Raw genomic sequence first — 57,671 nt, forward strand, 5'->3', positions numbered from 1 at the left:
AGAAAAAGAACAATTCTGCCTCTAGCAGTTTTAAGAGTGTTGAACCACTTCCAGAATCCTCACGTCCAAGACGCGATGGCCCTGGAGGAGAGGACGGACAATAATTTGCGTTAAACCAAATAAACAAGTGGTGATATTTATTAATATCGTCACTTGTTTTTTTTATCCTCTTATCGTAAGACAAGTTTATTTAATTAATGCTTGAGTTTAAAACAAATACTTTACTTTTGGTTTATTAAATCAATTGCAAACTTTAAAACGCTTGGACCATTGCACATACCATAATCCATAGAAGGAATAGCTTCTACTTGAATATTATATTTCTCTCCCTTTTTCTTCATTTCCTTAAGTTGAAAACGAATTTGTGGTCCTATTAATACCACATCTGCCTTTGCCATATTTGAATCTGCTGCATCAGTTGATACTGCCCAAATAGTTGCTTCTATACCTTGTTCTTTAGCTGCTTTCTCCATCTTTGTAACTAGTAAACTTGTTGACATTCCTGCTGAACAAACTAATAATATTTTCATTAAAATCACCTCATAATAGATTTCTTTCATATTTTGCTATAACTATTTACATGTTTCTTTGTGGCTATGTTTAATGTTACTGTTGAAATTGAGGTGGCACTATGGAGATACATATGAGCAAGCAATTAGAATTAAATGATTTTCGGAGATGAAATAGCGTTAAAAAACTGTATGTGTTCGAACGCAGTGAGTTTATACAGTTTTAGGTATTTCATTGTAGAAAATCATATCAATTCTCTGCGTAGCTCATCTAAGTATCGGAAAAGTGACGCCTAATAGTCATGAAGTTGAAATAAAAAATTTATTAATTAAATATGATTATAAAAACCTCTATGATATGGATTTAATGCTTTCAGAAATTCACGTAATTGATATTATTGTAAAGAATCAATTGCCTAACGCAACCTTTATAGCAAATAATTTAAACATGACGAAAGGTGCTATATCCAAAATCACCAATAAGCTGTTAAAAAAAGATTTGATAAAAGGAAACCGCCTAGAGAATAATAAAAAAGATATTTATTATTCTCTAACAACACTAGGAAAAGAAGTTTTTAAAATCCATGAAATACTTCATGAAAATGAGCATGATAAATTTGTAAAAATATTAAATCAGTACGATAAAGACGGTCTAGCCATTATTAACAATTTTTTAGATGATTTAATAAACAAACTTTAAGGAGGAGAATAACACTATGGCTGATAATAGTAATGTAAAGGCGAAAGAATATATTCATGATCTATCTGATTTACTAAAATCAATGAAGGAAAATATAGATTATTCAGAAGGAGTAGCTAATAGAGGAGATGAAGTAAATAGTTTCGTTTCATCTTTTGAAGAGCTTTTAACCCATACAAAATTTATACAAAATATCTCATCTCAAATAAACGATGTGGCATCTAGAACTAATTTACTAGCGCTTAATGCATCTATAGAGGCAGCAAGAGCTGGTGAAGCTGGTAAAGGCTTTTCAATAGTTGCAGATGAAGTAAAAAAACTTTCCGTAAGTACAAAAGACTTGGTTTTAAGCATGAACGATACATTAAATAAGATATATTCTTTGACCGCAGAAGCAAATAATGAACTAGAAAAATTGAAGAATAGGTCAAATAATATACATCAAGCTAGAAGCAACTTTTCTAAGGTAAGTAGTGACTTGGATAATGTACTCACTAAATTTCAGGAGTTTAAGCAATTATTTTAATTAATAAAGATTCACTGAAGTAATTTTCTTCAGCAAGCTTTTTAATGCATCTGTCTTGGATAATGTATATGGATGAACTTAGAGATGAATAGGTTTTATTTTTACTTTATAGCCATAAGAGGCCTCTAAAAGCTTTAAACTGTTTATATTTGGATAATTTAAAAATTTTACACTTTAACAAATTACACTAAAAAAGCCCTAGACAGTGATATGTCTAGGGCTTTATATGGTGAAGTCTAAGTGTATCCTTTGAAAAACATCAATAAATTTAAAAATTATTTAAGGTTACTATTATGACACTACGTTTTCATGTCTTAACTTGCTTGTTCACTTGTAGACATTTCTGTTAATCCCTTCTGTCTAACCCCTAGCCATAGAGCAATTCCTATCAAACATGAGATTCCTTCTGTAGCTGTCATAGTCCAAATAACACCATTAACAGCAAATAGCATGTTTCCTACAATTAAAATAGGGACAAATAAAACACCTCTCACAGCAGCCATAACATTTGATTGAACACCAGCTCCTTGTGCTTGGAAGATTCCAGTGAAAAACTCACATAGGGCAGCAAAGACAGTTGAGGATAGTTGAGCTATTAGAGTTATTTGACCAATGGCGATAACCTTAGGATCAACACTGAAGAAGCCAATGATCTGTAACCTGAGTGCAAATAGGACTGCTCCTAAAGTTAATGTTAAAACCAGCATATACAATATGGTTTTTTTAATAATTTCCATGAGACGGTTTTGATTATTTGCTGAGTAAGCAAAGGCAATTAGTGGTACAACTCCCATTGCGAAGCCCATACCAATACAATCAACAATTTGAACAACTCTTTGTGCAATTCCAAATCCAGCCACAACAGTATCTCCATAAATCATGGAGTAATTATTGAAAAGCAGACTTATAATGACGAAAAATCCACTAAGTAATAAAGCTGAAACTCCAACCTTAAAGATATTACTATAAATCTCTTTACTTGGCTTAAAATACTTAAGCGATAAATTCTGAACAGTACTCTTCTTTTGCAGATAATATATAAAATATAAAGCTGAAACTATATTACCGCAAAGTGAGGCTAGTGCTGATCCCATAACATTCATATTAAGAACAAAAATGAAAAATGGGTTAAGTATTATATTAACTACAATACCTGCTATAGTACCCGTCATAGAGACAGTTGATGCTCCCTCCGCACGTACAGATGATTCAAGTGCCATATTAGTAATACTGATTGGAGCTCCAATAACAAGTATCATTACAAAATTTCTTGTATATTGTAGTGTTTCACCACTAGCTCCTAAGAACGGCAAAATATATGATAATAAAGGCAGACATATGAGCATAAAAATCATACCCATAAACATTGATGACCAAAAGTTAATAGAACTAACTTTTTTGCTACTCTCTATGTTGCCCTCACCTAAAAGTCTTGATATATATGTTCCCGAACCTACTCCAAACATTTGTCCAAGTGCCATTAATACTAATGTAAACGGCAATGCCAGCATTACAGACGCCATCATCGCAGTATTATTAAGCTTACCTACAAAAAAAGCATCGATGATATTATAGACAACTGACGCTATACTACTTAGCATCATAGGAATAACCATGTGTATTATTGCTTTTGTAACAGGTGCCTTTTCCAGATAGTACAGTGATTTTTGATCCATATTTTCTATGTTTTCCATATAAAAAACTCCTTTCATTTTGCGAGTAAAAAAATCCGCCCTTACTAAGTAATATTGTTTTTAAACCCTGTGTGACTTCTACAAACATAGTATATGGCCTCAATTTAAACTGAACTTAAATAGAATTTAAACGGAATGTAAATAAAAAACTCACTGAAGCGACCTTCTTCAGTGAGTTTTTTTGCGCATCTGCCTTTCCGAATGTATATGAGGAAACTTACAGGCGACATAAATTTTATTTTTTACTGTTTACCCTAAATAGCTGTTTTAAGCTCTTGAAATTACTAGGTTTAGCTAGCAAAAAATTTTATACTTCTCTTAACAGTAAAAAGTAAAACCACCTTCTGCTAATTCAGAATGTGGTTTTAAACATGTTATAAGGTTCAAACTTCAATTATTAATTTATACATACTAGAATTAATAGTTATACGATTCAAGTACAAATTATATTTTATAGAAGAAACCTATAGCTTCTATTTAGGTAACAAAATAGTGAATTCTGTGCCTTTTCCAATTTCACTTACAAGAGATATCTTTCCCTCATGCAAATCAATAATTTTCTTTACTATTGAAAGTCCAAGTCCGTTGCCACCTAAAGAACGGTCACGTGATTTATCTACTTTATAAAACCGTTCAAAAACTCGCAGCTGGTCTTGTGGTGAAATACCTATACCTGTATCAGAAATCCTACATTCAATTCCGTTTTCATCACTTGATAATTTAACACCTATATTTCCGTTCTCTGGTGTGAATTTAATAGCATTATTAAGCAAGTTTATAAATACCTGACTTAATAAATCCTCATCTCCCCATATTGTGATTTCCTCAAGAGAAACATCAAGTGTTATATTTTTCGCCGACCACTGTGGTTCTAGCATGAGTAGGATACTTTCAATTTGCTTGTTAATTTGATACTTTTTTAAGTTTAAATTATTATCATCTGATTCCAATCTAGATAATCTTAATAGATTTTCGCTTAGTTTTGATAATCGTTTGCTTTCGGTTTCTATTATATTGGCATAGTGTGCTACCTTTTCTTCACTTAAGTTTCCCTTTTTTAAAAGAGAAGCAAACCCTGAGATAGAGGTTAATGGTGACTGTATTTCATGGGATACGTCTGATATAAAATCCTGACGCAGTTTTTCCAAAGATCCAAGCTCCTTTGCCATTCTGTTCACCTTATCTGCTACCTCATTAAAAGGGTCTAATTCATTTGTTTTCACAAGCACATTGAAATCACCAGAAGACATCTTGTTCATGGCTTCAATAGCTCCACTTAATATAGGAAAATGTGAAAGATCAAATCTTTTATGTTTATTAGCGAAATGTTTGTGCAAATAGTACCATACTCTCCAGATCAGAAAATATATCAAAGCAGAAGTTAAACTTTGAACAATAAGCATTATATATGAAGGAATATTTTGTGATTGACCGAAAATAACTATGTAAATATAATGACCACTAATAAGACCGAATAATGTTGTAAGAAAGATCAGTATTAACGAAATAAAAGACCAGTTTCCTCTCACTTCTCTTCCTCCAATCTGTACCCAAGTCCCCTAATAGTAGTAATCTTAAACTTATAAAGCTCACAAGGAAATCTCTCTCTAAGTCGATTTATATGAACGTCAAGGGTTCTCTCGTTTCCATCAAAATCAAGACCCCAAATCTCTTCTATGAGCCTATCACGAGAAAGCGTTTTGCCAAGATAACTTCCAAGCATAAACAAAAGTTCAAATTCTTTCATTGGTATATCACACTTTTCATCGTTGTTAATCACAGTATAACTACTTTTATCCATAACTAAACTTCCAATACTAATGGTCTGTGAGGTAGCTACTTTATACCGTCTCAGAAGTGCTTTTATTCTAACAAGTAACTCATCAATCTCGAAGGGTTTTGTTAAATAATCATCTGCACCAAGTTCAAACCCTTTTACCTTTTGGGAAAGTTCGCTTTTTGCAGTAAGCATTAAAATTGGCATATCTTCATAATATCTACGTACTTGTTTACAAAATTCATAGCCATCCATTTGTGGCATCATAATATCAAGTACACAAAGATCTACCTTGTCTTCGCCAAGTTTTTGTAATGCATCTCTTCCGTTTACTGCCTCAGATACAGAAAATCCTTCATTTTTCAATACTGTGCATATAAGCTCTCTGATATAACCATCATCATCTATAACTAAAATTTTATTCAAATCTATCACCGTCCTACTGTAAGTATACCTCATGAATTTAAATACAATATAAACTTAATTTAGTTTTTCATCTTTTTGTTTATAATAAAATAAAATGCCCGCGAAAATCTGGCTTTTTAGGTTACAGCTATAACCTAATTCACATTGACGAGGCAGAATAATATTAGGAAACCTATTGCTATTTTCTACAACTTTATTTCTCTGTATTCCCAAATATTGTCCTAAAAGAGGCGAAGTTATTTCCACTACAATTAAGCCAAAGATAATTGCAACAGAATTAGGTATCAAAAGAATTGCTAAACCAACTGCAAAACTCAAAGAAGAAATTTTAAGAATAAATTTAATACCAAATTTTTCAATTATAAAGTATAATATAATTACTTAATCATTGCGCAATCGTTTGCCTTGATTGTAAAAAAGTTTAAATCTTTACTTTATTTAAAGTAGAGATTACTTATAGTAACATTTTTTTAAATTTTTATGTTTTAAAGGGGATTATAATATGAACAAGCATGCAGTATACCACAGAGCAAAAAGCAATTATGCCTTTGCAATTAATGAAAATACTTTAGCCATTAGACTTAGAACAGCCAGTAAAGATATTGATGAAGTTAAGCTTCACTATGGAGATTACTGGGAAGAAGTTGACGGCAGATGGGTTTGGAGAAAAGAAAAAGTAAATTTAAAAATTGAATTCGAAACAGATTTATTTACTTATTGGAGAGTAGATATTAATCCAAAAGACTATACCCTAAAGTATGGCTTTGAACTAATAAAAGGACAAGATCGACTAATGTATATAGAGAGAGGATTTTTTGATGTTGATGATAAATCCATTGAAAACGATATAAATAGTTATTTTAGTTTTGCATATATTAACAGCATAGATATCTTCAAATCGCCTTCCTGGGCAGAAGATACTATTTGGTATCAGATTTTTCCAGATAGATTTTGTAATGGAGATAAGAGTAATGATCCGGAAAATGTGCATCATTGGGAAGAAAAGATATTAGGAACTCATGAATTCTATGGTGGAGATTTAAGAGGTATAATCGAAAAATTGGATTATCTAAAGGATTTAGGGATTACAGGATTATATTTAACACCTATATTTAAATCCCCTTCAAGCCATAAATATGATACTACAGATTATTTTGAAATTGATCCTCACTTTGGAACTAAAGAAGAACTTAGGGCTTTAGTTAAAGAAGCTCACTCAAGAAATATAAGAATTATGTTAGATGCTGTTTTCAATCATATTGGAGTTACTTCTAAACAATTTAAGGATGTTATTGAAAAGGGAGAAAAATCAATATACTATAATTGGTTTTATATTCAAAAATGGCCTGTAACTGATAATGAAGGTAAATTAATAGGTGAAAATTATAGGAACTTCAGTACAGATATGCCTAAGTTAAATACCGAAAATGAAGAAGTAATTCAGTACTTACTTAAGATATCTAAGTATTGGATTGAAGAATTTGATATTGATGCATGGAGATTAGACGCTGCTAATGAAGTTGACCATGAGTTTTGGAGGAAATTTAGACATGCTGTAAAAGCTTGTGGAAAAGATATTTATATATTAGGAGAAACCTGGTTTGACTCTCATATTTGGTTACAGGGAGATCAATTTGATGCAACTACGAATTATCCACAAACAAAGCCAATTTTAGAATGGGCAGCCTGCAGAAGCATTAATGCTATTGATTTTCAAAGAATGTATGTGGAGGCGATGCTAAGATACAGTGATAATGTAAACAAGACTATGTTTAACTTATTAGATAGCCATGATACACCAAGAATATTTACTTTGGCAAAGGAAAATAAAAATTTATTAGAAATTTGTTATGTACTTTTATATACACTACCAGGATCACCTTGTATTTTCTATGGCTCCGAATACGCAATTGCAGGAGAAAATGACCCATATTGCAGATTACCAATGCCATGGGAAAAAGAAAAACCAGAGATTTTTGAAAAACTAAAACATATCATAAAATTAAGAAAACAATATAAAGCTTTAAGTGGAACTACTGAATTTATAATGGTAGAAGAAGAAGAAGTTATAATAAAAAAAGTAAGAGATGAAGAAGAGTTATATTTAATAATCAATCTATCTAATTCAGAGAAAAACTATGACCTATCTTCTAATTTAATAAAAACTGCAGCTGTAAACTTAATGGATGGGAAAGATATTAATGTAGCTAATATCACTGTAAATTCAGAAGGTTTTGTGCTTATCAAATAATAAAATACTAAACCCTAGACAGAAATGTCTAGGGTTCTATATAGTTAAAGGTATACTCAAATCCAACCTTTTATAATTTCATATTTAAACTATCATAATTACTAAAGAAAAAGTTAAGAGCTTTTAAAATCTCCTCTACTCCGCCCTCAATATCACTTTCAATATTTAATGCAAGAAGAGGTTCATGCAAGGATAATCTTAATAAAAACCAACCTTCCTCTTTAGTACAATTTATTTTTATTCCTTCATAATTTTGAGGTTCAATATTCCAGCCTTCAAACTTATGCGACAATTCTTTTAAATTATCAATCACTGATTGACCATAAACCTTAAAGTCATCATCATCTATTTTTATTCTAATTTCCTTACTTTCTTTAGGATGCTTTAAATTCTTTATTAAATAATCAATGTCTTTTCCTTCTTTTTTTAGTTTAGACATTTCTATAAGGATTTTTACTATAAGGTAAGCACCATCATCTAAAAAGTAATTTTCTTTTAAGGCTGCATGACCTGATGTTTCTATTGCTAAAGGGCATTCAATGCCTTCATCATTTAACCTTTTAGCTTCATTTATAACGTTTTTATATCCTCGTTTAAATCTATGATGAATTCCACCTAAATTAGTTATGAAATCAGTTAGACCTGTTGAAGTTATGGAATCAGTAACTATAGTTACCCCATTTTCTTCATTAATTATTATTGAAGATATTAAAGCTATTAGAGCATTTTTATTTATTTCTTCCCCAGATTTTGATACTATAGCAGCTCTATCCACATCTGTGTCAAAAATTATCCCAAGATCTGCTTTACACTTTAAAACTGCATTCCTTATAGACTCCATGGCTTCTTTATTTTCTGGATTAGGGATATGATTTGGAAAATTGCCATCAGGATTTAAAAACTGACTTCCTTCTATATCAGCTCCAAGATTCTTTAATACCTTGGTTGCAAAAAAACCTCCTGCTCCATTTCCTGCATCAACTATAATTTTAGCTCCTGTTAATGGTTTTTCTGATCCTACAGCTTCTCTCACTTTATCAACAAGTACTTTTGAGTAGTCATCAACTAAACTAAACTTTTTCACCTGACCACTTAAATTTTTTGATGAGCTTTCATTATTTATAGAAAAATCTATTATTTTCTCAATATCTTCTTTCTCACATCCACCGGCTGAAGTAAAAAACTTAAGACCATTATAGTAATAAGGAAGGTGACTTGCTGTGATCATAATTGCTCCATCACATTTGTAATCTTCTAATCTAGTTGTCATAAACATTGATGGTGTTGTGGTCATCCCGCAATCAAATACTATTACTCCTTCTTTAATTAAAGCGTCAGTTAGAGCATCTTTTAAAATAGTGCCAGATAATCTTGAGTCCATTCCTAGAGCTATTTTTAAGTTACTTTTGTTATCACCAATACTTTTTAGCCACTTAAAGAAGCCGCTACCTATTAAAGCTACAATCTCAGGAGTTAAGTTTGCTTTATGCTCTTTAGTTTCTATAGCTATTCCTCTAATATCAGTACCGTTTACTAACTTTTTTAATGATATACTCAAATCTTCCTTAATGCAGGAAAAACTTGTAGCCATTGATATGCCTCCTTTTTAAGATTATTTTAGTTCTTTAGCCGCTTTAACAATAGCTTCTGGTGTAAGTCCATAGTGTTCTAGTAGTAAATCTGGGGTTCCTGACTGTCCAAATACATCTTTAAGTCCTATTCTCTTAAGTTTAGCTGGATATTCTTCTGATAATACTTCTGCTACCGCTGAACCTAATCCTCCTATTATACTATGTTCTTCTGCTGTAATTACCTTACCTATGTTTTTAGCTAAACTTACTATAAGCTCTGTATCAAGCGGCTTTATGCTAGCTATATTTACAACTGTTGCTTCTATATTTTCCTTGCTTAAAGTCTCTGCTGCTTCTAATGCTTTTGCTACCATTATTCCTGTAGCTATTATTAGTATGTCATTTCCTTCTCTTAATACTTCACCTTTTCCTATTTTAAATTCATAGCTTTCATTATGAATTACTGGTGTTGCTGCTCTTCCAAATCTTATATATACAGGTCCTTGGTATTCAACTGCTGCATATACTGCTTTTTTTGCTTCTACTGCATCTGACGGATTTAATACCACCATATTTGGTATACTTCTCATTAAAGATATATCTTCTATAGCTTGATGGCTTCCTCCATCTTCCCCCACTGTTATACCTGCATGAGTTACAGCTATCTTCACATTTAATTTTGGATATGCCACTGAGTTTCTTATCTGCTCAAAGGCTCTTCCTGCTGCAAACATAGCAAAAGTTGTTGCAAATGGTATTTTTCCACAAGTAGCGAGTCCCGCTGCTGTTCCTATCATGTCAGCTTCAGCTATTCCCATATCTAAGAATCTTTCTGGTGCTACCTTCTTAAATTCTATACTTTTAGTTGCTTTTGCAAGGTCTGCATCCAATACTACTATTTTCTCGTTTGATTCTAATTCCTTTAATGCTTCTCCATAAGCTTCTCTTGTTGCTATATTCATTATTTTTCTCCTCCTTTTAACTCACTTAAAGCTTGCACCTTTTGCTCTTCATTTGGTGCTGTTCCATGCCAGGAGGCTTGATTTTCCATGAAGGAAACTCCTTTTCCCTTTACTGTCTTAGCTATTATTGCTGTTGGTTTTCCTTTAACTTCTTTAGCTTTAACTAGAGCTGTTTTTATTTCTTCTAAGTTGTGTCCATCTATAACTAGCACATTCCATCCAAAGGCTTCAAACTTCTTATCTACTGGACTTACATTCATAACTTCTTCATTTGATCCATCTATTTGTAGTCCATTAAAATCTACAAAGGCTACTAGATTATCTAAGTTGTAATGAGCTGTACTCATAGCAGCTTCCCATATTTGACCTTCTTGTAGTTCTCCATCACCTATTATTGTATATACTCTATAGTCTTTTTTATCTAGCTTTCCTGCGAGTGCCATTCCATTTGCTGCCGATAAACCTTGACCAAGAGACCCTGTAGACATATCTACTCCTGGAGTTTTCTTCATATCTGGATGACCCTGCAATATAGATCCAATTTTTCTAAGAGATTTAAGCTCTTCTTTTTTAAAGTATCCTCTTTCAGCTAAAGCTGCATAAAGTCCTGGTGCTGCATGTCCTTTTGATAATACAAATCTATCTCTATCTTCCCACTTAGGTTCTTCCACCTTTATGTTCATCTCTTCAAAATATAATACTGTTAGTATATCTGCTATTGACAGTGACCCACCTGGATGTCCTGATTTTGCTTCTGCTAGCATTTCAACTATATCTATTCTTATAGCTTTTGCTATATCTTTTAGTTTTTCTGTATTCAACTTCTATTCCTCCTATATTTTCAAGGAGCTGTAACTCAAAGAATAAAACCACAATATCTTGTATTAAAGATGTACCACTTCAATCCGAAATCTATTTTTTAAACTCTCACGGTTTTTGGTTAGAGAATTTAAAAATAATAAGTTTCAATATGAAGTGGTACATCCATATAGATTTCAAAATTCTAAAAAACATATTGTGATATAATTTCTTAATGTGACAACCCCTTAACTTTAATTATTTTTCAGTAGAATCTTTAAACTCATCTATGATTTCACGAATTTTTTTTGCGTTTTTCGCTATATCTTCTGAGCTTCCGTTGGTTAATAAACCTCCGAATCCACAAACATCTACTTTGTTTTCCAACCATACGTGCAAGTTATCAAGAGTAATTCCACCACTAGCTAGAATTGGCATATCAGGAATTGGTGTCTTGAATACCTTCACTAGCTTTGGCCCATAGAAATCTGAGATTGGGAAAGCCTTAATAAATGCAGCACCTAAACTTAATCCCTCTACAGCTTCAGTTAATGATGTACATCCTGGTGCATAAGGTATCTGATATCTATTACATACTTTTGCTACATCTTCATTATAAGTTGGTGCAATAATGAACTGTGCTCCATGTAAAATAGCATGACGAGCGGTTTCACTATCCAAAACTGTACCTGCTCCAACACAAAGTTCTTCTCCGTACTTTTCGCTAAGTCCCTCGATAATTCTTCCTGCATTATTTAAGGTGTAACTCATTTCCATAACCGGTATACCACCTTTAATACAGCCTTCAGCTATTTCGCATGCACGCTGAAGTGTTTTTACTCTTACTATTGCTAGAGCTCCAACATCTACCATTCTTTTTGTTATATTCATTTTTTTCATATCATTCACCTCAATATTCCTTATTACATTATTAGATTCTCATTAAAGTTTTTATATATAGATAAACCAGTTCCGAATAGAATCTTTATTTGGATAAATTCTAATTTGAAGTAGTTTATCTATAAATTTCTTAACTCAACTATTAATTTATGCATGTCCGAAAAGTCCCTTAAACAGCGATCTTCGAACAAGTACAAATTAAGTTTTCAAACAGGAAATCCTTAGTATAAACCACTATTAAATGTAGCTTTATAAGCTTCAACTACACGCTTGATTTCTTCAAGCTTTTCACCGGTAGGTTGTGTTGCTGGAAGACGTGCAGGTCCAACATTTATGCCATTTAACGTAACAGTCTGTTTGATAACAGATGGTATAGTTCCAAACTTAAGAATACGGCGAAGTTCTTCAATGCTATCTTGTGCTTTTTGAGCTGCTTCCAAATCACCCTTAATAAAATTGTTATATATAGCTACATCTATTTCTGCTAGAAAATTTGCTGTTGCTGCAACTGCACCTTGTCCACCAACCTTAAGAATATCAAGAATAAGTGAATCGGAACCTGAGAATACGCCGAAATCTTCTCCTTTAGTTACTTCAAGATAAGCTTTCATGTTTTCCAGCTTTCCACCACTGTCCTTAATACCAATAATGTTCTTAACTTTAGCTAATTCACGCACTGATTCCGGTTCAATATTTATACCAGTTTTCCCTGGCATGTTATACATCAGAATCGGTAGCTTAACTGATGATGCAACTGCTTTATAGTGTGCAACTAATTCCTGTTGTGTTGGAGCCACAAAATATGGTGTTATAACCGATAGCGCACTTGCACCAATCTCTTCCATTCTTTTTGATAAATTTATAACTTCACGAGTAGAATTACCACCTGTTCCTACAAAAACAGGCACTCTATTATTTGTATGTTCAATAACAATTTTTGCAAATTCTACTTTTTCATCATCTGTTAGAACATGACATTCGCCATTTGTTCCTAAAATAAATAATCCATAAACACCTTTGCCGATTAGGTAGTCAATCAATTCACGGGTTGCTTGAGGATTGATATCTTGATTTTCATCAAGAGGCGTGATCATCGCACATATAATACCTTTATATTCCATAAAATTATTTCCCTTCTCTAATAGATTTTCCTAGACTTCCACCTGGATGCCATTTTAGATATTGCTGTGCATCAAGCCCTTTAGCATGTTGTAATGCAATACTCAATGACTGTAAGGCTATTGTTTCTGCAATGATTGAAGCACGAGGTGCCTTATTAAGAGAATCCCCTTCTTCTCTAATTCCTGCGAAGATGAAGGTATCTGAAACATCTTTTAGCCATGAATTAGGATTGCCACTGACTCCAATAATTTTAGCTTTATTAGCTTTTAAGGTCTCAACAGTTGATTTTAGTTCTTGGGTTTCACCACTATTTGATATAGCTATGACCACATCGCCAGGGACCACTTGGCCACTTGATCCATGCACAGCTTCTGTTCCATGCAATATATATGCTGGTGTTCCAGTGGATGAAAGTAATGAAGAAATGTATCCTGATACATGACCTGGCTTACCGATACCAGTAACATGTACGCGTCCATAATTTTTTTCTGCTTCAAGAATAAGATCACGAGCCTTATTAATAGCAGCTTCATCAATTGAAGCTATAAATGTTGATATTTCATTAGCCAATATATCTAAAAATTCAGGTACTGTATTTCCAACCATGATTTGTCCTCCTTAAAATTATGGAGCTGTAACATAAAGAGTAAAAACTACAATGTTTTATATTAGATTTCTAAATTCTAAAAAAAACATATTGTGTTTAGATTTCTCAATGCGACAGCCCCGTATTAATTAACTTAGATAGGTTTTATTAATTGTAAAATTCTATGCAACACATTACCAACTACGTTATAATCTATGTTAGGGAATGTAGCACCTTGTATACCAAGTGTTCCATAAACCGGATATAGTAAGGTTGGAAGGAATGCAAGTAATAATCCTGCAATGAATGATCCAAGAACTGCTCCTCTCCATCCACCTGATGAATTACCAAATACTGCTGCTGTACCACCTGAGAAGAAACAGATATGAGCAGCTGGTATAATTACTACAGGGAACACACTAGGCAATGCTACCATAACCACAATTGCTAGTAGACCTGCAGTATATGAACAGATAAATCCTAAAATAACTGCATTTGGTGCATAAGGGAATACAGTTGGTACGTCTAACGCTGGACGTGATCCTGGAATATACTTTTCAGCTATAATAACGAACGCAGCTGTTATTTCAGCTAAGAACATACGAACACCTGTCATTAATACTGACATACCAGCAACAAATGTAAATGCTTGTACTATAGGGTAAACCAACCAGTGTTGTGTCCCAGAAAGTGTTTGAGTAAATGTTTGACCAGCTTTTAAAGTTGCAACATAGAATAAAATCAACATAATTATTGATAGACCCATTAAGAAGTCTTTAAAAACTGCTAACCATTTTGGAAATTCGATTGATTCTGTAGTTTCCTCTTTATATTTTGAGAATATACGACCAACATAACCAGATAAACCATAACCAATCATATTGAAGTGACCAATAGCCTGTTCATCTCCACCTGTCAACTGACGCATAAATGGTTGACAGAATTGAGGTAATGCTGCAGACATAAAGCCTAAAATTGTTCCAGCAGTAAGGATTGTGATCATGTCACTGAATCCGTGAGCCTTCATAATTAGTACTAATACACAAGAAAAGAATAAACTATGCCCTGTTGTAAAGAATATGTTCTTAAATCTAGTGATACGTGCAAAAACTAAGTTTAATATAAATCCTAAAATCAATGTACATGAAACCGCAAATCCAAATGTCTTTTGAGCAAGTGCTGTAGCAGCTTCAGGTGATGCTATAACTCCTGTGATACCAAAACCATATTGAAATAATTTATTAAAGTTTTGTAGTGATCCAGTCATAGCAGATGCACCGATACCAAATACTAAAAAGCCTATAAGGGTCTTTGAAGCACCAGTAAATACATCAGTAGCTGATTTTTTTTGCAGAATCAGCCCTATACATGCAACTACACCAAGTAAAACAGCCGGGGTACTTAATAAACTTATAATAAAATCCATCTATAATCTCTCCCTTATTTTATTAAATTTTATTTTTCTTTTGATGCAAGAAATTGTTCTAATGCTTTTTTAATCTCATTACGATCAATAATATTATGGATACCAATAACATCAAATTTTAAGTTTTTCTTTTTTAGTTCTTCAGCAACATCAACCAATGTTTCTACAGCATCTCCAGTAAATCCATTTAATGAATCTAATGAACCGTGCTCAACCTCTATTGGAAAATTATTTTCCTTTATTACTTGTTGGGTCTTTATCTTTAACATTAAACTTGAGCCAACCCCTGCTCTACATGCGATTAATAGTTTATACATAAATAACTCCTCCTTTTATGATTCATGTGATTTTATAAAATCTATAATTTCCTTAGGATCTTTAGCATTGTCTAAAGTCTTAAAAAACTCATCCATTTCAAATAATTCAACAAGCTCAGACATTGCACGCAAATGACTATTATTATCTATAGCACTTAAGCAAAATACATATTTTACAGGATCATTATCTTCATGTCCAAACTCAACAGGATTTTCTAAAGTAGCAATACCTATTGCGATTTCTTTTGTTCCTGCTTCTGGTCTTGCGTGTGGCAAGGCCACATGTTTTGTAATTACGATATAGGCTCCAGATTCTTTTGCAGTTTTAACCATAGCATCTACATATTCTTCTGTAGCTTTACCATTTTCAACTAGAACAGCTGCTGACTGTCTTATAGCCTCTTCATAATTTTTAGCTGAAACCTTTAGTTTTATTAGTGCTTCGTTAGTAATTTCACTTAACATAAGTCCTTCATCTCCCTTAGACGTAAAATTCTCTATTTGTGCAAAATAGGATAATAATTCATTTGAAAGTAAACTTTCTGAAGTTACTTTCGCATATTTTTTTACTATATCCATAACTTCATCTATTTTTGGTTGTCTTAAAAAAATATCACCCAACTGAATGTACACTTCACGTGTAAGCTTATATTTTTCCTTTTGGGTCATAACAGGACTAACTTTAATTACTGGTACATCTATTTCTAACCCCTCTGCCTTATAATTAGTAGTAAACACAATATCTACAGGTTCACCGAACTCTTTTAGCTTAGAGGATTCTAATGGTGGTAAAAAGTTTAGTTCTGGAAATAAATTTGTGAGCTCTGCATATAATATAGCTGAGCTACCGACCCCATTTGAACAAACTATTAATGCTGTTCTTTTTCTAAGAATATTAAATTTCTTTCTGCTAGAGAAAATAGCCGCAAAATGCATTGTTAGATACGCTAATTCCTCTTCCTGAATTTCTTCTCCAAATAGGCCGCAGAATTCTTTCATTGCATTGCTTACAATTCTATATAATAGTCCATATTCTTCTTTTACCCTTTTACAAAGTGGATTGTATATAGGTAGTTTAAATAAAAGTCTGTAATAAGCTGGTCTAAAATGAGAATATAGTTGCTTGAATATTTTTTCATGACTTATATAATTAACTCCACTTAAATACTCAAACTTTATCATCATTTTGTTCACAATTTCTGTGATTACTTCCCTGTCTCTTGTACCTTCTTCAAAGTTTCCTACGGATATACCTAAAATCCAAGCACTGATGTACATTATATCGTGAGGTTTTATCTTATCTTTGCTATCATATACTTCTAATAATTCTTCAGCAAATCCATATTCTTTCATAGATGTTAAAGCTGAAATATTAGGAATATCTATATTTTCTGAAGTAATGATTTTATTTGATAGCATTCTGGCTTTTAGAAAAATGAATATATAGATAAATTCAACCAATCTATTCTCAACAAAAGTAATTTTATGTTTTTTTACAAGCTTTGATATAATATCTTTAGCTTCTTCATAACTATCTAATTTGTACTCTTTAATAAAAATGTCAAATACTCTTGAACCGTCCTCATTAGATAGTGTCTCTATGATACTTTTAATAAGTATCCTTCTAATCTCCATCTCAGATCCGACTAAATAATAGCCGTTTGTACGATTATTTTTAACTTTTATCCCTTTTTTCTCCAGATCAGGTATAAAATCTTTAAAATCAAGAATTACAGTAGATCTACTTATCTTTAGGGAATCTATAAAATGATTAATCGATATATCTTCTAGGTTTATAAAAAGCATCAAATACATATATAAAAGTCGTTCTGTTTTACTAAAGTAGTAAGTATTTTTAGAATAGTTCTTTATTAGGATTTCTTTAATTGCATCCTTTGTTTCCTTTTGAACAATTATATCTTTATTGGCCATTAAAGTTATTAGTGGAACCTTTTTAACTTTAAACAGGTCATTAATTTTATTTAGTCTGTATGTAACTTGTCTTTTTGTAGAATTTGTTTCTTCTTGCAAAACTTTTGTAGTTATCAGTGTACTATTTAGTAAAATCTGAAGAATTGATACGATTTCTTTATCCATTTATATTAATCCTCGCTTTCTTATTAAGATTAATTATAATCTCGTCTTTGGATTGTTATTTTTCATCGCCTCCTCAACATCATTCTATTTTAATTGTATATCGTTTTCAATTCAATTTAGGTTCAACTTTTGTCCGCTAGTTAGACAAAAATTAAATAGAACTAGCAAAACTGTGTAAATTGCTAGGTTCTATGGCATCTATCCAATCGTTATCGAACAGTATAAGCTCCTTTTTTATATCTTTATTCATCTCTTTATTTATACCTAAGAGACAATACTTTGCCTGTTTGCCTCTGAATCATTTATAGATAAACCAGCTCCAAATAAAGATTTCGATAGTTCTACGAATCTTTATTTGGATAGATTTCAATATGAAGTAGTTTATCTATAAACTATCCCTTCAAGCTAATATCTCCAAAATTGTTTTGATTTATAATTTTATAGAATTTAAATTAAGAATGGGTATCCTCAAATGCTTATAGAAATGGGAAAAGCATATATACTAAATGATTAAAGATATATTACAACACAATTATATTTTGAACAAATTAAAACCCACGAAAATCCATTTTTAGATTTCCGTGGGTCTTCTAGTGAAAGTAAGTTGTAGCGCTACTACCATGCTTCTGATAATAACTATCTACATACACATCTCAAAGATTTAATAAAACTGTATATAAAAGTTTAACACAATAAAATAGGTATATTTAAAAGAATTCTTGGAGTAAATTTTCTAAATATCGCCATAACATCAAACAAAACCTCTACAAGTTTTATATTTTCCATTAATAGTTATTTCATTTCTTCAACTGCAGTATTACCAGCAATTCTTCCAAAGGTAAATATATCAGTTAATGCATTACCTCCTAGACGGTTACCTGCATGGATACCTCCAGCAACTTCTCCAGCAGCATAAAGATTTTTAATTGGTTTATCATTTTCGTCTAATACGTGGGCTTTAGTGTCTATCTTAAGTCCACCCATTGTATGATGAATTGCTGGCTTTCTAGGAGTAGCATAAAACGGTGCTTTCTCAACTTTTAAGCTAAATGTATCCTTATGGAATTCTGGATCAAAGCCTGCATCAACATATGAATTATATTTATTAATAGTGTCTATAAGAGTTGCAGGATCCATACCAACTTTTACTGCTAGCTCTTCTAGAGTATCTGCTCTAAATAGAGTGCCAGCTTCTACCTGACGATCTATCTTTTCTTGGCTTGTATTAGCTGCAGTTTTCTTTATTTCATCATCAGCTATAAGGTAGAATAACCCACCTTGTCCAATAGCAGCTTTTGTTAAAACATCTCTTCCAGAGAATTCATTAATAAATCTTTTTCCTTCTTTATTAACTATTACAAAGTTTTCAGGAGGCACTTGAAGTCCACTAAATAATTCACCAGTTTCAGGATCGGACACAGGCATCATTTGGGTAAAGCCCATTCCTGTAAGTGCTGCTCCAACTGATTTACCAAGTAATATTCCATCACCAGTCATAGCGTAGGAATTAGTAGTTTTTATATCATCAGCAATTTCACTCCAGTAAGTGTTATATTCTTTTAGCATCTTTGTGTTTGCACCAAAACCACCACTTGCAAGCACTACTGCTTTTGCATGAACAGTTATCTTTTGGCCATTAACACCTGTTGCTATAACTCCTTTTATTTCACCATCTTCTATGATAAATTCTTTTACAGGGCTATCAGTAATGATTTTTCCTGAGTTATCTTGTACATATTTTGTTAGTGCAAGTATAAATGATGAACCATGACTTTTAGTAGGCTTATGACCACGACGCCAAAGTGCACCAACAGGAGCAAATACTATACTCTTATCATACTCAACCCCTATTTCCTCTAGCCATTTAACACTTTCTAAACCTCTGTCTGTAAGTATCTTTACCAGGTCATATTGTCCGTATATTGTGTTGCCATTAAGGTCAGTTCTTTTACCACCAAAATATGTTTGCATTCTGTGAAGTAGTGGAGAGTCAAATAGATGTCCCTTTTGTGTACCAAACTTTTCCTGGTAAGCAGAAAACTCTTTTCTAAGTGCACGGAAATCCTCTATATATTCTGGATGAATTGAGCTCTCATCTGTATCTAGTAGTGCTTCAATAGTATGTCTTTCTCCTGGATTTTCTTCAAACTGTATCTGCCACTCTGGATCTGCAGCATTGACAGGACCACCTGAACGTATGGTATTTCCACCTACTGCTGGATATTTCTCAAGAACAATAGCACTTGAACCGTTTTGCAACGCTGTTGCAGCTGCACTTAGTCCAGCGCCGCCTCCGCCTACAACTACTACATCACAAGTATATTCTTCGTCTTCTTTGATTAAGCTGCTAGCAGGCTTTGGACGTCTCTTAAGTATGTCAGGATTAACTCCTGCAAGTTTAACTGCTTTTGCTACACCGTCTATTACAGCATTACTAGTTTCTGAAGCACCGGAAAGAGCATCAACATTTAATGTCTGTCCTTCGATTATTTTATCTGGTATTCTTACAAAAACTACATCTGCAAGCCCTTCTGTCTCGCCCTCTGTATTTATATCTATACTTTCTATTCTGTTCTCACTAAAAGATACTTTCATTGGAAGACTTCCGCTGTGCCCTATTGCACTTACCTCATATACTCCTGGTTTGAAGGTAAACTCTTCTTCTTCGTTTAGCTGATTTGAAATCTTTGCAAAACGCATAAAACGTAGGAAGCATATTTCTAGGAAATCTATGGTTCTTTCATTGTTTAGATTACCTTGTTCATCAAATGCTTTATTTGCACTTCCAAGTAAAAACTCATATCCTGGCATTACATTGGCATCAACACCTGGTGCATCTAGGATTTGACGAAGATGTAGCTGTGCACGAGAAGACCCTTGAGTATCAAGAGAAGCACCAAGGATCATTACTGGTTTGCCAGCAAGTGGATGAAGATCAAAGCTTAGCCATTCAATTAAGCTTTTAAGACTAGATGGTATTGAGTGATTATACTCTGGAGTAGCTATAATAACACCATCACTTGCTATAATCTTATCATTGAACATCTGTATCACTTCACTTGAGGACTGATTATCAGATTGATTAAACATAGGAACATCTGTAATCTCAAGTATCTCTATTTCTGCCTTTGACTCGAAGTATTTTTTCATAAACTGAAGGAGTTTACGATTATATGATCTTTTTGCACTAGTTCCAACAATTGCTATAAATTTCATTGTTATTAATCCTCCTACTCTTGCCAAGTGAATTTTTTAACTTTTTTATTTAAAACTTTTTCTGCTAAAAGTTTTGATGTAATATCTGTAAATAGAAGAAACTCTCTGAAAATTTCATCTAGCTCTGATAGCTTGTCCGAATAGATAAGATTTCCTTCGCTATCAAATGCACCTTGTGATTTTCCTAAAAGGAATTCACTGCTTGGCATGATTCTGGCAGCAAGCTCAGGCGAATCAAGTATTTGTCTAAGATGTGCTTGTGCACGAGAAGAACCAAGTGTACCATGGGAAGCTCCTACAATTAAAACAGGCTTGTCAGTAAGTGCTTGACTAGTGTAACTAATCCATTCAAGAGCACTCTTTAAAACCGCAGGTATTGCATGATCATACTCTGGAGTTGCTATTATTACTCCATCTGCTTTAAGAATTTTATCAGATAACTCTGCTACCTTTTCAGGAATATCAGAATCCTCTGGTTCATTAAAGGCAGGTAAAGCCTTAATTTCATATAGTTCTATCTCTGCCCCATTGGAAAAATGCTTTTGCATAAATTGAAGCAGCATACGATTAGTTGACACGTCTGAGTTAGTACCTACAATTGCTAAATATTTCATAGTAATCTCCTCTCTCAATTTCAAAACTTCATAATTTCATTAATTATTTGATATAATTTTAACATGTTGAATATATTATATCTAATAGTTATTTATTGAAGTTTGATAACATATTTGTTATAATCAAACACAATAAAAAATAAGTTATTTGTTTCACAAAAGGATGAATTAAATGTCAAAATACTATTCTCAAGATATTTTGTATTATATTGATGCCATTTTAAAGTACAGTAATTATGGCAAGGCTGCCAAATCACTTTATATTTCTCAACCTTACTTGACACAGGTTATTAAAAGGGTAGAAAGTCAGTTAGGCTGTGAGCTTATCAATCGTAGCGATCTTCCATATCGATTAACCGAGCAGGGAAAGATATATTATCAGTATTTAACTTCAATAGAAAATAATTACGCTAAGCTGCTTAGAGAAATATCAGCTGTGTCAGATATAGATAGCAAGGTTATCAAGATAGGAGTGCTTCCTAGCCTTGGAACCTACCTTTTACCTCTTTTTTTACCAAAATTTCTGAATATGCATCCAAACTGTAGAATAGAGCTTTCAGAGGCTTTACCAGAAAAAAATGAAAAACTAACTCAGAATGGTGAATTAGATTTTTGGCTTGGACAAAATTCAAGAAATATTTCTCCCAACTTAAACTCCATTACTTGGGGCAGGCACAGATACCGTGCTGTTATTCCTCGCTGCTGTGATCTATATCAGAAAGACGTCGCCATTATTCCAGAAGGAACTATAGACATAAATAAGCTATTGTGTCAAAAACTTATACTAACTTCCAAAGGTTCTGCTATAAGAAAGCAGATAGATCAGTTATTAAGCCTTTATAAGGTGGAACCCAACATCATAATGGAAAGCACCGAAATCTATACTATACGTAATCTTGCAACCAGTAATTTGGGACTGACCTTTATACCAGAAAGCATCTATGTAAAGGAATGCCCATCTGAATACAATATATATGAAGTTCCAATTGATGAGCTTAGTTTAGATTATTTTATAGCATACCACAGCGATAAAAAACTAACTGCCGTTGATAAAGACCTTATAGAAGCATTTCTGGTTCCTGGTGAAAATAATTTCAATATAGGAGATCAAAATGAATGAGTATAAGAAAATAATATATCTTATGGGAACAAAAATCTCTATATATGTAAAAGCAGATGCTGCTGAAAAGCTTGCAGAAAAGGCTGAGGATATGCTGATTCATTATGAAGAAACCTTTAGTGCCAACAGTGATACCTCGCAGCTTGCGATGCTAAAAAAAGCAGCTGCATTGGCTCCACAAAAAGTAGATGAGGAACTGTATGAGCTGATAAAAATAGGAAAAGAACATAGTCTATGTGAGAATACATATTTAAATATAGCAATAGGTCCATTAATAAAATTATGGAAAATAGGTTTTAAGGATGCACATGTACCAGAGAAAGAAGCTATAGTAAAGGTACTGGAACTTTTAAAGCCTGAAAATATACAACTAAATGATGAAAAAAAGACCGTGTATTTCTTGAAAAAAGGCATTGAGATAGACCTTGGAGCCATAGCCAAGGGCTATTTTGCTGATAAAGTTATGGAATTATTTAAGAAAAATGGGGCCGTTTCAGCCATGGTGGATATGGGAGGTAATGTTCTAGTTTTTGGTGAATCACCGTCAATCGGCGGTGACTGGAATGTGGGAATACAAAATCCGTTTCTACCAAGGGGAAATGCGGTGGCACTTGTGAAAATAAAAGATCAATCCGTTGTAACCTCAGGAATATATGAGAGAATGTTTGAAAAGGATGGCAGTAAATACCACCATATATTTGACAGCAAAACAGGCTATCCAATAGAAAATAATATAGCGTCTTTAACTATTATTGCTGATAAATCCCTAGACTGCGATATATATACTACAAAATTGTTTGGATTAGATGCTGCTTCAATTATTCGTAGAGTTAATAGCATTAAGGGGATGGGTGCTGTTGTAATAACTGTGGATGGAAAACTAGCCTATACAGATAATCTTATAGGAAGAATATATCCATTAACAATGTAATGTTCCAAGGAATAAGGTCGTATTCATTGTTGTCCCAGAAAATTATAAGTGAGTGTCGCAAAATGATTAATTTTTAATCAGGAGCGATGCTCCTTTTCGGTTAAAAGAAAAAAATCTCCACAAGATTGAAATATAAAATCAATTTAGTAGTTATATATTAACACACAATTTTAATTCTGGCATTAACCATATAGTTATTAATAAAATACAAATTCTGTATTTCTTAAATTTCATTTTTGAATCGAAATATTCCTATTAATAATTTTTAGATTTATCAAATTTGGTAATACTATTACTATACAAATTTCAATACACAATACTTTCGGAGGTACTTATGCTTACAAATGAAGAAAAAGCTTATATAGCTGGAATAATTGATGGTGAAGGCAGCATTATGCTAACCAGCTTTCACAGCAATGAACTTCATTCCCCTTGTGTTTCCATAGCTTCTACAACCTTAGAACTTCTACAATGGATTAAAGACAAAACAAATACCGGAGTAATTAAAAGAAAGAAAAATTATAATACTGAAAGACATAAAGATTGTTTTTCATATACATTGAGATACAATGATGCCATAAACTTTCTAGAAATGATATCCCCTTACCTTGTTATTGAAAGTAAAAAACGTAGAGCTTTAATGATTATAAATGAATATAAAAGCTTAACACCCAGAAATGGCAGGTATTCTGAAGAACTCTTAGAAAAGAAAAGAAAGTTTTATGAAAGGTTTATTGCACTTAAATAGGGAACCCCTATACATTTCTGTCTAGGGGGTTATATGGTGGAGGCAAACCGTGACCTTTGAAATCCACTAAATTTAATATATTTTCTAATAACACTTTACTGGATTTTTAAATAATTATTATAAGATATTTCTTCATAATAACGACGCTTCTTATTTAAAACCTGACTATACAATTTCAGTATAAATTATATATATTTACTATTATTATCTTCCATTAACTGCAATAATCTATTAATTAACTATACTTTTCCTTAATATTATTTTATTCTAAGAATAAATTTGAAAAATAACATTATAAAGAAAGCTTTGCTACATCATGTTTTTCTTATAACTAACTTTATGATGAGCATATATAAATTGTAAATGTGATCGAAGATGACTATAGTAAGAATTTATAAATAAAATCGTATTTTTAGAAAGTATTTAATTTCTAATAACTTATATAGAAAGCCTTCAAAGAAAGGGTTTAATACTCAACACTCTCTATAGCCTATATATTAAATATTACATCATATTTCTTTTCATTCGTAACATATCAATAGCTTGTCCAAATTTAGCATAAGCTTCTGGTTTATCTTTCAATGTACGTTGCAAACCTATCATATTCATCAATAAATAGTCTAATCTATGTATTTCTCCTTCTAAACCAAGAGTTTTATAAAAATTTTTAACTGTTTCATTAGAACTTAATTCTTCAGAAATTATTATGTAATACTGTTCATCTCGCTTGAATGTGTCTTTAATTTCTTCTGTATCTGGATAGATAAATTTTCTATCATTTTCAGGTAACCGAAAAGCGTTCTTTCGGTGATTACACGAATGGCAAGCTAATACAAGATTTTCAATAAATCCTGCATCAGCTTTTTTATTAAAAGACTTTTCATTGATAAAATGATCTATTTCAAACATTTCTTTTGGCAATATATCAATAGATGCTCCACAGTAAGAACATTTACAATTGTATGCTTTCATAAACTCTATTTTATATGGGCCTTCATTTACCTTAATGTATGCATGCATATCTTTCGCTCTAGGATAAACACTTTTTATTTTATCCACTACACATTGTTTTTTTGCTCTCAGATCTTCAACTAGTGGACAATATTTAGTTACTCTATAATCATCAATCATTTATTTTCTCCTGTACTTCTTTAAATGCATTAATTAGATTATTAATATCAGTTTTAGTGAGTTCATCGTATATCCCAACCCCATTAAGTGAGTTTATTATTTTCTCCTTTAAAGTATCTTCCCAGCTTGTATTAACCTCTAATTTTTCTGCAAGTCGTCTATATACTAAAATGTTTTCTATTGCTTTTTCTATGTATGGTGGCAATTGTTCAGCATAATATACTGAAGCCGTCTTACCACAATTAGGATCATATTTTGATATTGTTTGAACACGAGAATCTGCATCATTCTGAGTAATTACAATTACTTCGATAAAAGGATAATACTTTTTCAGTATAATTTTAAACTCTTCTCCTGAAAATTTTCCAGAAGCAATTGTTCGGTTTTGAAACAGCCTCGAATCAATAAAAATAATATTTGCCGACTGCACCTTAGGATTTCGTATCAAACTTTCATATCCATCATCAGGATTAAATTTGATCTCTAAATACTCTATTTCATATTTAGGGTTAGAATATTCTGTATCAAGATAACGCTCCAACCCAGGGTCGGGCGAATCGTCAATATATAATATATTAAATTTCTCCATCACATTTTACCTCCCACAGAAAACTCTATAGAAAAACCATTTTCGCCATTTATTCTAATGATCTCTCCACCAGACATCACTATAGTATTATTAACAATCCACATTCCGAGACCATGCCCATCTTTACGTGTAGTTTCATGAACTTCTAGGATTTTTCTAGGATTTGAATTATATTTTTTATCAAGTCCCTTTCCATTATCAAAATATACAAAATAAATTAAACCATTCTCTTCTCTAGCAATTATACTTATATTAATGTGATCCATATTTTCATTCTGTTGGATACTATTTAATATTAAATTATCAAATATAACACGCAAAATATCCTCTGACATTAAAAAGCAAACGTCTTCCTCCAATTGTAATGTGATTGACACCCAAGCATAATCTCTCTCCCATATATTTTTAGTTTTGTTAAGAAGATCCGTAATGCTTTGCCATGTAGCCTCAAATTGTTTTTTTTCCATTTCTGACAGCATTGTATTCATAAATGCTACTATTTTAGCACTCACTTCACTATTAGATTTAATCAAATGAGGGACATTTTTATATGCTTTTTCCGTTTTATCAGGTGCTAAGAGCTCATCCCACATATCGTATTCTTGAAGCGCACGAATAATATTTTCACTATTAGCTGCAATTGAATTTCGATCATTTCGCATTTCATGTGCAATAGATGATGCCTTAAGACCAGTAGTTGCAAGGACATTAAGAATTCTAACATCATACTTATAGCGTTCTTCAACATTCGCTTTCTCGCGCTTATATTCATAGCTTTCTTTTCTGTAGCTTTTAATTTCCACTGCCAACTGTTTTGCCTCAATAGAAGTAAGTTTAGATACAGTTGCTGGATTAGAAACAACTTTATCTGATACTGGAGTAGGGTTGTTATCAGGCTCTACATTATTTTTTACATCAATTAGTCTAACAATAGCTTGACGATACCGTTCAAATTCTTTGAGCCCAGTTAAGATTATTTCAACAAATAATTGGTAATAAATATTTTCATTTAATCCTTGTCTATTTGATAAATCTTGCAGAACAACATTTGTTTTTTTATCAATTTCAACTTTACCAGCTAACTGATTTTCACGAACTCTCCATGCACCAGTTGGGTGAGATGCCGCCGCCGGGGATTTTCTAGAGCGTTTTCCTAATCCGAGCCAGTCTTTTTTCCCTTCATAAGCTGAAATACTGAAAGCATTACGGTACAAAATTATTCCTCCTTTAAGAGGTTCGGGTAAACTTGAGTACTTATATAAAAACTTTTCCATTTCAATTGAGGTTGAATTTATATTAAAATACATTTCTGCCGAAAAATTACCGAGTTTTTTCAATTTTTCCTCGAGTTCTTCCATTGATAAATCTAATTCTTTCGAGGCCTTGAATTCATCAATCATATCTGTTTCAGCCCTAAATTTGTTAATATCAATTTGGGGACAATATCTTTTAGCTTTATCAAGAAACTCATCTGATTGTACTATAGTGGTAAGTACACATTTGTCACTATTAAACTTAAGCTGTATATTGCTTAAACAGTTTTTACCCAATTGAGGCATAGGAAAGTATCTTTCTATAACTTTTGTAAAACCTGGATGCGAAATTTCTATTTTCATTAAACTATCATTATATGTTTTAGAAATAAAATCTGCAAGATTCTCCACTCTCTTCTTACTCCATTTTTCTCTCAAATTACCTATACTAATTTTGGTTCCACATTCATTTAAAGATTCATCTTCACTTAAAAGCGAACTGTTCCAATCGGTACTCCAAACAACCCCCACTGACCCAAATTTTTTTGAACAAATTTCAATATTTCTCCCCAATCTTGATAGTGCAAAACGACCTATACCTTTGGAACCAGCCAATACCCTTACATTATTATTTTCATCTATAACCTCATACTCTTTACTACTTTTGCCTACATGCATCCAGTGACGTTTTATATCATCTACATTCATTCCAATACCATCATCAGTAATAATAAACTGGTTACCTTCAAAGCATAGAGTAATAAATGTTGCTTTAGCATCGTAAGAATTTTTGACTAACTCAAGAACAGCCGATTCATCGTTAGTAAAGTTTTGAACACCAAGAAGCTCTGCTATAGTACTATCTTCAATGATATATTTTAATTGTTCCAACTCAACTACCTCCTTTAAATTCGAAGTTATTAATGTCCTTACATGTTATTCTTAATGATTGACCACTTACACTAATACCAACTTTTTTTACATACTCCATAAATTCAGGACTCTCCAAAATAAATCTTGCATTCTTAAGCGTAAAACTAGAGCCAGATTTTTCTGTTATATAAATTCCTGAATATGGTATAGTATCTCTATCCAATTCATAAATATCTACTTTATTTGTAACTACAGTGGAAATAAGAAGTTTTCTCTGATTTAAATGTGCAAGTGCCTGTGTGCGCCCATATTCAAACCATTGAACATTTTTATCTTTCTTTCTTTTATCAAGTTTCACAATGTATTCCTCTAAGTGTTTTGCTGCACCTGGAAAATCATCTTTAAATGTGTTGGAGTTAATATGTACAAGAGTGTTATCATCGTATTTGTACGGAAAAATAATATACTCTTCTCTATTATATCGAAGTGATCTAGGACTTACTGCTTTTCTTAAAATAGATTTTTCTATTGCTTTTTCAGATATCTTATCTTTAGTAACAATAAAAGCTTCATTCAATAGTGTTGCAATAACTATAGACGCATTAAAAACATCGCCAAACCTTATAGTATTAGTATCCCTTATTATGCTGTTAGAGAACATCCATTTTCCATTAAGTTGTTTTCTTTGAATTAGCAATTCAGTCTGTTCCGTTTCGTTCCTATAACAAATATATTCTTTTTGATTTGTTCGATCATAAAGAAAGATACTAGTTGATGTTAAAACCCCTTGAAAAATTTGTTGAGATGGGTAATCTAATATGGTTGAGATATGTTCTTTCAATGCATGTCTCAGTTTATTTGCAAATACATTTTTATAAATATTGCTAGGAACTAATTGAACTAATTTTCCACTTGTGCTTAACAGTTGAATACCAGCTTCTATGAAAGCATAGCAATAATCAAATTTTCCGACAGAACATGTTACAAATGACTCTTTAATCTGCTTCTTACTATCTTCATCAATCTCTTTGTAGGTAATATATGGTGGGTTTCCTATTATTAAATCAAAGCTTAGATCGGTTTCCCACGTCAAGGCATTATCGTTATATAAACTCCATTCAACTGGAGGTAATTTATAATATGCAACTATAGCATTTAGCTCTTCCTTACATTTATAAAACAGCTCATTGTCAAGTTCTATTCCATAAATATCTTTTCCAAGGTTCTCAGAAATTATTTCAAATGGAATATTATCATTTAAGCAACTATCAATATACCTTATTACAATAGCTTTTAATATATTTCCTGTTCCAAAAGAATTTTCAAGAACTCGACGTCCCAATAAGTTTGTTGTATATCCGGCCAGATCTAACATAGTATCCACCATTGATTGTGGTGTGAATATCTGGCATTTTTTCTTATTCTTTTTGTTGTCAAATATAAAACTCATGATTTACCTCAATATGATAGATTTGAAATGTTCCATTCTGGATTTACCGTGTTGGTTTAAGCTATTTGGAAATGGTTCCTACAAATAATTTGCAATGATTTCTACCATTACAGCATAGGAACCATTCCGATAATACTTATCAAATACTTCTTAATATATTTTTAGATTATTAAATTTTACATTGCTTTGTAGATAACCACTCCGCACCAAAAAAGGTTTAGAATCAGTCACTAATGCTAATTAACCATAAACAAAAAGTGGAATAATCCTACACTCTCTATTGGACGCAATCGTTTTTTACTAAATTCCTTGATAAGGTTATTCATAAGTTTCATTATTATAAATAACTCAGGTCACCATTAAAGGCTCCCTTAGTATACACTAACATAACCTTTACTTCTGGTCTATCCGTTAAACAAAACTATTAATTTGCTTAGTAATGATGTACTCTGAGAAAGCTTGATTACAAAATTCAAAAAATCATCTTGTATATACCTTAATACTCATGCCCCTGCTATACACTAACATATTTCAACAGATAATGACTCTTACTATACGTTATTATACACAATAATCAGAACAAACATCAATATAATTTGTACATCAAGTCCATATTGCTAAGGAGTAATATAGTTAATAACGAAATGTACATTACATCAGTCTTATCATTTCAATTTATGATTCTCAATAAATAAAACTTAAAAATTTATATTTTTTATTCTTAATATAAATATACTCCTAACAATAAAAATATTTAAATTTGTATTTTAAATACCATCTAAATCACCATGTATTGAATCTTCTGTTATCTTAATTATTCCAGTTCCTTTTTTCTCATCTGTAATACTTTACAACTTACTGATAATTTTCTAATAAAAAAGCACTCTTTTACACATTATATTTATTGTGTAATTTAATATTTCTAAATTTAAAATATATCATATTGCTATTAAATGGCGTAAAAAGCAAATAATAATACAATACAGTTAATTTTCATCATGATATTACATGATAAAATAATGCCTCCAAGTAAGCTATAAAATACAGTAAAATTTAAATCAACGAACTCCAGGAACACAAGAATTTTATAAATAATAATTGTATTTTTTAGCTTGCAGCATTATCATCTAGTTAAATTTCATTATTGTCGGAACTACCCACACCCATCAAAAAATATGAACCGCCTGTAAGCAGCTATTTAAGCCACCTACAGGCGGTTCATGAATTCTAAGATGGAGGCGAAGCGCTACTTTAAAAATCCACTAATTTAAGTATGTTACTTACTAATGAAACAACACTTGTTCATTATCATCATCCTGAACAACCTATTCCTGAGTAAAACAATTTAATAGATTTGCTGCTTTTATTGTATACTTATTATTTTCATCTAAGTATTTTACCATATCTTGATGTATATATGTCAAAACCCTATATCCGTCTTCTAGCTCACCCATTTTGATATAATTTACAGCGATATCATAGCTTTGTTTCAAAGTACGTTCGTCATTATCTCCATAAGCAGTAAATGCAATAAAATATCCTTTTGAAAAGCAACTATTCGCTTCTTCATATTTATTAATTCTTGAATATGAAGCACCTAAGTCTAAACACGCGCTAATAATAGCATCCCTTTTTGATGGATCAACATTAAAATTATCCACTGTAATTATTTTTTCATATATATTTGTATGTTCTTCTAATAAGTGATCTAAAGTAACAATTTGCATTTTTATAGCATCTTCATGTTGTTCTAAAACACTATACAGTGAACCTAATATTCCAACAATTTCATAATAAGTATCATATATTAATACTTCATTTGTTTTATAAGATTCACTTTCATCACATATATCAATAAGTAGATTTTCTAAAACATCAACTGCCCGTATATATATTTCTTCACTAATATATAATCTCACTAAACGCAGCTTCACATCAACAACTAACTCGTACTTTTTACCAAATTGATTTTGAAATTTTTCTGCCACACTTTCAAAAACTTCTATTGCCTTTTCTAATTCTCCTATTTCTGCATAAACTTGTCCAAGTACATATTTTGAGAAAATAGTGTCTATATGCTCTTCTCCAGCTACTTCATCATACTTTTTGCACAATAATTGCAGTAGTGGAATACACTCACTATACTTATTCTGTTTAAGATATTCTCTCACCATTCCAAAAAGCATATTTAATCCGTCTAAAGTTTTATACAATTCCTCAAAATTATTTAACTGCCCCTTAAAATGTGAATCTTCTTTCATCATTTGTTTTCATCACTCGATAACTTTTTCTTTATTTCTATATCACTTATTTCACACTCTTCTCCATTAATTACAATATAATTCTTTTTTCTATCCTTAAGTTTATCATAAAGCCAACTACTTAAAATGCTTATTGCCACATTCGACCCCACAGTAATACATATTTCTATAGCCTGTCCTAAATCTGGCATAAAATTAAAATCATCTGGAGGCAGCACTTGAATGATTGCATTTTCCTTTTCGTTAACCACTATTTGTCCTACATCATTCATAGCTTTACTTAGAAATTCTGGTACCTTTTCTCCATTCATTAATGGAATTTGAATCATTTTCATTATTATTTCCTCCATATTTTCCTTTTTATTTCATCATCAGAAAGTGAATCCATATAAGCCTTCATTCTTCGTACAAAATCTTCTGCATAATTCATCAATTTTGTATCTATATTTCCATCATAGAATTGTTTAATATTCATCCTACGCAATAGTGCAGTAGGATGAGTATTCTTTGACCTCTTGATTTCTTTATCCATAACTTTTAGTATTCTTTGGTAAACAAAATCAAACATTTCAAAAAAAGTAAAAAGTAGTTCAATATCTTCAATTTTCCTATTTCTTAAATCATGTAACTGGATATTATTATAGTCCTTTTGATTTTTACAATCTTCCTTATTTATCCTTATCGCTCTAGCTTCTGATTTTCTAATCCAATTCAGAGCAAAATTATCAGCTTCATACTCATTTTTAAAAGATTGCTCCATTTCCTCATTGGTTTTAATTTCATCCTGTGTTTTGTGTTTGAGAAGTATATGTCCATATTCATGTGCCATCATAAAATCTACTTGATTCATAATAATTTCCTTTATAATAAAAATGTCTGCTTTATCAAAAAGCATTGCAGAAGGTGGTAAATTTGAAACACTTCCGTTATTTCTCAAAATATCAACAATAACTATAAATAAATTAGTACATGTTATTACTGGCTCAGTAATCTCTATAAAACAAGATTCTTCATTGTATCTCTTTACACGATATCCACACAAAATCATTTTTATCCATTCCATAAGATATACATATACTCCATAATCCATAAATATCATCCTGCTATCTCTTTGTGATTTACAATGGGCTTGTATATCGTTAGTTTTTATCATACCACACTCAATGTGCCTTATCTCTGATAGATCATACCCTTCTGGTATTGATGCTAGTAAATTAACTTGCTCATTTCGTAACCAATATGGCATACCATAAATCATATATTTTTTCCCATATACTTTTCTATTAGCAAAATACCTACTTACCATATTCCATCTAAGATTAGCCTCTGCACACTCCTTCAAATGCGTTATAAAAAATATATCCATTTTCCAGCTTACTACAAACATAGAACGTATATTAAGTAATAAAATATCCTCTTCACTATACTGTTTACCATTCATTGCTATGCAACTTACCATTAATTCAAGGTCCTTATTTTCTACAACTTTAGCGTAGTCAATAGATTGTAATAATTCAAGGTCTATCCCAATTTCTTTTGACATATATCGACTTACATCCTTATATGTTTTGAACATTTCAGCAAACAATAAGTCTATTCCACTTTTTTCAATTATCATTTCAGCATTCTCATGCATATCTTCTTTAACAATGTCATCTATTAAGTCTTGGTTATTCATTTGTTAAATCCCCACCCAAAAATTCGCTAATTAAAAATTTTATTATTTAATAAGTAATACCGCTTAAGGTCACACTAACTACTCATTAGCTTAATTGTTAATGAAGTGTCAGTAGAAGACTTTATTTCTTCTTTATCTAAGTTTTGTCTTTTAGATACTTATTTTTTTATTTATAATTATAATCCACTGTACAACTTTTGGCAAATAACAACCATTTTTTTTGCAATGTTTCATTAAAACAATTTGGTGGAGCTACCCGTAACAATAAAAAATACGACCACTTGTAGGTAGCTATTTAAGCCACATACAAATGGTCGTGGATTTATATGGTGGAGGCGAGGGGTCGTGCGCATATGTTATTACTAACATCACTGACTATATCTTACTCATTAGGATAAATTTTCCTAATGAGTCTTGGCGTATTATAGAAGCCTTAGTTTAGTTTGCGACTTCTATCCTAGTACTCCATACTTAAAAGCTTAGGAGCCTATGAGTCGATACGAGGCTGTTAAGTTTCCTTACATACCTCTCGGTATTGCCGTCATCGTCACATGGTACGGTTTCACCGATAAAGCCAAGTTTTCACTCAAGAATCACTTCTTGAGGCGACTCTTTTACGAATCGAACCCCTGTCCGAAAGCAGACCAGCCTGACTTTCTACGAGCGTAGTCTATATTTTAACATTCCCTCCACAAGACGCCTACAGACAGGCTTCCTGCTTTAGTAGCTTCATAAATTCCGTTCCTAGGTCAAAGCTTTCCTAGGCTCGGGGCCCCGCTATCGGCGCCAGACACTAAGCTGCGGGAAGCTTAGGCTGACGAGCTGCTACTAGGCAGCTAATGCAAAATTATCTTCTGCGTTTACATTTAGTGCATAGTTGATCACGTGGGACCATGCTTCCCCCGGCTCGCTTATCAAACCCATCTTACCCCCGTCGAAGCCAAAGCGCCCCCATATTATGGGTGATGAATTTGCAAACGCTATAATTTATCAATATTTAATTTTCTGAATTTTAATTATAAACCTTATAAACTTCTCTGTCAAGTTCATGATGATGAGCTGTATTTATTAACTCCTCATCACAAATATTATATTACAGCATTAATGAATTTATATCAACACAGTTATTGATGGCAAAATTGTTTATCACTGATTCATATGGAATTAGTGATAACAATAGTATACTACTCTCAGTTTTCCCACTGCTGATAAAATCATATTAATTCTATGCGAAGTTCATCTAAGTATCGGAAGTATAAATACCTAAATTTCAACGCTACTATAAAACATTCATTCATAAAAATTTTTCAATATTTATTGTTATAATTATATCTTCAAAAAATTATAAAATTATATAAATATATAGTAGATATGCGCCTTTAAGAGATATTCCCTTTATTTTGGGTGTCTCCACTTTGTAACCCCTCATCATATACTAAAGTATGAATTAACAACGGAGGTATATCTATATGAAGTGGGTATTTGTAATAGCGACTGTATTTATATTTGCGCTAGTTTTTTATTATTCCGTAAACAATGAAAAAACAAGGACGAAGAAAAAAGCATTAAGTTTATATAGGAAGAAGCGGTATGATAAAACTATTTCTTTGCTTGACGCTAAGAGAGCTCTCTTAGGCGAAGATTTTTACTATTCCCTCTTGATAGAGATATTAGTAGAAACTAAAGATATAGAAAAAATGCTACAGGCCTGCAAAGAAGCTTTAGATTCTAAAATTGAAAGCAGTATGCTTTATAACAACATAAGCTATGCTTATTTTGAAGCTGAGGATTTTGATAAATCTTTAGAATATGCTGATAAATGTATCGAACTTAATGATAAGTTTGCTGCACCTTACGCAAATAAAGGCAACTGTTATTATCTTCTCAGTGACTTAGACAAAGCTTTAGAAAATTTTGATACCGCTTTAAGTATAAACAAAGATTTACCTGCTGCACTTTATGGCAAAGGTATATGCTTATATATAAGAAAAGATTATACTGAATGCGAAAAATACCTCTTAAAATATACTAAGATAAATAAAAAAAGTATAAACACCTTTAAGATGCTTGGTGATTTATATTTTGAAAACAGGGATTTCAGTTCAGCTGCAAAAATGTATGAATCCATAATATCTGTAGACTCTACTCTCCCATGGGCCTACTACGAGCTTGGAAACATACTTTTCTATGAAGGAGATTTGTTTCGCGCCTTAACTTCACTTGATAAAGCTATAGAATTAGATAAGGATTGCTATATTGCCTATTATTATAAATGTAGGATCTTTTCACTCTTTAGACATATAGATCAAGCTTTTCAGTGTTTAGAAAAGGCTGTTGAAGGTGAAAAATACCTGAAGCTAATTGCCTTTGAAGATGATTTTCTGAACAATCTAAAATTTTATTCTAAATTTAAAGATATTGTAGGAAATAGAAAAACTGATATAATATCAGAATTACAAGTAACTAGTGCAGATGATTAAAAAATCATGCTCTTTCGTGAGCATGATTTTTTAATATCTTGATCTTTCCTTCATTTGTCTTTCAATGTCTCTCTTGTGAGCCTTTTCGAGCATAGAATCTCTCTTATCATAATTTTTCTTACCCTTACAAACAGCTAAATTAACCTTTACCTTACTACCTTTTAAATAAAGTGCTAAAGGCACTAGGGTTAATCCCTCTTGTTGTATAAGTCCTGTAAGTCTTGTTATTTCTTCTTTATGCAAAAGTAATCTTCTTTCTCTAAGTGGATCGACATTAAAAATATTACCTTGTTCATAAGGACTCACATGCATGTTTTTTATATAAACTTCTCCATTATATATATCTGCATAGCAATCTTTAAGATTAGCTTTTCCTGCCCTTATTGATTTAACCTCTGTACCTACTAGTTCTATTCCAGCTTCCATAGCTTCTTCAACGAAGTAGTCATGTCTGGCTTTTCTATTTTCAGCTAAAGTTTTATTATCATTCTTTCTAGCCATATAATCACATCCTAATGGTAATATATTGCCTCTATATTATAATATATTACCCATTTAATAACAAGTTCATAGCAGTCTATTTATTTTACTTTCACATCTTTAATAGTTTTATCTTGGCTAACATACCAATATGGTACTGCTAAGAAAAGTGAACCTCCAAGAATATTACCTAGAGTAACCCAGCTTAAATTATGTAATACAGCACCTAGAGTTAATGCATCATTATGTGGTAGCATAAGTGCTGTTGAAAACAAGGCCATATTTGCTACTGAATGTTCAAATCCAGCTGTAGCGAAAGCAAATATACACCAAAAAAGCATTATTAGCTTTGCTGTTTCATCTTTTAATCTATAACATAGCCAAACTGCTAAACAAACTATGAAGTTACATAATATAGCTCTTAAGAACAATTGATCTGCTGGATAATGTGTTTTTGATTCTGCAACCTTTAAAAGATAAGTATCAGACAGCCCTATTGGAGCTCCACTTTTTACATATATGTATGAAGATACTATTGAACCTGCCAAATTTCCAAGATAACATACTACCAATAATTTTATAGTATTCTTTAGACTAACAGTTTTTTCTAATAGACCTACAGTTAAAACAAAGCAATTACCAGTAAAAAGTTCTCCTCCAGCAAAATATATAAGACCTAAGGCTATAGAAAAGGTAAGCCCTACAGCCATCTTTCCATAAAGCTTTCCATCAACATTCACTATTCCTGCAGTTGAGTAAGAAAGAGCTATACCTACTAATACAAAAAAGCCTGCTATAAAAGCCAATAAAAAATATTTAAAAACACTATTATTAATATAATCACTCTTAACTTCTGATGAGTGAGCAACTTCCTTTACTGCATCTTTATACATGAAACATCTCCTCTTTCGCTTCTAATTTAAAGATAGCTTCTTCGATTAGGGATAACTTTAGAAATTTAAATACAATTATAAAACTATCCTTATACAAAAATATATAACTTCTAATTCATTACTTTTTAATAACAACTATCTTTATCTATTTAAGAATATTATACTGATAATTATTATCATTTTCAATTATTTTATGCTTTTTTATCCATTTAAAAATGTATCAATCCAATCTGCAATATTTTAATAATTCAAGTAATATTACCCACAATAGATTTTTTTACCTTTTAACTTATCCACATATCTCATTGAATCATAATTTCCTAAGAAATAAAAAAGTCGCTGAAGCGACCTTCTTCAGCGAGCTTTTTTAACGCATCTGCCTTTCCGAATGAATATGAGGAAAATTTGGTAGGCGAATAAGTTTTATTTTTACTGTATCGCCATAAAAAACTTTTGAAACCATTGAAATATCTAGGTTTATATAACTTTAAAATTTTATACTTTCCTATACAGTAAAAAAACAGTATGAACAATAAAATTCATACTGCTTTCTATATCAAAGTATCTAATATCTTTAAATGGCTTTAAAACTTATTAACAAATGGTGTATTCCAGGTATTTAAGAAAACATAGTCATTAAAATCCTTCTTAGGATTATGATCTTTTTGCTCATCACTATGTCCTACTGGTGTCATACCAACAAGCTTGTAATTGTTTGGCGCTCCTATAACATTTATTACTTCCGCTTCATTAGCAGCACCTACCCAACAAGTTGAATATCCCTCTGCAGTAGCAGCTAATATAAAGTGTTCCATTGCTATAGCTCCATCTACCAAATAATATTCCTTGCCGTCTATTTCACCAGATTTATCAGGTGAAGCTAAGAACACAGCAAGTAATGGTGCATCTTTTATACCTTTTGATACTTGACCATCATCGTTTAATACAGTATCAGCTATGGTATCCTTTATTCGTTTATCATCTATTAATATAATCTTGTAACTAGTTTTATTTTTCCAGGATGGTGACATCATAGCTGCTGTGACCATTCTATTGAGTTTTTCCTTATCTATAGGACCTTGAGTATTGTATTTCTTTATACTTTGTCTTTCTTCAATAACTTCATAAAATCCCATTGCAATAACCTCCTAAACTTAGATAAAAGTTAAAGAACCACTTCACTCAAAATATTAAAAATAGATTTTTATGAAGGGTTCTTTACAATTTTATTATTATCTAATTATAAGTAGTTAATGCTAAGTAATTGCTTATATTTTGATTAGATTTTGGGTATCATGGGATTTCTCTTCACCTTCCCAATATCCTTCTTCAAACTCCTCAAAGCTTTCACCGTCTTCATCTTCATCATCAAAATCGTTTAGCATTCCTTTTACATCTGGTACAGGAAGATCCATTTCAATTTCACTTTCTGTTGGTATTATATCAAAGTATACTTCTCTGTTATCTATATCAACTCGTGAACATTTTACTGAAATACTGTCTCCTAATCTGTAAATTCTCTTTGTTCTCTCTCCAATTAACATTAGATGCTCTTCATCATATACATAATAGTCATCATCTAAGTCTGCTATACGTACTAGGCCTTCTATTGTGTTTGGAAGCTCTACAAACATACCGAAGTTTGTTACAGATGATATTACACCTACAAACTCTTGACCTATTCTATATGACATATACTCAGCTTTCTTTAAGTCATCAACTTCTCTTTCTGCATCTTGAGCCAATCTTTCCATATCCGAAGATTGCTTTGAAGCAGTATCAACTATCTTTACTAGTCTTTCTGATCTCTTCTCATCAATCTTTCCTCGAAGATGCTCTTTTATTATCCTGTGTATTTGCAGGTCAGGATATCTTCTTATTGGTGAAGTAAAGTGGCAATAGTATTTTGCTGCCAATCCAAAGTGCCCTACACATTCAGGTGCATATCTAGCTTGCATCATGCTTCTTAACAGAAGAGTACTAACTACAGTTTCTTCGTTCTTACCTTTAATCATTTCAAGTACATCTTGAAGATTTGACGGATGGATGTCTTGGCTCCATCTAACTGTATAACCCAAGTTATATATAAAATTCTTAAATCTTTCTAGCTTTTCTTGATCTGGCTCTTCATGTATTCTATATACAAATGGAATCTTTGTCCAATACATATATTCAGCTACAGTTTCATTACATACAAGCATAAATTCTTCTATAATTCTATTTGCTATTGCTCTTTCATAAGGTTTAATCTCTATTGGCTTTCCAAGGTCATCTAATATTATCTTAGATTCTTCAAAGTCAAAGTCTATTGCGCCTCTTTTTAATCTTCTCTTATTTAATATTAAACATAATTCTTCCATAGCCTTGAAATCATCATAAAGATAATCATATCTCTTTATAAGATCTTCATTTCCGTCTTTTAGTATTGCTGTAACATCTGTATAAGTCATTCTTTCTGATGTTTTTATAACACTTTCAACTATCTCATGGTCTACAACATTACCTGACTTATCTATGGTCATAATGCAGCTTAAAGCTAATCTATCTACTTTAGGATTAAGAGAACAAATTCCGTTTGATAATTTTTTAGGAAGCATAGGTATAACTCTATCTATAAGATATACTGATGTAGCTCTTTTAAGTGCTTCTTTATCTAAAGGATTTTTTTCTCTAACATAATGCGTTACATCGGCTATATGAACACCTAATTTATAATTTCCACCTGGCAGTCTTTCTATATTAACTGCATCATCCAAGTCTTTAGCGTCTTCACCATCGATTGTTACCATTTTTACATTACGTAAATCTCTTCTTTTCTTATATTCTTCTGCTGGTATTTCTTCCTCGATGTTCTCAGCATACTCTATTACCTTATCTGGGAACTCTTCTGGAAGTCCATATTTCTTAATTATGGTTAATATGTCTAAGCCCTTATCTCCCTTTTTACCTAAAACATCAGTTACAACACCTTCTGGATTTCTTCTTTGGTCAGGCCATTTTACGATTTCAACCTGTACTAAATCTCCAGTTTGTGCATTTTTCCTGTCATTTTTAGGGATGAATATATCAAATTGTACTCTTTTATCTTCTGGCACAACAAAGCCGAAGTTTCTTGAGTCTTCATACACCCCAATTATTTTTTTGTTTACTCTTTCAGTTATTTGAACAATTTCACCTTCACATTTTTTGCCTTTATCATCTTCTTTTAATATCTTTGCTACTACCTTATCACCATTCATCGCACCATTCATTGATGAGCTTGGTATAAATACATCCTTTAAACCTTCTTCATCAGGTATAACAAATCCAAAACCTCTTTGATGTACTTGTATTTTACCTGCTACAAGTCCCATTCTTTCAGGTAGTCCAAATCTATCATGAGCAGTTCTTACTATAAGACCTTCTTTTTCCATAGTTTTTATCGCTCTTTTAAAAGCTTTATATTCATCTCTATTTATATCAAAAATTGTTGCCAAATCTTGAATATCCATTGGTCTATAGGCAGGTTCTTTCATGAAAGTAAGAAGTGTTTGCTTTATTCCCATAGCATCAGCCTCCATATTTATATTATTTTTTATTATCTATTTTTCCCTATTCAATATCTTTAATACTTTAAAATTAAGCTTTTGAAATCATAACTAAAACATAGTTAATTAAGAAATGTTTACTGCTATCATTCTATTTATATTAATTGAGATATAGATGTACCAATTCGAACTGAAATTTATTTTCAAAACTTCTCTTGATTCTGAGATGTGAATTTGAAAATATAAATTATACTACGAAGTGGTACATCGATAAGTACAAAATTAGCATATTTTATGAAAAATCTATGATTTACCTCTATTATAATTGGATATACTAATTAAAGCAAATAAAGATAAATTAACACAATAACCATTGTAGAAAATCATATTAATTCTTTGCAAAATTCATTAAAGCATCGGAGGAATGACAATTTAATTAATTTCGAATTATTATTAATTAATATTTATTTTCTATTGATATTTATTTTTATATGTATTATAATGAATTCACAAGCTACATAGGAGGAAGTCATGAAAAGATATGTTTGCATAGAATGTGGTTATATTTATGACCCAGCTATTGGCGACAGTTCTCAAGACATAGTAGCCGGCACAGCTTTTGAAGCTTTGCCAGAATATTGGCTTTGCCCGATTTGCGGGGAGCCCTTAGACATGTTTGAAGAACTGTAATATTGATACTTACTTCCTATTCAAAGCCGACCTCACTCTTTTAATACTATTCACGACAAAGAATCACTAGGGCATTAGCCTTAGTGATTTTTTATGCGCATATATCCTTCCTAATTCATATAACGCATAAAATATAAAGGCTGACCAAATTTGGTCAGCCTTTATATCAAACTTATTATATAAAGTTTAGAACTACTGTATTGATAGCAAATAATATTGATGCAATTATAGTCACATTTCTAAGTGCAGCTTCTTTTGTTCTTCCTTTATTTTTAGAGTAAAAAGTTTCGCTTTTACCTTGGATTAATCCGCTTAGCGCATCAGCTTTACTTGGTTGTAGTAATACTGATACTATTATGATTATTCCGATAATAACTTCTAATGCTGTTAAAACGTTATGCATTATAGTCACCTCCTGCATTCATTAGCTTTTCATCTTTTTGCATAATTTAACTATACCTTCAACTTTAGGTTAACTTATATAATATAATTATAAATTAAAATATTGCGGATGTATAGATTATAAAACCATACACATATGATTTTATAATAGCATACCATAATATTATTTACAATAATTAGTTACAAAGCAAAATAAAAAGGTGGATGAAAAGACTTTTCTAACGTATAAAAAGCAGTTACCATAAAGATAACTGCTTATTTATGATTAAGTGAAATTATTTCTTTATATTAAAGAATGCACCTAATCCTCTATATTCTCCAATTTCATCCAATTCTTCTTCAATTCTAAGTAATTGATTATACTTAGCAACTCTTTCTGATCTAGCTGGGGCACCAGTCTTGATTTGACCTGCATTAACTGCTACAACAAGATCTGCTATAGTTGTATCTTCAGTTTCACCTGATCTATGAGAAATTACTGCAGTATATCCAGCTCTGTTTGCCATTTCAATAGCATTTAAAGTTTCAGTTAAAGTACCGATTTGGTTAAGCTTAATTAATATTGAGTTTGCAACCTTCTTCTGAATTCCAGTTGATAATCTTTCTGTGTTAGTTACAAATAAATCATCACCAACTAATTGAATCTTTCCACCCAACTTATCAGTTAATATCTTCCATCCTTCCCAATCTTCTTCAGCCATACCATCTTCAATTGAGATTATTGGATACTTTTCAACCCAAGCAGCTAAGAAATCAGCCATTTGAGTAGCATCTAAAGTCTTTCCTTCATGTTCTAAAACGTACTTTCCGTCTTTGTAGTATTCTGATGAAGCACAGTCAATAGCTATGAAGATTTCTTCACCTGGTTTATAACCAGCTTTATTGATAGCTTCTATGATAACTTGTAAAGCTTCTTCATTTGACTTAAGATTTGGAGCGAATCCACCTTCGTCGCCTACACCAGTAGCATATCCTTTATCATTTAATATTTTCTTTAATGAATGATAAACTTCTGCACTCATTCTTAATGCATCACTAAAACTTTGAGCACCAGCTGGCATTATCATGAATTCTTGTAAATCTACTGAGTTATCAGCATGCTTTCCACCGTTGATTATGTTCATCATAGGAACTGGTAAAACTTTAGCATTAACTCCACCTATATATTGGTATAATGGAAGTCCTAAGTACTTAGCTGCAGCTTCTGCAACTGCTAAAGAAACGCCTAGTATAGCATTAGCTCCTAATTTACCTTTGTTATCTGTTCCATCTAATACTATTAAACTTTCATCTATTAATGTTTGATCAAAAACATTCATTCCAATAAGTTCTGTTGCTATTGTTTCATTTACGTTTTGAACAGCTTTTAGAACACCTTTACCTTGATATTTAGTTTTATCATCATCTCTTAATTCAACAGCCTCATAAATACCAGTTGAAGCACCTGATGGAACAGCTGCTCTTCCTATTGTTCCATCTTCAAGAACTACTTCTACCTCTATAGTTGGGAAGCATCTTGAATCTAAAATTTGTCTTGCAAGCACATCTACGATTTCAACATATTGTTTCATTATTATTTCCTCCTTTATTATCATAGGTAAATAAGTACCTATAGTATTATCTCTAAAAAAGTATTTAACTATTACAAGTTTGTGCATTAATAATATTTTTATTCTTTATTTTAGTAAATTATTATTGCATTTCCTCATTTGGTTAAATTTATTATAAAACAAACAAATAGCTTTTTCAATCATTTGATAATAATTTTCATTACAATTCACATTTAAATCGCAATATTCTAATAACTTAAACTTATTTCTATAAATTATTCTTCATATTTCTATTATATTTACTATATTTTTATAAAAAATATTATAATTTTAATATTTCTACGTACTCGCTAAAACGATTATTTTTGTCTTAATTCCGATGCTATTTTATTTTCTTATAATTACTTTCTACTCTACATCTTTATATTATTTTTAAGTGAAAAGATTCCTTTGAACAACAACCCTTATATTTTTAGCTTTTATATTTGGTTCTATTCATATATAATCCTAAAAATGATTTCAATTCTTTCGCTCCCTTACTATTAAGATAAGCTTAATTCTTGTTGTAAATAGATAATTAAAGCTTTTTCTCATATTTGCATCAATTTCATGCAAATTTATGCAACAATATCGCATTCAATGCAATTATTTCTTAATATACAAAAAAATACTTATATTGTTGCAAAACTATGCACAATGCAATATAATAAAGTTGTTTAATGAAATTTTTTCCATTAATTCATTTATTTCTCTTATTAAATCACATAAGAAAGGAGGCTTTTTAATCTATAGAAATTTTAAAAGTTGTCTTTACTCAATTTCAACACAGCACTTGGACATAGCATAATAATTTAATAAATATAATTGGAGGGAATAGAAATGTTTCAGATTATGCCTCTAAAGGCAAAGAGATTTAGGAGTATATTATCTTTTTCTATTATATTTACCATGCTTATGACCATGGTAATATGCGCCACACCAAAGATTGTAAAAGCTGCAGGCTCACCTTTGTTATCTCTCAGAAAACCAGTACTCGCCTCCTCTACCGAAGGCTCAAACAGCACTGATAAAGCAGTTGATAGCAACATCAATTCTCGATGGGCCAGTGTATGGCAGATGGACCCTCAATGGATCTATGTAGATCTAGGTTCTACTGCTAATATTAATCGTGTATATCTAAGTTGGGAAAGTGCTTATGCAAAATCATTCCAAATTCAAACCTCAAACGACGCTGCCACTTGGACATCGATCTATTCTACAACCTCAGGCACAGGTGGTATTAATGACTTAACTGTATCTGGAACAGGCAGATATGTCCGTGTATACTGCACTCAACGTGCTTTATCTGATTATGGTTACTCCCTATATGAATTTCAAGTATATGGTGATTATACTACACCTCAACCACCCGCTCCTGTAAACGTTGCCTTAAATAAACCTACAAATGCATCAACTTGGGAAGTACCTAGTTGGTCAACTGATCCTGATATCGTCTCTGCAAAAAAAGTAAATGATGGAGATATAACAAGTCGTTGGTCTTCTGAATCTTGGGATCCACAGTGGGTTAGTATCGATTTAGGTAGTATCCATACCATAGGAACAATAGTATTAAGCTGGGAATCTGCTTATGGAAAATCATATGATATACAAGTTTCCGACGACAACAACAATTGGAAAACAGTTTACCGTCAACTTTATGGACAAGGTGGCGTTGATACTATAAAAATTAAAGCTAGCGGTCGTTATGTCAGAATGTATGGTTTCGCAAGGGGTACAGCTTTCGGATACTCCTTATATGAATTTGAAGTCTATGATTTTGTTAATGGCGATCCTACTCCAGTTGTTCATATCCCTGATATGCCTGTAGCAAAAGTGGTTAATGTGGGTGCAGGTAGCTATAAAACAAATGATATAACCTGCTACACTCCTATATATCCAGAGTATAAAACAGCAAATCTAAAAACACCAATTCCATCTGGTGGATGGTGGCAATCTATCCTAATAAAACGCCTAAGTGATGGTATAGTTCCATTGCCCTTTAGAACTCAATACACAGATCAAGGCTTAAGTGTTATGAATCCTGGATCGGGTTTCGTAAGTACTGATGGTAAAACTATAAGCACTGCTGGCGCACCTGATTTTTATCTTATGACAAGCAATATAGATCCAATGAAAATGTCTGCAAAGGTTGATGGTTATGGCGATTACTCAGTAAGATCAGTACTAAGTGATGATGACACCTTTAAGATGAAAACTACAATGGTTAAAGGCTCACCTTATCTATACAATGAATTTACAGATGCTAGTTCCCCTTTTATTACCTTAAATGCTACAACAAGATTTTTTGATGACAAAAACAATACTATTTTAGCAACTGATGGTGCAATAGTAACAGCAGACCACATAGGAGTGGAAGTTACTAATGTGGACTGTAATAATACTACAAAAGTCAGAGCTTATGGTATTTTTGCTCCTAGTGGAACAGTATTTAAAAAGACAGGCAGCAAACTTACTCTTCAACTTGGAAATGGTGACAATTACTTATCTATCGCCACCCTTCCTTCTAATGCTAACTTAAACTATTATTATCAACACGCATATGCTTTCGTCACAGATACTAAAGCTACTTTCAAATGTGATGATGCTACCGGATTGGTTACTACTACTTATAATTCTACAACTCAATTAAAACGTGCTGGCTTTTCATCAGACACCTTGTTAGCTTTATTGCCAAACCAATGGAAGAGTATAACATCAGCTACCTCACTAACTTCCTATACCTATCCTTATATAAGAGGAATAATGAAAGTCCATGAAGGTAATTCTTTCTTTATGCAAGATAAATTTACAGGAATAATACCTCAGTTTGGCATTCCTTCAGATTCTAGCACCTATAATAAAGCAGATGTAATAAGCTATCTTAACAATACAAATTCAATGCTTGAAAACAACTATATGTGGGACGATCCTTATTGGGAAGGAAAGAACTTACAACCCTTAAGCCAATCAATTCTGATTGCAGATCAATTGGGCGAAACCGCAATTCGAGATAAGTCTTTATCTATTTTAAAGAAGATACTAACTAACTGGCTAACTTATAGCGGTGGTTATCCAAACGATTATCCTTATTACCTATATTATTCTCCAGAATGGGGTTCAATGATGGGTGATGGCGGAGACCACGGTATGGCTAAGTGGATGTCAGATCATCATTATGTATGGGGATACTTTATCTATGCATCAGCTATTTTAGCTTCCTACGATAAAGACTATCTAAATAACTATGGTGGCATGGTTGAAGAACTTATAAAAGATGTTGGAAATCCCTCAAGAAATGACTCAATGTATCCATATATAAGAGCTTTCGATCCTTATGAAGGTGTATCTTGGGCTGGAGGTTATGGAGACAGCTATGATGGAAATAATCAAGAGGCTACCTCAGAAGCATTATTTGCGTATGCAGGAGAATATCTATGGGGTGTCCTTACTAATAATGCTCAATACAGAGATGTTGGTATGTGGGTATATACTGTAGAAACTAAATCCATCTTAGATTATTGGTTTAATTACGACCAAGACAGCTTACCAGCTAACTATACTCATGGCGTAGTAGGCCAAGTTTGGGGAAGTAAGAATGTTTACGGCACTTATTTTTCTACTGATCCTAACTGTATATATGGCATAGGCTGGCTTCCAGTAGCACCTTATATGACATACTTCGGATTAAATTCTGCTGCTGCAAAAAGAACTTATGACTCCTTTGTAAAAGATAAAGGTGGTGCTGAAAATGGTTGGTATCATGTTATTTGGCCTTTTGAAGCCTTAAGTGATCCTAAGGCTACTATAGCCAAATGGGATCCTTCTAAGATTGCAGCCGATGACGCAAACGGACAAAAAGAGTGGCCAAATACCTACTGGTTTATTCACGCCATGGACGCCTTTGGAACTCGTACTTCAGATATATGGTCATCTAATTGGACTACCTATCAAGCCTTTGTGAAAAACGGAAATTATACAGTTAATATATGGAATCCTACTAGTATAACACAATATGTTGTATTTAGAGATACAACTGGCAATATAGTAGGTACAGTAACAGTGCCTTCTATGAAGACAGTTGTAGCTAATCCTAAAAACGGTATTCAGCCTCCTGCCGCCAATGGACAAGTAGCTGCACCTACCTTTAGTATTGCAAGTGGGACTTATAGTTCCGCGCAGTTAGTTGAAATTTCATCTCAAACATCAGGCGCTACTATCAGATATACAACAGATGGAACAGAACCTACTGCTTCTTCACAAAAATATACAGGAGCAATAAACGTATCTCAAAATATGATCATAAAAGCTAAAGCATTTAAAGAGCTTATGAATGATTCTACCTCAACTAGTGCTAACTACGTGATTTCAATAAAGGATAAGGTATCCATACCTACAATAACACCAACTACTGGCACTTATACAACTTCTCAGACAGTAGCAATAAGTGATACTACTTCTGGCTCAACTATAAGATATACCACTGATGGCTCTACACCTACAAGCTCTAACGGAACAGTTTATTCTGCTCCATTTACAGTATCCTCTACCACTACAGTTAAGGCCATCTCTTACAAATCAGGTATGACAGATTCAGATATCTCGACCTCTACAATTACAATTAATACTACGCCTACAACCACAAACTTAGCATTAAATAAAACCGCGACCACGTATTCTATCCTTGGTGGAAATACAGCCTCTGCCGCCTTTGATGGAAATATAAATACCCGATGGGAATCAGACTATAAGGATCCTCAGTGGATATCAGTAGATCTTGGCTCAAGCTATAATGTAACTGGCGTTAAACTTAACTGGGAAACTGCCGCAGGAAAAGATTATAAGATTCAAGTATCTAGTGATAATACAAGCTGGAATGACGCATATACAAAAACTGGTGGAACTGGAGGCATAGAAAATATAACCTTCCAGACAGCTTCTACTGGAAGATATGTACGAATGTATGGTACTGCCAGAACTACAGGATACGGTTATTCTTTATGGGAATTCGAAGTGTATGGTACAGCAGTAAATAGCAATAAAATATCTACCCCCGTGATTACTCCTGTTACTGGCACCTACGGAACTAATCAAACAGTTACTATAACTGACAGTACTTCAGATTCAACCATTAGATATACAACTGATGGTTCTGCTCCTTCCGCTACTAATGGAACAATCTATACAGGTGCCTTTACAATATCAACTTCGACTACAGTTAAAGCAATAGCGTATAAATCAGGTATGACAGATTCAGATATTGCCTCTTCAATAATCACTATTAACACGCAACCAACATCACTAAAGATACAAGCAGAAAGCTATACGGCAATGAGTGGTATAGGAACAGAGGCCTGCAATGATATAGATGGAGGTCAAAACGTAGGTTGGATTGATACAGGTGATTGGATGGACTATACTATAAATGTTCCAAATACAGGAACCTATAATTTAAACTACAGAGTAAATGGTTGGAACACTGATGCGCAGATACAATTAAAATTAGGAAATACAATTCTAGCTACTACCGGTGTAAATACTAATAATTCCTGGACCACTGTTAGCTCATCTCCTGTACCTCTAAACGCTGGCACTCAAACCATACGAGTTTATTCTAGCGGTGGTGGTTTCAATCTTAATTGGTTTGAACTTACGAAGTAATATAACGTAACAGTTTATATAGCTGTAAAATTCAAAAATATGGTATAATGTTGTAAATATAAATTAATGAAACTGTTGGTATATCTAAAAATGTGCCAACAGTTTCATTAATAAACACATGACTCATAAACTTACGCATAGATATTTGCTCTTAATCATACAAAAATAATTTAACTGTAAAGTAGGGATTTAGATGGTTACATTATCTGATGTTTCAAAAGAAGCTGGAGTATCAAGCAGCACCGTTTCTAGAGTAATGAATGGAAATAAAAAAATAAGTGAAGAAACAAGAAAAAAGGTTATGGAAGCGGCAAAAAAACTTAATTATAAGCCAAGCACTAATTTGATAGAAAATAGAAATAGCACTAACACAATAGGTGTAATAGCCTCGTCTTATTTATCAGATTATTTTTATTTTCCTGCTCTTGAGAGCATTTTTGAAAAAATAGAACACCTTGGCTATAAAGTGTTATTTTGTAGATTAAATACCACCTATGGTCTTGAGCCTAATTTTGATATCCTTCAAGATCTTGAAGATAAAGTAGATGGTTTAATTTTCGTGGGAAATTTCCGTATTACCGAAAATGAATTAAAAGCTTTCATTGATAAGAATATCCCTATTGTTTCTCTGTTTGGCTATATTGACGTCCCTGGCATTGACCATGTCATCACCAACAATTTTCAAGCTGGATATGATGCTACTTCCTATTTAATAAATATTGGACATAAAAAAATCGGCCACATTATGTCAAATAGAGTCTTTATTCATTCTATCGAGAGAATGAACGGATACATAAAAGCCTTAAAGGATAATGGTATAGTTCAAAATGAATCTCTTATAGCCGTAGGAAATTATACCTTTGAAGAGGCTTATCAAGCATCTTTAAATTTTATAGATACCAATCAGTTTACCGCAGTGTTTTGTTTTAGCGATGTAATAGCTAGTGCATTTATCAGAGCTTGCAAAGAAAGAAACTTGAAAGTTCCCGAAGATATTTCTGTGATAGGTATTGACGATATTACGTACGAAAATAATCTAATAAATAAAGATATAGTTCCAATTACAACCATGCGTCAGCCACGAAAAGAAATGGCTGACTATGCAGTAAGAATTCTTTTTCAAAAATTACGTGGAATAGACACTTTTAATAGAAAAGTATATGATCCTATACTGATAGAAAGAAATTCAACTATGCCTAGAAAATAAACTTCACAATTCCATACTTTTTCAACAATTTATCAGCTAAATGATTTTTACATACCTTTACTACACAAAATAAAAACCTCCTAGAAATAAATCTAGGAGGCAACTCTATGGGGGACATAGAGATTTAGCACCACTATTAAATGTATGCTTGAAAATACCGTTAAGCTGGCATTTTCAAACAAACATAAAGTGAATTACTATTTAATTTTGACTTTTAATATGTATTGATAAATCACTTTATATACTCAATATATTATTGTTAGGTATATGAGGTTCCAACTTTAACTATTAATTTATACATACTTGGAAATTTTCTAAGAAACTGCCATGTTCGAATAAGTATAAATTTAGTTTTCAAAATGAAACCCTGTATCAGTACCCAACTGAACTTTTAACATATACCCTATAAAGTGATTTATCTTTATAACATATTTCTCATAAAATATCTTTATATTATAGTTGAAAGCTTAACTTATTTATATTATTACCCATTATGAGAAAATTATACTTGTAATATTAATCTTTGTTGTTGAGCTCTAAATACTACAGATAGGATATAATTCACTACGAAATACATAACCGCAATTGTACCAAATATAAGGAATACTTGTGTTGTACTTGCGTACATGCCCATTAGAATCATTCCTTTTCCTGTAACTTCTTCTATTCCAACACCCCATAAGAATGATGTGTCCTTTATTACAGTAATATACTGAGATACTAGAGCAGGAATCATATTCTTAAAGGCTTGTGGTATGATAATATATCTAAGTGTTTGAATATTAGTAAATCCTTGAGAATGTGCCGCTTCCCATTGACCCTTTTTAATGGAATTAAGCCCACCTCTTACAATCTCTCCTATTATAGAGGATGTAAATATAGTCAATGCTAATATTCCCGCATTTACAGGTTTCATATTCGCAATAAACCTTGTAACTAAAATCCATAAAAGTGCTGGAGTATTTCTCACAATTTCTATATATAAAGCCGCTAATTTACCTGGTATCCCTTTTGAAGTACTTCTAAGTATTCCAAGTATTGTACCAAATATCATACTTAAAATTATCGTTACAAGTGCAATATACAGAGTAAGACCAAACCCCTGAAGTATAAACTTTATATTAGCAAAAGAAAACAATTCATTCATCATGCAGTTGCCTCCTCTTTATAGTCTAACTCAATTTCTTCAACAGCATCTCTACTAAGCATTTTACTTTCTCTATTTTCCAAGCTTCTAGCAAGGCTAGTTAATGGGAAGCATAACGCTAAGTATAGTAAACCTGTAATAACATAGGCTGGTCCATAGTATAGGTTAGCACTAGACCATGAATCTGTCTGATACATTAGGTCTCCACCAGCTATTATTGAAAGTATAGATGTATTTTTTATAAGATTAACTGCTTGGTTTGTCATAGGCGGAAGCATTACATTTTTTGCTTGAGGTAATATTATATATCTCATAGCCTCCCAATAGGAGAACCCCTGAGAGTAAGCAGCTTCCAATTGGCCTTTATTTATAGACTCTATTCCAGCTCTTACAACTTCTGCAATATAAGCTCCATGATACATACCAATTCCCAATACACCTATTACGAAAACTGACAAAACTAAGCCTAAGTGTGGAAGTCCGTTGTATAAAAAGAATACCTGTATAAGCAATGGAGTATTTTGTATAAATTCTACGTATATTCTACTTATTACTTCTAAGACTTTTACCTTTGAGGTTGAGAATATTCCAAACAATACACCCACAGCCAAAGACAGTAACAATGCTAAAATAGACACTTTGAGAGTCATGGTGAAACCATCAAAAAACACTCTCCAATCAGTGAATACTGCTTGCCATTTAAACCAGGCGAAAGGACCATTCATTATTTAAGACCCCACTTATCGATTAACTTTTGTAAATCTCCTGATGATTTCATTTCTGTGATGGTTTCATTTATAACTTTAGCAAGCTCAGTATTATCCTTCTTTGAAGCTATACCATAGTTTTGAGGACTAAATTTATCTGATAATATCTTAGTGTTATCATCTAAGTATCCAAGTAATATAGCACCATCTACTGAGAAACAATCAACTCTTCCAGAGGATAAAGCTGTTTTTATTTCTGGATAACTAGCAAATTCTGAGAAAGTTACCTTAATACCTTGCTTATCAGCTTCATCTTGTAATGCTTTCTTTGTTGTGGAACTTTGTGCAACACCAATCTTCTTTCCGTTCAAATCCTTAAAGCTATTTATTCCTGCATCCTTTTTAACTAATAGCCCAACTCCATCTGTAAAGTATGGATCTGAGAAGTTATAACTTTTCTTTCTTTCATCAGTTATTGTAAATGTAGCAGCTACCATATCTATTTCTCCACTATCTAAAAGCGGTCCTCTAGTTTTAGCTGTTACAGCTTGTAAATCCACTTTATTCTCATCACCTAGTATTTTCTTTGCTACAGCTTTTGCTATATCAATTTCAAATCCATCGATTTTTCCTGTACTAGGATCCTTATAACCGTACTTTGGAACGTCTACTTTTACCCCAACCTTTAAAGTTCCTCTATCTATAATTTTTTGTATATCAGCAGGTTTACTGCTAGCACCACTATTTGTAGCAGTTTTGCTTGGAGCTGATGAGCATCCAGCTAAAGTAAGAGTAAGTGCAAGGACTAGAATCGAAGTTATCTTTTTCATTTTTTTACCCCCTAATTATCTTAAAATTTTACTTAAAAAAGCCTTTGTTCTATCATGTGTTGGATTTTTGAAGAAATGTTCTGGTGTTCCTTGTTCGATTATTTCTCCTCCATCCATAAATATAACCCTATCTGCAACTTGTCTTGCGAAGCCCATCTCATGCGTAACAACTACCATTGTTATCTTCTCATGTGATAAGTTAACCATAACATCTAGAACTTCTTGTATCATTTCTGGATCTAGAGCTGATGTTGGCTCATCAAAAAGTATTATCTTAGGATGCATATTAAGAGCCCTTGCAATTGCAACTCTTTGCTGTTGTCCTCCAGATAATTGAGATGGATATGCATTTGCTTTATGCTTTAGCCCAACCTTTTCTAAATACTCAAGTCCAGTTTTTTCTGCCTGCGCTTTAGATACTTTCTGTATTTTAATTGGTGCAAGTGTTAAGTTTTCAAGTACAGTCTTGTGAGGATATAAGTTAAAACCTTGAAATACCATGGCAGCCGACTGCCTTACCTTTGTTATAGGCGCTCTAGGTGCAGTAAGGTCTACCCCGTCTACTATAACCTTACCTGAGGTTGGTACTTCTAAAAAATTAATACATCTTATTAAAGTACTTTTCCCCGAACCGCTTGGCCCGATAACTACTAGTTTTTCCCCTTCGTTTACTGTTAAATCTATATCCTTTAACACATGTAGCTTTCCAAAATGCTTGTTTACTCTTTCAAGTTTAATCATAATAGTCCCCCTTTTAACTGAATCCCCAAAATTAAAAAACGTCATTAAGTTTACTGTATTTTTATCGTTATATCAAAAATATCCTTATTTTTTTAATAATAATCTGCATAAAAACTAAATATTTTACTTATTTATATATTATCAAGTTAAAGTTATCTAGTCAATAAATATTCAAAAGTTTGCATAATTATAGATTCATTCCTGCATTTTTTTATCATTATTCTATATTTATCATCATGCAAAACCTTTACATTACGAAAATAACATTATACCTTTCTCTATTTTATTACTTTGCAAATATATACTTTATTAGATTCTTTACAATTTCTTAACTTTTAGAATATTTTCATATAATTTATAAACTTTTTTAGATTAATAAATACACTTTAAATACTTTAATTAATAAATTCGTAATTCACCATACTTTCAACACAGGACTTAATTTAAAACACCGTGTTGAAATTAAACATAACCAAACAAAATAAAAAGACCTCTCTTTACGAGAAGTCTTTTATTATTACTTTATAAGTGATTTTCCTGTCATTTCTGCTGGAACTTCTAAGCCCATTGTTTCAAGCATTGTTGGAGCTATATCAGAAAGTCTTCCACCTTCTTTAAGTTCTTTACCTTTAGCATTGTTTGCTATCCATAAGTATGGAACTGGTTCAGTTGTATGAGAAGTCATAGGACCACCTGTTGAAAAGTCTATCATAACTTCTGCATTACCATGGTCAGCTGTTACAAATACAGTACCGTCTTTTTCAAGAACTTTTTCTATTACCTTACCAGCACATTCATCTACAGCTTCAATAGCCTTTTTAGCTGCTTCGAATACTCCAGTATGACCAACCATATCTGGGTTAGCATAGTTAAGTATTATCATATCATAAGTATCTGAATCTAACTTAGCTAAAAGTTCTTCAGTTAATTCATAAGCACTCATTTCTGGCTTCAAGTCGTAAGTTGCAACCTTTGGTGAAGGTATAAGAGCTCTATCCTCACCTTTATTTGGAGCTTCTACTCCCCCGTTGAAGAAGAAAGTTACGTGAGCGTATTTTTCAGTTTCAGCTATTCTTAATTGGTTTAAGCCCTTATCAGCAACATATTGTCCTAATGTATTTGTGATAGTTTGTGGCTTGTACGCTACATGTACTCTTTCCAAACTCTTATCGTATTGAGTCATAGTAACATAAGTAAGATTTAAAGTTTCTCTTTCAAATCCAGCGAATTCTTTATCGTTTATAGCTCTAGTTATTTCTCTAGCTCTATCTGGTCTGAAGTTGAAGAATATTACTGAATCTCCGTTTTTAATGTTTCCTGTTGGATGTCCATCTTCCAAAATAACACAAGGTAATACGAACTCATCAGTTTTGTTATCATGGTATGAATTTTCCATACATTCTACTGCACTGTTAGCTGTTTCACCTTTAGCATTTACTATTGCATCATAAGCTAATTGAACTCTTTCCCATCTATTGTCTCTATCCATTGCGTAGTATCTTCCGCTAACTGTAGCGATCTTACCTACTCCAATTTCCTTCATGTAATTTTCTAAATTTTCTACAAATCCCTTACCTGATGATGGAGCAACGTCTCTTCCATCCATGAAAGGATGAACATAAACTTTAGTTAAGCCTTTTTTCTTAGCTAAAGTCAATAATCCTTTTATATGATCTATATGTGAGTGAACTCCACCGTCTGAAAGTAATCCTAATAGATGTAATGCACTGTCATTCTTTAAAGCATTATCTACTGCAAGATTTAACTCTTCATTATCAAAAAAATCTCCGTCTTCAATAGCCTTAGTAATTCTTGTAAGCTCTTGGTATATTATTCTTCCTGCACCTATATTTAAGTGACCAACTTCTGAGTTACCCATTTGTCCAGTTGGTAGTCCTACATCCATACCGCTTGCTTGAATTGTTGTGTGTGGATATTCTTTAAAGTATCTATCAAAATTCGGTTTGTTAGCTGCTTCTACAGCATTTCCGTCTGACTTAGGAGCTACTCCAAATCCGTCTAATATCATTAACATTACTGGCTTTTTAGTCATATTACCCTCCATATTTATAAACATTTTGTTTGATGCTTTGCAAATTAACCTATAGTTTTTTATATAGTATCTTTAAAATTCCTTACAATTATGTTAAAGATTTTTAAGTATACTTTTATTCTAAGAACTATACTTCTTTTATGACTATGTTCTACTGACAATTATAATATGTGATAAAATAAAAAACAATAGCAACAAACAATTGGTATTAGTTGCCTGTCACTATTGTCTTCATCTCAACATTAATTTTAATACAACTATTAAATATAGTTATATCTTAAAAGTTAACGATTCCTGCGAAATCAGTTGCTACTAAGCTTGCTCCACCAACTAAAGCACCGTCTATATCTGATTGCTCCATTTGTTCCTTTATTGTTGAAGGCTTAACACTTCCACCATATTGGATTCTAGTCTTATCAGCAGCTTCTGCTCCAAATATATCAGCAACCATCTTTCTTATAGCAGCTATTGTTTCGTTAGCTTGTTCTGATGTAGCTGTTTTACCAGTTCCTATAGCCCAGATTGGTTCGTAAGCTATAACTAATTCTTCAACTTGTTCTTTAGTTAATCCAGCTAAGTCAACTTTTATTTGAGCTTCTATAACTGCATTAGTCTTTCCTGTTTCTCTTTCTTCTAAACTTTCACCAACGCATAGTATTGGAACTATCTTATGTGCAAAAGCAGCTTTTAACTTCTTGTTAACTGTTTCATCAGTTTCAGCAAAGTATTGTCTTCTTTCACTATGTCCTATTACTACGTAATCTATAGCTAAAGCTTCTAACATACCTGGAGCTATTTCTCCAGTGAAAGCGCCTTTTTCTTCCCAATGCATGTTTTGAGCTCCAACTTTTATGTTAGTGCCAGCTACTGCCTTTTTAACAGCATCTAAAGCTACAAATGTTGGGCAAACAACTACTTCACTAGTAGCATCTTTTACTAATGGCTTTAATTCTTCTATAAACTTAACTGCCTCATCAACAGTGTAGTGCATTTTCCAGTTTCCTGCGATTATTGCTTTTCTCATATCTTTCACCTCTAAATTTTATTTATTATAACTTGTTATTAACTTCAAGTAATCTTAAGCCACTTAAAATCAATAAACTGTTAACTTCTTATATTTTTAACAATATAAAAAGTTATATTTTAAACTTCTTCTTTTCAACATATATAAATAGATTTATTAGTTTATAAGGAGCGACCTAAGCCGCCCCCCACACTAATAAAATCTACTATTTATCGTTTAAAGCTGATATTCCTGGAAGGTCTTTTCCTTCTAAGAATTCAAGTGATGCTCCACCACCAGTTGAGATGTGAGTCATCTTGTCTCCAAAGCCTAATATATTAACAGCAGCAGCTGAATCTCCTCCACCTATTACTGTTGTAGCATCTGCATCAGCCATAGCCTTAGCAACTGCAACTGTTCCCTTGTTGAAGTTTTCGAATTCGAATACTCCCATTGGTCCGTTCCAGATTACAGTCTTAGCATCCTTTATAGCTTCAGCATATAAAGCTTCTGTCTTTGGTCCGATATCTAATCCCATAAATCCAGCTTCTATGTTTTGATCTTCAGTAACCTTAGGTTCAACATCCTTGAACTCTGCAGCTATTCTATGATCTACTGGTAATAAGAAATTAACATTCTTAGCCTTAGCTTTTTCAACCATTTCTAAAGCATAATCTAATCTGTCAGCTTCTACTAGTGAGCTTCCGATTTCATATCCTTGAGCTTTTAGGAATGTGT

Annotated in this window: 46 protein-coding genes and 1 other RNA gene (2 of these 47 running past the window's edge); 11 read left to right on the plus strand and 36 right to left on the minus strand. The window is 32.3% G+C overall.

Annotation, left to right across the window (positions count from 1 at the left end):
- Positions 1 to 104, plus strand: partial view of a hypothetical protein gene (locus J3477_RS14535; RefSeq protein WP_206870662.1) — the 3' portion only. It extends 58 nt beyond the left edge of the window; the window shows 104 of its 162 coding nt (coding positions 59-162); the start codon falls outside the window, past its left edge; the stop codon is at positions 102 to 104.
- Positions 105 to 221: 117 nt separating this feature from the next.
- Here the strand turns inward: J3477_RS14535 and J3477_RS14540 are convergent, their stop codons facing one another.
- A complete protein-coding gene (locus J3477_RS14540; RefSeq protein ID WP_206870663.1) occupies positions 222 to 530 on the minus strand; it encodes a PTS sugar transporter subunit IIB in 309 nt (102 codons plus the stop codon).
- A 265-nt stretch (positions 531 to 795) separates the two neighbouring features.
- Here J3477_RS14540 and J3477_RS14545 point away from each other — a divergent pair, with 265 nt between their 5' ends.
- Positions 796 to 1,209: a MarR family transcriptional regulator gene (locus J3477_RS14545; protein ID WP_228731284.1), complete on the plus strand. Its 414-nt coding sequence runs from the start codon at positions 796 to 798 to the stop codon at positions 1,207 to 1,209.
- A gap of 16 nt (positions 1,210 to 1,225) precedes the next feature.
- The gene (locus tag J3477_RS14550) at positions 1,226 to 1,735 is read left to right on the plus strand and encodes a methyl-accepting chemotaxis protein (RefSeq protein ID WP_206870664.1); all 510 of its coding nucleotides are present in this window, start codon (positions 1,226 to 1,228) and stop codon (positions 1,733 to 1,735) included.
- A gap of 314 nt (positions 1,736 to 2,049) precedes the next feature.
- On the opposite strand, the gene J3477_RS14555 is transcribed toward J3477_RS14550, so the two are convergent.
- From J3477_RS14555 to J3477_RS14565, 3 genes are all read right to left on the minus strand, one after another.
- Complete coding sequence (locus J3477_RS14555; protein ID WP_206870665.1) at positions 2,050 to 3,429, minus strand: MATE family efflux transporter; 1,380 nt, start codon at positions 3,427 to 3,429, stop codon at positions 2,050 to 2,052.
- 473 nt (positions 3,430 to 3,902) lie between these two features.
- Complete coding sequence (locus J3477_RS14560; RefSeq protein ID WP_206870666.1) at positions 3,903 to 4,958, minus strand: sensor histidine kinase; 1,056 nt, start codon at positions 4,956 to 4,958, stop codon at positions 3,903 to 3,905.
- The gene (locus J3477_RS14565) at positions 4,955 to 5,632 is read right to left on the minus strand and encodes a response regulator transcription factor (protein ID WP_206870667.1); all 678 of its coding nucleotides are present in this window, start codon (positions 5,630 to 5,632) and stop codon (positions 4,955 to 4,957) included. Before J3477_RS14565 ends, J3477_RS14560 begins: the two co-directional genes overlap by 4 nt.
- Before the next feature lie 502 nt (positions 5,633 to 6,134).
- On the opposite strand from J3477_RS14565, the gene J3477_RS14570 reads away from it, so the two are divergent.
- Positions 6,135 to 7,883: a glycoside hydrolase family 13 protein gene (locus tag J3477_RS14570; protein WP_206870668.1), complete on the plus strand. Its 1,749-nt coding sequence runs from the start codon at positions 6,135 to 6,137 to the stop codon at positions 7,881 to 7,883.
- Positions 7,884 to 7,953: 70 nt separating this feature from the next.
- On the opposite strand, the gene J3477_RS14575 is transcribed toward J3477_RS14570, so the two are convergent.
- The 11 genes from J3477_RS14575 to J3477_RS14625 form a co-directional block, all read right to left on the minus strand.
- The gene (locus tag J3477_RS14575; protein ID WP_206870669.1) at positions 7,954 to 9,474 is read right to left on the minus strand and encodes a phosphohexomutase domain-containing protein; all 1,521 of its coding nucleotides are present in this window, start codon (positions 9,472 to 9,474) and stop codon (positions 7,954 to 7,956) included.
- A gap of 21 nt (positions 9,475 to 9,495) precedes the next feature.
- Positions 9,496 to 10,416 (minus strand): transketolase family protein, encoded by a 921-nt coding sequence (locus J3477_RS14580; RefSeq protein ID WP_206870670.1) that lies wholly within the window; start codon positions 10,414 to 10,416, stop codon positions 9,496 to 9,498.
- On the minus strand, positions 10,416 to 11,237 hold the full coding sequence (locus J3477_RS14585; protein ID WP_206870671.1) for a transketolase: 822 nt from the start codon (positions 11,235 to 11,237) through the stop codon (positions 10,416 to 10,418). Before J3477_RS14585 ends, J3477_RS14580 begins: the two co-directional genes overlap by 1 nt.
- A gap of 235 nt (positions 11,238 to 11,472) precedes the next feature.
- Positions 11,473 to 12,114: a beta/alpha barrel domain-containing protein gene (locus tag J3477_RS14590; protein WP_206870672.1), complete on the minus strand. Its 642-nt coding sequence runs from the start codon at positions 12,112 to 12,114 to the stop codon at positions 11,473 to 11,475.
- A 221-nt stretch (positions 12,115 to 12,335) separates the two neighbouring features.
- Positions 12,336 to 13,235, minus strand: a complete 900-nt coding sequence (dapA, locus tag J3477_RS14595; RefSeq protein WP_206870673.1) for a 4-hydroxy-tetrahydrodipicolinate synthase — start codon at positions 13,233 to 13,235, stop codon at positions 12,336 to 12,338.
- Between the two features lie 4 nt (positions 13,236 to 13,239).
- On the minus strand, positions 13,240 to 13,842 hold the full coding sequence (locus J3477_RS14600; protein WP_206870674.1) for an SIS domain-containing protein: 603 nt from the start codon (positions 13,840 to 13,842) through the stop codon (positions 13,240 to 13,242).
- A 134-nt stretch (positions 13,843 to 13,976) separates the two neighbouring features.
- Positions 13,977 to 15,248 carry a PTS ascorbate transporter subunit IIC gene (gene ulaA / locus J3477_RS14605; RefSeq protein ID WP_206870675.1) on the minus strand — a complete coding sequence of 424 codons (1,272 nt, stop codon included), beginning with the start codon at positions 15,246 to 15,248 and terminating at the stop codon, positions 13,977 to 13,979.
- Positions 15,249 to 15,277: 29 nt separating this feature from the next.
- Positions 15,278 to 15,565: a PTS sugar transporter subunit IIB gene (locus J3477_RS14610; RefSeq protein WP_206870676.1), complete on the minus strand. Its 288-nt coding sequence runs from the start codon at positions 15,563 to 15,565 to the stop codon at positions 15,278 to 15,280.
- 15 nt (positions 15,566 to 15,580) lie between these two features.
- Positions 15,581 to 17,662, minus strand: a complete 2,082-nt coding sequence (locus J3477_RS14615; protein ID WP_206870677.1) for a BglG family transcription antiterminator — start codon at positions 17,660 to 17,662, stop codon at positions 15,581 to 15,583.
- Between the two features lie 792 nt (positions 17,663 to 18,454).
- Positions 18,455 to 20,878 (minus strand): flavocytochrome c, encoded by a 2,424-nt coding sequence (locus J3477_RS14620; protein ID WP_206870678.1) that lies wholly within the window; start codon positions 20,876 to 20,878, stop codon positions 18,455 to 18,457.
- Between the two features lie 14 nt (positions 20,879 to 20,892).
- The gene (locus tag J3477_RS14625; protein WP_206870679.1) at positions 20,893 to 21,492 is read right to left on the minus strand and encodes an NADPH-dependent FMN reductase; all 600 of its coding nucleotides are present in this window, start codon (positions 21,490 to 21,492) and stop codon (positions 20,893 to 20,895) included.
- Positions 21,493 to 21,664: 172 nt separating this feature from the next.
- On the opposite strand from J3477_RS14625, the gene J3477_RS14630 reads away from it, so the two are divergent.
- The 3 genes from J3477_RS14630 (at position 21,665) to J3477_RS14640 (ending at position 24,291) form a co-directional block, all read left to right on the plus strand.
- Complete coding sequence (locus J3477_RS14630) at positions 21,665 to 22,612, plus strand: LysR family transcriptional regulator (protein WP_206870680.1); 948 nt, start codon at positions 21,665 to 21,667, stop codon at positions 22,610 to 22,612.
- The gene (locus tag J3477_RS14635) at positions 22,605 to 23,543 is read left to right on the plus strand and encodes an FAD:protein FMN transferase (protein ID WP_206870681.1); all 939 of its coding nucleotides are present in this window, start codon (positions 22,605 to 22,607) and stop codon (positions 23,541 to 23,543) included. The genes J3477_RS14630 and J3477_RS14635 overlap by 8 nt, the downstream gene beginning before the upstream one ends.
- Positions 23,544 to 23,877: 334 nt before the next feature.
- Entirely contained in the window at positions 23,878 to 24,291 is a 414-nt protein-coding gene (locus J3477_RS14640) for an LAGLIDADG family homing endonuclease (RefSeq protein ID WP_206870682.1), read from the plus strand.
- Between the two features lie 504 nt (positions 24,292 to 24,795).
- On the opposite strand, the gene J3477_RS14645 is transcribed toward J3477_RS14640, so the two are convergent.
- The 8 genes from J3477_RS14645 to ssrA form a co-directional block, all read right to left on the minus strand.
- A complete protein-coding gene (locus tag J3477_RS14645) occupies positions 24,796 to 25,422 on the minus strand; it encodes an HNH endonuclease (RefSeq protein WP_206870683.1) in 627 nt (208 codons plus the stop codon).
- Positions 25,415 to 26,011 (minus strand): hypothetical protein, encoded by a 597-nt coding sequence (locus J3477_RS14650; RefSeq protein WP_206870684.1) that lies wholly within the window; start codon positions 26,009 to 26,011, stop codon positions 25,415 to 25,417. The genes J3477_RS14645 and J3477_RS14650 overlap by 8 nt, the downstream gene beginning before the upstream one ends.
- Positions 26,011 to 28,155, minus strand: coding sequence for an ATP-binding protein (locus tag J3477_RS14655; RefSeq protein ID WP_206870685.1), 2,145 nt, complete (start codon positions 28,153 to 28,155; stop codon positions 26,011 to 26,013). The genes J3477_RS14650 and J3477_RS14655 overlap by 1 nt, the downstream gene beginning before the upstream one ends.
- 1 nt (position 28,156) lies before the next feature.
- Entirely contained in the window at positions 28,157 to 29,587 is a 1,431-nt protein-coding gene (locus J3477_RS14660) for an Eco57I restriction-modification methylase domain-containing protein (RefSeq protein WP_206870686.1), read from the minus strand.
- A 1,325-nt stretch (positions 29,588 to 30,912) separates the two neighbouring features.
- Positions 30,913 to 31,851 (minus strand): tetratricopeptide repeat protein, encoded by a 939-nt coding sequence (locus J3477_RS14665; protein ID WP_206870687.1) that lies wholly within the window; start codon positions 31,849 to 31,851, stop codon positions 30,913 to 30,915.
- Positions 31,848 to 32,183 carry a hypothetical protein gene (locus tag J3477_RS14670; protein WP_206870688.1) on the minus strand — a complete coding sequence of 112 codons (336 nt, stop codon included), beginning with the start codon at positions 32,181 to 32,183 and terminating at the stop codon, positions 31,848 to 31,850. Before J3477_RS14670 ends, J3477_RS14665 begins: the two co-directional genes overlap by 4 nt.
- A gap of 2 nt (positions 32,184 to 32,185) precedes the next feature.
- A complete protein-coding gene (locus J3477_RS14675; protein ID WP_206870689.1) occupies positions 32,186 to 33,526 on the minus strand; it encodes a phage exclusion protein Lit family protein in 1,341 nt (446 codons plus the stop codon).
- Between the two features lie 617 nt (positions 33,527 to 34,143).
- Positions 34,144 to 34,471: a transfer-messenger RNA gene (gene ssrA / locus J3477_RS14680) on the minus strand.
- A gap of 524 nt (positions 34,472 to 34,995) precedes the next feature.
- On the opposite strand from ssrA, the gene J3477_RS14685 reads away from it, so the two are divergent.
- On the plus strand, positions 34,996 to 36,006 hold the full coding sequence (locus tag J3477_RS14685; RefSeq protein WP_206870690.1) for a tetratricopeptide repeat protein: 1,011 nt from the start codon (positions 34,996 to 34,998) through the stop codon (positions 36,004 to 36,006).
- A gap of 30 nt (positions 36,007 to 36,036) precedes the next feature.
- On the opposite strand, the gene smpB is transcribed toward J3477_RS14685, so the two are convergent.
- The 4 genes from smpB to rnr all read right to left on the minus strand — a co-directional run bounded on the left by smpB (position 36,037) and on the right by rnr (position 40,924).
- On the minus strand, positions 36,037 to 36,507 hold the full coding sequence (gene smpB, locus J3477_RS14690) for an SsrA-binding protein SmpB (RefSeq protein ID WP_183275964.1): 471 nt from the start codon (positions 36,505 to 36,507) through the stop codon (positions 36,037 to 36,039).
- An 80-nt stretch (positions 36,508 to 36,587) separates the two neighbouring features.
- Entirely contained in the window at positions 36,588 to 37,379 is a 792-nt protein-coding gene (locus J3477_RS14695; RefSeq protein ID WP_206870691.1) for a formate/nitrite transporter family protein, read from the minus strand.
- 584 nt (positions 37,380 to 37,963) lie between these two features.
- Positions 37,964 to 38,515: a nitroreductase family protein gene (locus tag J3477_RS14700; protein WP_206870692.1), complete on the minus strand. Its 552-nt coding sequence runs from the start codon at positions 38,513 to 38,515 to the stop codon at positions 37,964 to 37,966.
- A 132-nt stretch (positions 38,516 to 38,647) separates the two neighbouring features.
- Positions 38,648 to 40,924 carry a ribonuclease R gene (gene rnr / locus J3477_RS14705; RefSeq protein ID WP_206870693.1) on the minus strand — a complete coding sequence of 759 codons (2,277 nt, stop codon included), beginning with the start codon at positions 40,922 to 40,924 and terminating at the stop codon, positions 38,648 to 38,650.
- A gap of 513 nt (positions 40,925 to 41,437) precedes the next feature.
- Between rnr and J3477_RS14710 the strand changes: the two genes are divergently transcribed.
- Positions 41,438 to 41,596, plus strand: a complete 159-nt coding sequence (locus J3477_RS14710; RefSeq protein ID WP_206870694.1) for a rubredoxin — start codon at positions 41,438 to 41,440, stop codon at positions 41,594 to 41,596.
- A 175-nt stretch (positions 41,597 to 41,771) separates the two neighbouring features.
- Here the strand turns inward: J3477_RS14710 and secG are convergent, their stop codons facing one another.
- Together secG and eno are read right to left on the minus strand one after the other, a co-directional pair.
- Complete coding sequence (gene secG, locus J3477_RS14715; RefSeq protein ID WP_206870695.1) at positions 41,772 to 41,999, minus strand: preprotein translocase subunit SecG; 228 nt, start codon at positions 41,997 to 41,999, stop codon at positions 41,772 to 41,774.
- A 274-nt stretch (positions 42,000 to 42,273) separates the two neighbouring features.
- Positions 42,274 to 43,569 carry a phosphopyruvate hydratase gene (gene eno / locus J3477_RS14720; RefSeq protein WP_206870696.1) on the minus strand — a complete coding sequence of 432 codons (1,296 nt, stop codon included), beginning with the start codon at positions 43,567 to 43,569 and terminating at the stop codon, positions 42,274 to 42,276.
- 858 nt (positions 43,570 to 44,427) lie between these two features.
- Between eno and J3477_RS14725 the strand changes: the two genes are divergently transcribed.
- Positions 44,428 to 49,245, plus strand: coding sequence for a galactose-binding domain-containing protein (locus tag J3477_RS14725; protein WP_206870697.1), 4,818 nt, complete (start codon positions 44,428 to 44,430; stop codon positions 49,243 to 49,245).
- Between the two features lie 193 nt (positions 49,246 to 49,438).
- On the plus strand, positions 49,439 to 50,452 hold the full coding sequence (locus tag J3477_RS14730; protein WP_206870698.1) for a LacI family DNA-binding transcriptional regulator: 1,014 nt from the start codon (positions 49,439 to 49,441) through the stop codon (positions 50,450 to 50,452).
- A 502-nt stretch (positions 50,453 to 50,954) separates the two neighbouring features.
- On the opposite strand, the gene J3477_RS14735 is transcribed toward J3477_RS14730, so the two are convergent.
- The 7 genes from J3477_RS14735 to J3477_RS14765 form a co-directional block, all read right to left on the minus strand.
- A complete protein-coding gene (locus tag J3477_RS14735) occupies positions 50,955 to 51,599 on the minus strand; it encodes an amino acid ABC transporter permease (protein ID WP_206870758.1) in 645 nt (214 codons plus the stop codon).
- Positions 51,599 to 52,324: an amino acid ABC transporter permease gene (locus J3477_RS14740; RefSeq protein ID WP_206870699.1), complete on the minus strand. Its 726-nt coding sequence runs from the start codon at positions 52,322 to 52,324 to the stop codon at positions 51,599 to 51,601. Before J3477_RS14740 ends, J3477_RS14735 begins: the two co-directional genes overlap by 1 nt.
- Positions 52,324 to 53,136, minus strand: coding sequence for a transporter substrate-binding domain-containing protein (locus J3477_RS14745; protein WP_206870700.1), 813 nt, complete (start codon positions 53,134 to 53,136; stop codon positions 52,324 to 52,326). Before J3477_RS14745 ends, J3477_RS14740 begins: the two co-directional genes overlap by 1 nt.
- A 15-nt stretch (positions 53,137 to 53,151) precedes the next feature.
- Positions 53,152 to 53,877 carry an amino acid ABC transporter ATP-binding protein gene (locus J3477_RS14750; RefSeq protein ID WP_206870701.1) on the minus strand — a complete coding sequence of 242 codons (726 nt, stop codon included), beginning with the start codon at positions 53,875 to 53,877 and terminating at the stop codon, positions 53,152 to 53,154.
- Positions 53,878 to 54,394: 517 nt separating this feature from the next.
- The gene (gpmI, locus tag J3477_RS14755) at positions 54,395 to 55,930 is read right to left on the minus strand and encodes a 2,3-bisphosphoglycerate-independent phosphoglycerate mutase (RefSeq protein ID WP_206870702.1); all 1,536 of its coding nucleotides are present in this window, start codon (positions 55,928 to 55,930) and stop codon (positions 54,395 to 54,397) included.
- A gap of 277 nt (positions 55,931 to 56,207) precedes the next feature.
- Positions 56,208 to 56,954 (minus strand): triose-phosphate isomerase, encoded by a 747-nt coding sequence (tpiA, locus tag J3477_RS14760; protein WP_206870703.1) that lies wholly within the window; start codon positions 56,952 to 56,954, stop codon positions 56,208 to 56,210.
- Positions 56,955 to 57,159: 205 nt separating this feature from the next.
- A protein-coding gene (locus tag J3477_RS14765; RefSeq protein WP_206870704.1) for a phosphoglycerate kinase crosses the window boundary here: on the minus strand, positions 57,160 to 57,671 show its 3' portion. It continues 667 nt past the right edge of the window; 512 of the gene's 1,179 nt are visible here — the last part of the coding sequence; its start codon lies off the right edge, out of view; the stop codon is at positions 57,160 to 57,162.

It is taken from the genome of Clostridium zeae, from assembly GCF_017312485.1.
In the GTDB taxonomy this organism is placed as follows: domain Bacteria; phylum Bacillota; class Clostridia; order Clostridiales; family Clostridiaceae; genus Clostridium_AR; species Clostridium_AR zeae.

Coding starts and splice junctions, on each gene's coding strand:
- J3477_RS14665 (WP_206870687.1), bottom strand. CDS start 31,851: ATGATGAAAGAAGATTCACATTTTAAGGGGCAGTTAAATAATTTTGAG.
- eno (WP_206870696.1), bottom strand. CDS start 43,569: ATGAAACAATATGTTGAAATCGTAGATGTGCTTGCAAGACAAATTTTA.
- J3477_RS14730 (WP_206870698.1), top strand. CDS start 49,439: ATGGTTACATTATCTGATGTTTCAAAAGAAGCTGGAGTATCAAGCAGC.
- J3477_RS14570 (WP_206870668.1), top strand. CDS start 6,135: ATGAACAAGCATGCAGTATACCACAGAGCAAAAAGCAATTATGCCTTT.
- J3477_RS14640 (WP_206870682.1), top strand. CDS start 23,878: ATGCTTACAAATGAAGAAAAAGCTTATATAGCTGGAATAATTGATGGT.
- ulaA (WP_206870675.1), bottom strand. CDS start 15,248: ATGGATTTTATTATAAGTTTATTAAGTACCCCGGCTGTTTTACTTGGT.
- J3477_RS14735 (WP_206870758.1), bottom strand. CDS start 51,599: ATGAATGAATTGTTTTCTTTTGCTAATATAAAGTTTATACTTCAGGGG.
- J3477_RS14575 (WP_206870669.1), bottom strand. CDS start 9,474: ATGGCTACAAGTTTTTCCTGCATTAAGGAAGATTTGAGTATATCATTA.
- J3477_RS14745 (WP_206870700.1), bottom strand. CDS start 53,136: ATGAAAAAGATAACTTCGATTCTAGTCCTTGCACTTACTCTTACTTTA.
- J3477_RS14700 (WP_206870692.1), bottom strand. CDS start 38,515: ATGGGATTTTATGAAGTTATTGAAGAAAGACAAAGTATAAAGAAATAC.
- J3477_RS14695 (WP_206870691.1), bottom strand. CDS start 37,379: ATGTATAAAGATGCAGTAAAGGAAGTTGCTCACTCATCAGAAGTTAAG.
- smpB (WP_183275964.1), bottom strand. CDS start 36,507: ATGGCTAGAAAGAATGATAATAAAACTTTAGCTGAAAATAGAAAAGCC.
- J3477_RS14540 (WP_206870663.1), bottom strand. CDS start 530: ATGAAAATATTATTAGTTTGTTCAGCAGGAATGTCAACAAGTTTACTA.
- J3477_RS14675 (WP_206870689.1), bottom strand. CDS start 33,526: ATGAATAACCAAGACTTAATAGATGACATTGTTAAAGAAGATATGCAT.
- J3477_RS14660 (WP_206870686.1), bottom strand. CDS start 29,587: ATGAGTTTTATATTTGACAACAAAAAGAATAAGAAAAAATGCCAGATA.
- gpmI (WP_206870702.1), bottom strand. CDS start 55,930: ATGACTAAAAAGCCAGTAATGTTAATGATATTAGACGGATTTGGAGTA.
- J3477_RS14740 (WP_206870699.1), bottom strand. CDS start 52,324: ATGAATGGTCCTTTCGCCTGGTTTAAATGGCAAGCAGTATTCACTGAT.
- rnr (WP_206870693.1), bottom strand. CDS start 40,924: ATGGGAATAAAGCAAACACTTCTTACTTTCATGAAAGAACCTGCCTAT.
- J3477_RS14620 (WP_206870678.1), bottom strand. CDS start 20,878: ATGAAATTTATAGCAATTGTTGGAACTAGTGCAAAAAGATCATATAAT.
- J3477_RS14580 (WP_206870670.1), bottom strand. CDS start 10,416: ATGAATATAGCAACAAGAGAAGCTTATGGAGAAGCATTAAAGGAATTA.
- J3477_RS14710 (WP_206870694.1), top strand. CDS start 41,438: ATGAAAAGATATGTTTGCATAGAATGTGGTTATATTTATGACCCAGCT.
- J3477_RS14635 (WP_206870681.1), top strand. CDS start 22,605: ATGAATGAGTATAAGAAAATAATATATCTTATGGGAACAAAAATCTCT.
- J3477_RS14650 (WP_206870684.1), bottom strand. CDS start 26,011: ATGGAGAAATTTAATATATTATATATTGACGATTCGCCCGACCCTGGG.
- J3477_RS14610 (WP_206870676.1), bottom strand. CDS start 15,565: ATGTATAAACTATTAATCGCATGTAGAGCAGGGGTTGGCTCAAGTTTA.
- J3477_RS14645 (WP_206870683.1), bottom strand. CDS start 25,422: ATGATTGATGATTATAGAGTAACTAAATATTGTCCACTAGTTGAAGAT.
- J3477_RS14590 (WP_206870672.1), bottom strand. CDS start 12,114: ATGAAAAAAATGAATATAACAAAAAGAATGGTAGATGTTGGAGCTCTA.
- J3477_RS14600 (WP_206870674.1), bottom strand. CDS start 13,842: ATGGTTGGAAATACAGTACCTGAATTTTTAGATATATTGGCTAATGAA.
- secG (WP_206870695.1), bottom strand. CDS start 41,999: ATGCATAACGTTTTAACAGCATTAGAAGTTATTATCGGAATAATCATA.
- tpiA (WP_206870703.1), bottom strand. CDS start 56,954: ATGAGAAAAGCAATAATCGCAGGAAACTGGAAAATGCACTACACTGTT.
- J3477_RS14550 (WP_206870664.1), top strand. CDS start 1,226: ATGGCTGATAATAGTAATGTAAAGGCGAAAGAATATATTCATGATCTA.
- J3477_RS14615 (WP_206870677.1), bottom strand. CDS start 17,662: ATGGATAAAGAAATCGTATCAATTCTTCAGATTTTACTAAATAGTACA.
- J3477_RS14670 (WP_206870688.1), bottom strand. CDS start 32,183: ATGAAAATGATTCAAATTCCATTAATGAATGGAGAAAAGGTACCAGAA.
- J3477_RS14725 (WP_206870697.1), top strand. CDS start 44,428: ATGTTTCAGATTATGCCTCTAAAGGCAAAGAGATTTAGGAGTATATTA.
- J3477_RS14685 (WP_206870690.1), top strand. CDS start 34,996: ATGAAGTGGGTATTTGTAATAGCGACTGTATTTATATTTGCGCTAGTT.
- J3477_RS14625 (WP_206870679.1), bottom strand. CDS start 21,492: ATGAAATATTTAGCAATTGTAGGTACTAACTCAGACGTGTCAACTAAT.
- J3477_RS14555 (WP_206870665.1), bottom strand. CDS start 3,429: ATGGAAAACATAGAAAATATGGATCAAAAATCACTGTACTATCTGGAA.
- J3477_RS14750 (WP_206870701.1), bottom strand. CDS start 53,877: ATGATTAAACTTGAAAGAGTAAACAAGCATTTTGGAAAGCTACATGTG.
- J3477_RS14630 (WP_206870680.1), top strand. CDS start 21,665: ATGTCAAAATACTATTCTCAAGATATTTTGTATTATATTGATGCCATT.
- dapA (WP_206870673.1), bottom strand. CDS start 13,235: ATGGAATATAAAGGTATTATATGTGCGATGATCACGCCTCTTGATGAA.